The organism is Arenibacter sp. F20364 (genome assembly GCF_023015905.1).
Taxonomy (GTDB): Bacteria; Bacteroidota; Bacteroidia; order Flavobacteriales; family Flavobacteriaceae; genus Arenibacter.
The window spans coordinates 1-57,671 of the sequence record NZ_JALKBD010000031.1 but is presented as its reverse complement, the minus strand read 5'-3'; the positions used below and the strand labels follow the sequence as shown (position 1 = coordinate 57,671).

The 57,671-nt window shown below is 40.5% G+C and carries 45 protein-coding genes; 6 read left to right on the top strand and 39 right to left on the bottom strand.

The window, feature by feature from the left end:
- Positions 1-304 precede the first annotated feature (304 nt).
- Positions 305-1,480, top strand: a complete 1,176-nt coding sequence (locus MWU84_RS19605) for a vWA domain-containing protein (RefSeq protein WP_246904842.1) — start codon at positions 305-307, stop codon at positions 1,478-1,480.
- Between the two features lie 562 nt (positions 1,481-2,042).
- On the opposite strand, the gene MWU84_RS19600 is transcribed toward MWU84_RS19605, so the two are convergent.
- The gene (locus MWU84_RS19600) at positions 2,043-3,035 is read right to left on the bottom strand and encodes a type IX secretion system membrane protein PorP/SprF (RefSeq protein WP_246904841.1); all 993 of its coding nucleotides are present in this window, start codon (positions 3,033-3,035) and stop codon (positions 2,043-2,045) included.
- A gap of 118 nt (positions 3,036-3,153) precedes the next feature.
- Between MWU84_RS19600 and MWU84_RS19595 the strand changes: the two genes are divergently transcribed.
- The 3 genes from MWU84_RS19595 to MWU84_RS19585 all read left to right on the top strand — a co-directional run bounded on the left by MWU84_RS19595 (position 3,154) and on the right by MWU84_RS19585 (position 5,343).
- A complete protein-coding gene (locus MWU84_RS19595; protein ID WP_246904839.1) occupies positions 3,154-4,056 on the top strand; it encodes a NifU family protein in 903 nt (300 codons plus the stop codon).
- 69 nt (positions 4,057-4,125) lie between these two features.
- Positions 4,126-4,326, top strand: coding sequence for a dodecin family protein (locus MWU84_RS19590; protein WP_246904837.1), 201 nt, complete (start codon positions 4,126-4,128; stop codon positions 4,324-4,326).
- A gap of 180 nt (positions 4,327-4,506) precedes the next feature.
- A complete protein-coding gene (locus MWU84_RS19585) occupies positions 4,507-5,343 on the top strand; it encodes a mechanosensitive ion channel domain-containing protein (protein WP_246904834.1) in 837 nt (278 codons plus the stop codon).
- Here MWU84_RS19585 and tsaB read toward each other — a convergent pair.
- From tsaB to ruvB, 26 genes are all read right to left on the bottom strand, one after another.
- Entirely contained in the window at positions 5,340-6,011 is a 672-nt protein-coding gene (tsaB, locus tag MWU84_RS19580) for a tRNA (adenosine(37)-N6)-threonylcarbamoyltransferase complex dimerization subunit type 1 TsaB (RefSeq protein ID WP_246904831.1), read from the bottom strand. The genes MWU84_RS19585 and tsaB overlap by 4 nt on opposite strands.
- A 19-nt stretch (positions 6,012-6,030) precedes the next feature.
- Complete coding sequence (locus tag MWU84_RS19575; RefSeq protein WP_246904829.1) at positions 6,031-7,371, bottom strand: TolC family protein; 1,341 nt, start codon at positions 7,369-7,371, stop codon at positions 6,031-6,033.
- A 41-nt stretch (positions 7,372-7,412) separates the two neighbouring features.
- Positions 7,413-8,561, bottom strand: a complete 1,149-nt coding sequence (locus MWU84_RS19570; RefSeq protein ID WP_246904828.1) for an efflux RND transporter periplasmic adaptor subunit — start codon at positions 8,559-8,561, stop codon at positions 7,413-7,415.
- Between the two features lie 29 nt (positions 8,562-8,590).
- Positions 8,591-9,853 carry an ABC transporter permease gene (locus tag MWU84_RS19565; protein WP_246904827.1) on the bottom strand — a complete coding sequence of 421 codons (1,263 nt, stop codon included), beginning with the start codon at positions 9,851-9,853 and terminating at the stop codon, positions 8,591-8,593.
- Position 9,854: 1 nt separating this feature from the next.
- Positions 9,855-11,084: an ABC transporter permease gene (locus MWU84_RS19560; protein ID WP_246904826.1), complete on the bottom strand. Its 1,230-nt coding sequence runs from the start codon at positions 11,082-11,084 to the stop codon at positions 9,855-9,857.
- A complete protein-coding gene (locus MWU84_RS19555) occupies positions 11,077-11,778 on the bottom strand; it encodes an ABC transporter ATP-binding protein (protein WP_246904825.1) in 702 nt (233 codons plus the stop codon). Before MWU84_RS19555 ends, MWU84_RS19560 begins: the two co-directional genes overlap by 8 nt.
- Positions 11,779-11,876: 98 nt before the next feature.
- Positions 11,877-12,989 (bottom strand): efflux RND transporter periplasmic adaptor subunit, encoded by a 1,113-nt coding sequence (locus MWU84_RS19550; protein WP_246904824.1) that lies wholly within the window; start codon positions 12,987-12,989, stop codon positions 11,877-11,879.
- 85 nt (positions 12,990-13,074) lie between these two features.
- The gene (locus MWU84_RS19545; RefSeq protein ID WP_246904823.1) at positions 13,075-14,334 is read right to left on the bottom strand and encodes an ABC transporter permease; all 1,260 of its coding nucleotides are present in this window, start codon (positions 14,332-14,334) and stop codon (positions 13,075-13,077) included.
- 29 nt (positions 14,335-14,363) lie between these two features.
- A complete protein-coding gene (locus MWU84_RS19540) occupies positions 14,364-15,611 on the bottom strand; it encodes an ABC transporter permease (RefSeq protein ID WP_246904820.1) in 1,248 nt (415 codons plus the stop codon).
- An 88-nt stretch (positions 15,612-15,699) separates the two neighbouring features.
- The gene (locus MWU84_RS19535; RefSeq protein WP_246904855.1) at positions 15,700-15,912 is read right to left on the bottom strand and encodes a hypothetical protein; all 213 of its coding nucleotides are present in this window, start codon (positions 15,910-15,912) and stop codon (positions 15,700-15,702) included.
- A gap of 37 nt (positions 15,913-15,949) precedes the next feature.
- Positions 15,950-16,483 (bottom strand): DUF420 domain-containing protein, encoded by a 534-nt coding sequence (locus tag MWU84_RS19530; RefSeq protein WP_246904817.1) that lies wholly within the window; start codon positions 16,481-16,483, stop codon positions 15,950-15,952.
- Entirely contained in the window at positions 16,483-17,211 is a 729-nt protein-coding gene (locus MWU84_RS19525; RefSeq protein ID WP_246904814.1) for an SCO family protein, read from the bottom strand. Before MWU84_RS19525 ends, MWU84_RS19530 begins: the two co-directional genes overlap by 1 nt.
- The gene (locus tag MWU84_RS19520) at positions 17,198-17,824 is read right to left on the bottom strand and encodes a hypothetical protein (protein ID WP_246904812.1); all 627 of its coding nucleotides are present in this window, start codon (positions 17,822-17,824) and stop codon (positions 17,198-17,200) included. Before MWU84_RS19520 ends, MWU84_RS19525 begins: the two co-directional genes overlap by 14 nt.
- A 135-nt stretch (positions 17,825-17,959) precedes the next feature.
- Positions 17,960-18,343: a cytochrome C oxidase subunit IV family protein gene (locus MWU84_RS19515; RefSeq protein ID WP_246904810.1), complete on the bottom strand. Its 384-nt coding sequence runs from the start codon at positions 18,341-18,343 to the stop codon at positions 17,960-17,962.
- A 55-nt stretch (positions 18,344-18,398) separates the two neighbouring features.
- Positions 18,399-19,373 carry a cytochrome c oxidase subunit 3 gene (locus MWU84_RS19510; RefSeq protein ID WP_246904808.1) on the bottom strand — a complete coding sequence of 325 codons (975 nt, stop codon included), beginning with the start codon at positions 19,371-19,373 and terminating at the stop codon, positions 18,399-18,401.
- Positions 19,374-19,521: 148 nt separating this feature from the next.
- Positions 19,522-20,103, bottom strand: a complete 582-nt coding sequence (locus tag MWU84_RS19505; protein ID WP_246904806.1) for a cytochrome c oxidase subunit 3 — start codon at positions 20,101-20,103, stop codon at positions 19,522-19,524.
- 5 nt (positions 20,104-20,108) lie between these two features.
- The gene (cyoE, locus tag MWU84_RS19500) at positions 20,109-21,008 is read right to left on the bottom strand and encodes a heme o synthase (protein ID WP_246904803.1); all 900 of its coding nucleotides are present in this window, start codon (positions 21,006-21,008) and stop codon (positions 20,109-20,111) included.
- A 219-nt stretch (positions 21,009-21,227) separates the two neighbouring features.
- Positions 21,228-21,938 carry an energy transducer TonB gene (locus tag MWU84_RS19495; RefSeq protein ID WP_246904801.1) on the bottom strand — a complete coding sequence of 237 codons (711 nt, stop codon included), beginning with the start codon at positions 21,936-21,938 and terminating at the stop codon, positions 21,228-21,230.
- A 242-nt stretch (positions 21,939-22,180) separates the two neighbouring features.
- Positions 22,181-22,582: a VanZ family protein gene (locus MWU84_RS19490; protein ID WP_246904799.1), complete on the bottom strand. Its 402-nt coding sequence runs from the start codon at positions 22,580-22,582 to the stop codon at positions 22,181-22,183.
- On the bottom strand, positions 22,575-22,955 hold the full coding sequence (gcvH, locus tag MWU84_RS19485) for a glycine cleavage system protein GcvH (protein ID WP_246904796.1): 381 nt from the start codon (positions 22,953-22,955) through the stop codon (positions 22,575-22,577). Before gcvH ends, MWU84_RS19490 begins: the two co-directional genes overlap by 8 nt.
- A gap of 122 nt (positions 22,956-23,077) precedes the next feature.
- Positions 23,078-30,256 carry a cell surface protein SprA gene (gene sprA, locus MWU84_RS19480; RefSeq protein WP_246904793.1) on the bottom strand — a complete coding sequence of 2,393 codons (7,179 nt, stop codon included), beginning with the start codon at positions 30,254-30,256 and terminating at the stop codon, positions 23,078-23,080.
- 5 nt (positions 30,257-30,261) lie between these two features.
- Positions 30,262-30,843: a Holliday junction branch migration protein RuvA gene (gene ruvA / locus MWU84_RS19475; protein WP_246904790.1), complete on the bottom strand. Its 582-nt coding sequence runs from the start codon at positions 30,841-30,843 to the stop codon at positions 30,262-30,264.
- A gap of 66 nt (positions 30,844-30,909) precedes the next feature.
- Positions 30,910-33,204, bottom strand: coding sequence for an NADP-dependent malic enzyme (locus tag MWU84_RS19470; protein WP_246904787.1), 2,295 nt, complete (start codon positions 33,202-33,204; stop codon positions 30,910-30,912).
- Between the two features lie 280 nt (positions 33,205-33,484).
- The gene (gene queG / locus MWU84_RS19465; protein ID WP_246904785.1) at positions 33,485-34,405 is read right to left on the bottom strand and encodes a tRNA epoxyqueuosine(34) reductase QueG; all 921 of its coding nucleotides are present in this window, start codon (positions 34,403-34,405) and stop codon (positions 33,485-33,487) included.
- 3 nt (positions 34,406-34,408) lie between these two features.
- Complete coding sequence (locus MWU84_RS19460; protein ID WP_246904782.1) at positions 34,409-35,740, bottom strand: cytochrome P450; 1,332 nt, start codon at positions 35,738-35,740, stop codon at positions 34,409-34,411.
- A gap of 48 nt (positions 35,741-35,788) precedes the next feature.
- Positions 35,789-36,811, bottom strand: coding sequence for a Holliday junction branch migration DNA helicase RuvB (ruvB, locus tag MWU84_RS19455; RefSeq protein WP_246904780.1), 1,023 nt, complete (start codon positions 36,809-36,811; stop codon positions 35,789-35,791).
- 152 nt (positions 36,812-36,963) lie between these two features.
- Between ruvB and MWU84_RS19450 the strand changes: the two genes are divergently transcribed.
- Positions 36,964-39,228: an acyl-CoA dehydrogenase gene (locus MWU84_RS19450; protein ID WP_246904777.1), complete on the top strand. Its 2,265-nt coding sequence runs from the start codon at positions 36,964-36,966 to the stop codon at positions 39,226-39,228.
- Here MWU84_RS19450 and MWU84_RS19445 read toward each other — a convergent pair.
- The 9 genes from MWU84_RS19445 to MWU84_RS19405 form a co-directional block, all read right to left on the bottom strand.
- Positions 39,225-40,070 carry a DUF2807 domain-containing protein gene (locus tag MWU84_RS19445; RefSeq protein WP_246904774.1) on the bottom strand — a complete coding sequence of 282 codons (846 nt, stop codon included), beginning with the start codon at positions 40,068-40,070 and terminating at the stop codon, positions 39,225-39,227. The genes MWU84_RS19450 and MWU84_RS19445 overlap by 4 nt on opposite strands.
- Positions 40,071-40,249: 179 nt before the next feature.
- Positions 40,250-42,070, bottom strand: a complete 1,821-nt coding sequence (locus MWU84_RS19440) for a cbb3-type cytochrome c oxidase subunit I (protein ID WP_246904771.1) — start codon at positions 42,068-42,070, stop codon at positions 40,250-40,252.
- A 47-nt stretch (positions 42,071-42,117) separates the two neighbouring features.
- Positions 42,118-43,176 (bottom strand): cytochrome c oxidase subunit II, encoded by a 1,059-nt coding sequence (locus MWU84_RS19435; protein ID WP_246904767.1) that lies wholly within the window; start codon positions 43,174-43,176, stop codon positions 42,118-42,120.
- A 34-nt stretch (positions 43,177-43,210) separates the two neighbouring features.
- Positions 43,211-44,524 carry a quinol:cytochrome C oxidoreductase gene (locus tag MWU84_RS19430; protein ID WP_246904764.1) on the bottom strand — a complete coding sequence of 438 codons (1,314 nt, stop codon included), beginning with the start codon at positions 44,522-44,524 and terminating at the stop codon, positions 43,211-43,213.
- Between the two features lie 18 nt (positions 44,525-44,542).
- Positions 44,543-45,103, bottom strand: a complete 561-nt coding sequence (locus MWU84_RS19425; protein WP_246904761.1) for a cytochrome c — start codon at positions 45,101-45,103, stop codon at positions 44,543-44,545.
- A gap of 11 nt (positions 45,104-45,114) precedes the next feature.
- The gene (locus tag MWU84_RS19420) at positions 45,115-45,636 is read right to left on the bottom strand and encodes a DUF3341 domain-containing protein (RefSeq protein WP_246904757.1); all 522 of its coding nucleotides are present in this window, start codon (positions 45,634-45,636) and stop codon (positions 45,115-45,117) included.
- 2 nt (positions 45,637-45,638) lie between these two features.
- The gene (gene nrfD, locus MWU84_RS19415; RefSeq protein WP_246904754.1) at positions 45,639-47,387 is read right to left on the bottom strand and encodes an NrfD/PsrC family molybdoenzyme membrane anchor subunit; all 1,749 of its coding nucleotides are present in this window, start codon (positions 47,385-47,387) and stop codon (positions 45,639-45,641) included.
- 33 nt (positions 47,388-47,420) lie between these two features.
- On the bottom strand, positions 47,421-50,540 hold the full coding sequence (locus tag MWU84_RS19410) for a TAT-variant-translocated molybdopterin oxidoreductase (protein ID WP_246904752.1): 3,120 nt from the start codon (positions 50,538-50,540) through the stop codon (positions 47,421-47,423).
- A 35-nt stretch (positions 50,541-50,575) separates the two neighbouring features.
- Entirely contained in the window at positions 50,576-51,904 is a 1,329-nt protein-coding gene (locus MWU84_RS19405) for a c-type cytochrome (protein WP_246904750.1), read from the bottom strand.
- A gap of 228 nt (positions 51,905-52,132) precedes the next feature.
- On the opposite strand from MWU84_RS19405, the gene MWU84_RS19400 reads away from it, so the two are divergent.
- Complete coding sequence (locus tag MWU84_RS19400) at positions 52,133-52,504, top strand: SPOR domain-containing protein (RefSeq protein WP_246904748.1); 372 nt, start codon at positions 52,133-52,135, stop codon at positions 52,502-52,504.
- A gap of 46 nt (positions 52,505-52,550) precedes the next feature.
- On the opposite strand, the gene infB is transcribed toward MWU84_RS19400, so the two are convergent.
- The 3 genes from infB to rimP are packed head-to-tail and all read right to left on the bottom strand — an operon-like array spanning position 52,551 to position 57,121.
- Entirely contained in the window at positions 52,551-55,370 is a 2,820-nt protein-coding gene (gene infB, locus MWU84_RS19395; RefSeq protein ID WP_246904746.1) for a translation initiation factor IF-2, read from the bottom strand.
- A gap of 43 nt (positions 55,371-55,413) precedes the next feature.
- Positions 55,414-56,646 (bottom strand): transcription termination factor NusA, encoded by a 1,233-nt coding sequence (gene nusA / locus MWU84_RS19390; protein ID WP_031442384.1) that lies wholly within the window; start codon positions 56,644-56,646, stop codon positions 55,414-55,416.
- Positions 56,647-56,659: 13 nt separating this feature from the next.
- Complete coding sequence (gene rimP / locus MWU84_RS19385) at positions 56,660-57,121, bottom strand: ribosome assembly cofactor RimP (protein WP_246904744.1); 462 nt, start codon at positions 57,119-57,121, stop codon at positions 56,660-56,662.
- Between the last annotated feature and the right edge of the window lie 550 nt (positions 57,122-57,671).

The window sequence follows — 57,671 nt, the reverse complement described above, 5'->3', positions numbered from 1 at the left end:
ACTAAAAAATGCCATATTCCAATAAATAGCAATCTTTTTAGTCGAAAAATATACTTACCGAATCCAAAACTCTATTTGCCTCACCCAAAATAACCGTTCACTCATTCCCCATTTTTTTTAAAAAATGTTGATTCTACTTTTAACATATGTTTTCACCGAAAAAATTACCTCCTCCCAGGAGTGGAGGAAAATTTAGGCTGAAATACCAGCAATACATATGGAACGGCATCTATGGCAACAAACCCTAAGGAGCCAGTTTCAACAACAACAAAAAAAGTCAATGTTTAACTAAAATAAAGTACAAATGAAAAATGTAAAACAACTATTAGTATTAGGGGCAATCGTCCTAGGAATGGGGAACACTTATGGGTACTACAATTATGGGGAAGCCCTAAAGGACCCCATTTTCACGGAAAAGGTCATTGAAAACTCCAAGCCAGCCAATAATACAGTTAAGATCGCATTATTGCTGGATACCAGTAATAGTATGGACGGACTAATCAATCAGGCGAAGGCACAATTATGGGATATTGTGAACAAATTTACGCATGCCAAATGTGGTACTGATGGGAGGCCTCAGTTGCAGATTGCCCTTTACCAATACGGAAACGATAATTTATCTTCCAGGGAAGGTTTTATTCAACAGGTTTTGGGGTTCAGCAGTGATCTGGATGAGATTTCAGAAAAATTATTCTCCCTGGCCACCAATGGAGGGGAAGAGTATTGCGGACAGGTAATACAAACTTCCTTGAGCCAATTGGACTGGGGGAAAAATCCGGACCAGCTCAAGATGATCTTTATTGCAGGTAACGAACCTTTTACACAAGGCAAATTAAATTACAGGGATGCCGTTGCCAATGCCAAGGAAAAAGATATTATCGTAAATACTATCTTTTGCGGTGCCTACGAGCAGGGTATAAATACCGATTGGAAAAATGGGGCCCAACTAACCGGTGGGGAATACATGGCCATTGACCACAATAGGAAGGTAGTACATATAGCCACACCCTATGATGATGTGATCATTAGGTTAAATTCCAAATTGAACAAAACCTATATTTCCTATGGAGCCTTGGGTGCCGCCAAAATACAGCAGCAAAGTATACAGGATGACAATGCCATGGAAATGGAGGAAGCCGTTGCCGTAAAAAGAGCGGTCAGCAAGTCGTCCCGCTTATATAGCAATTCCTCATGGGATTTGGTGGATGCCTCCAAGTCCGAAGATTTTGACTTGGCCAAAATTAAAAAAGAGCAATTACCTACGGAATTACAGTCAAAATCCAAAGCTGAAATTGCATCCTACATTGACACCAAGAAAAGAGAGCGCAGTGATATCCAAAAAGAAATACAAGAATTGAACAGCAAAAGGGAAGCCTATATTGCTTCACAGAAAAAGGATAACGAAAAGGGTGAATTGGAAAATGCCATGCTTACAGCAATTAAAAAACAGGCTGCCAAGAAGAACTATCGTTGGGAGTAAGTCTACAAAGATAAAAAAGTGTCATTCCTGGGTTTCTAAAACCACAGTGGATAAACCTATAAAATTAAATGTTCAATGGATCTTGGCAAATCTGTTGAACATTTGGCTTTTACAAACCCACATTTATGGCGATTTCTTAAAGTTTTGATTTAGAAAAAGGCACAAAAAATGATTATTAGTTAATTAAAGTTGATAATTCTGTCTCCTCTTTTTTAAGAAAGTCATTTAAGCAGATTGGAAAAAAATTTATCTCTAATTTCGACGGGACAAGGGTAGTCACTTCGACAGAGTCCCTTTTCGGGACGACGAGAAGTCGCACAAATAGCCTTTTAAATTAAGGTATAAATAAACTCGTTGATGAGAAGTGGATAAAGCTATGCTTCTATATTTTAAACAGATTACGGGACTGGTGAGCGCCTAGTCGGGAGACTTTGCGCAGCGGAGGTCTCGACAGCGCTATTAGATTAGCATTATTAAATTTATAGATGTTTAATTTATTGAAATCACGTTATCAAGGTAATTGACCTCCTATTATACCAAGTTGTAAAATATGGCCTTTGATTTAGTAATTAACTGCAGGACATTTGCAATCGTATCTTTTTTCGGACTGGCCAAAATCGTATCCTAGGGTAATTTGATGAAATCCTCCATTATCAAATCTAACATCCCCCATTTGATAGGAATAATTGTAGGACACTAGGAAATTCTTATAATTAACCCCAACAATAGGAGTAATAAGTTGCAACCTTTGTTCTCCAAAATCCGTGGCAGTCTGGTATTGGGCACCATCAAAACTTCTTCGATAAGAAACTCCACCCCAAACCGTCCCAAAATCCACACTCTTGTATACCTTGGCATTGATATCTATGGCCTTTTCCTGGGTAAACTCGGTATACTGAAATAAAACGGAAGGCTCCACCTGCCATTCGCTCCTACCAAACACATAACCCGATGATACCAGGTATTTTCTTAGGTTGTTGGACTCTATGGCGGAGTATAGATCCCTACCCCTACCCATTACATTATGAACAGCGGCGTGGGCATAAAATTCCATAAAATTATACGACATGCCCAAATCCATATTAAAATAACTCACACTATTCCTGGAACCTGTAACAAGTGGATCTGGAATAACCGAAACAAATTCCGACTCGTCCAAATTACTTTGCTGAAGACCTAAACTAAGTCCAAAAGAAAGTTGATTAAGGCTTCTGAAGTCACCGCCCATTCTCAAATGATGCGCATAAGTGAGTTTTAATCCCGTTTGGGAATGGTATCCGTTGGCATCATTAAATACAGTTGCACCATAGCCGCTGCGTTCCCCAACCCTGAAATGTGCGTTTAAAGTTTGCATATTAGGAGCCTCATCCACACTAAACCACTGTTTTCTAATAGTCGCCCTAATTTTCCCTCCTTCGCCGATACCGGCCATGGATGGGTAAACCAAATAGTAGTTATCCGCTAAATAATCAAAATAGACAGGAACGCCTTCTTGAGCAATGGACTGATAGCCAATCGCAAAAAACGAAAGTAAAATCAATAAATGTCGTTTCATTTAAGATGAGGGGTGTATTAATAACATCGTCCAAATATAAAAGATAACGGTTGAAATACTACATTATTATATTTACCATAACTTAGAAAACCTTCGTACTTTTGTGAAAAATATTAAAATGAAAGAGTTTGTAATTACCGTAGTGCCCACGAAGAATCCTACGATACTGAAATTTGAGACCAATCATTTCATCACAAAAAATAATAACTACGAATTTAAAAACATAGACGAAGCTAAAATTTCGCCTTTGGCCCAACAGTTATTTTACCTGCCTTTTATCAAAACAGTATATATATCAGGTAACTTTATTGGATTGGAGCGATATGACATTGTGGAATGGGACGATGTTAAAGATAGTGTGGCCCAGCAGTTGGTAGATTACCTTAATGCAGGTGAGCCCGTGGTTAAGGAGGATGAAAATCAAAAAAAAGTAGCCGTAACCGTTTATGCCGAAGTAACCCCTAATCCTTCAGTAATGAAATTCGTTACCAACAAAAGAATTGTACCCACTATTTTTGAGTTTAAGAACATAGATGAGGCCAAAGATTCTGAATTGGCCAAACAACTATTTATGTTGCCCTTCGTAAAAGAAGTGTTTTTTGATGTAAACTATGTTTCCATAAACAAGTACGATGTCGCGGAATGGGACGATATTACATTGGAGCTTCGCGAGAAAATCAGGGATTTTATTGCCAGCGGCAGGGAAGTGGTATCGGCCACGAGTCTTCAACAACAAAAAACCATTGCCCCGGAAGCCCAATTGGAAGACACTGATTTGGATGATATTTCAAAGCAAATCATTGATATTTTGGAAGAGTACGTAAAACCCGCTGTAGCCAGTGATGGGGGCAATATTCTTTTTAAATCATATGAAGTAGATACTAAAAAAGTGAACGTTATTTTGCAGGGTGCCTGTAGCGGCTGTCCTTCGTCTACCTTTACTTTGAAAAATGGTATTGAAACCATGCTAAAAAACATGATGGGGGACAAAGTGCATGAAGTTGTAGCCTTAAATGGTTGATTTTCATAACTTTTAGCATTTTTTCTATTTTATATTTGTTAACTTTAAGAGAATCTAAAACAATATTTTATGTCTATCTTAAAAGTTATCGAAATACTGGCAAATTCCAATCAAGGATGGGAAGATGCTGCGAAAAATGCTGTTGAACAGGCTTCCAAAACTGTGAAAAATATTCGTTCGGTTTACATTAACGAACAAAGTGCCACGGTTAAGGACGGAAAAATCGACAATTATCGGGTAAATGTTAAAATCACTTTTGAAGTGAATTAAAATTATTCGCATTTCAATCAATAAGCGCCAATAAAAGGCGCTTTTTTTGTATATACTATTTTTAACAGCAAATACCTTATAAGACCCCACTACAACTTGTACTAAGATTAACAATTGTTTAGTGCTAATAATTTGATAGGGGATTGGATTTTTTATTTTTTTGCAAAAAATTATGATTAGATGAATATAATTAACGATTACGAAGATAATATTGCTAAAGTTCAGGCATGGGCATGGGAAATTTTACCAGGTTTGGTGAGTTCCATAGTTACTTCCGCACTTATTTTAATAGTGGGACTGTGGATTATTAGATTAATCAACAGAATGGTCAAAAAGTTCTTTAGGAAGGCAGAATACGATCCTTCCTTGGAGTCTTTCCTTCAAAGTTTCATCAGCATAGGCCTAAAACTAATGTTGTTCGTCTTGGTAATTACCCAATTGGGAGTGCAATCCTCTTCCTTGGTGGCTATTATTGGTGCCGCCGGTTTGGCCATTGGTCTGGCCTTACAGGGTTCCTTGGCCAATTTTGCTGGCGGGGTACTTATCTTGGTGTTTAAACCATTTAAGGTAGGTGATTTTATCTCTGCCCAAGGAGTAGATGGCACGGTTAAGGAAATAACCATTTTTACCACCAAATTAAGCACCTTTGGAAATCAAATTGCCATTGTCCCCAATGGACAGCTCTCCAATAACAACATTATTAATTATAACGCTCAAAACACCAGAAGGGATAAGATAGGCGTGGGCATAGGGTATAGCTCCGATATCAAAAAAGCTAAAGACATATTACTGCAGATCTGTGCTGAAAATGAGAATATCTTAAAAGATCCTGCTCCTGAAGTTTATGTGGCCGAATTAGGGGACAGTTCCGTTAACCTTTCCCTGCGCTTTTGGGCTCAAAACGAGGTGTTCTGGGCAGCGCATTTCCATGTTATGGAAGAATTAAAAAATAGGTTTGATGCAGCTGGAATAGAAATTCCATTTCCTCAAAGAGTTTTTCACCAAGAAAAATCTTAGGATTTTTTGCCTTGCAACACAAAATCTTTTAGATAAAAAGGTTCAAAGTAAGCAACATTTTCAAAGTTGCTTGCTTTGAACTTTTTATGTGATACTTCTCCCATCTCTACTGCAGTGGGCAATGCGGATTCAAAAGTAAAATTGGGATGTTCCAACAATTCCCTGCATTTTTCTGCTCCGTCACCAATTAATAATACACGACCTTTTTCCGCATACTCCAAAAAACTCTCCTTTTGGATAATTTCCGCTCTTGTATCCCTAATATTATTCCCTGCCACATCGAAAACCGTTGCATAAACCTCCATTCTCCTAGCGTCCAATAAGGGAATAATAAAATCGTAATTTTTTCCGTATCCCTGTCTAGCCAAACTTTCCAAAGTAGGAACCGATATAAGCGGTAAATTCAAGGAAAAACAGAGCCCCTTGGCCGCCGACACACCTATACGGAGTCCGGTATAGGATCCTGGACCCTTGCTCACGGCAATAGCGGATATGTCTTTAAACGACAAGGAAGTCCCTTTCATAACTTCCTCTATAAAAATGTGCAATTGTTCCGAATGGGAATAGTTGGGACTGTTATCTTCCCTTAATGCGATTACCTCTCCATTTTTGGCAATACTCACGGAACAATTCGTGGTTGCTGTCTCCAAATTTAATATCATAGTCATAATGGACCGCAAATATAGTTTAATCCAAAGTTATAGGTAAGCCAAAATAAAACTCCAATACCTTTAGCCTAAATAAATATTCATATTTTGTCCGTATCAATTCTGCCTCGGCGTTATCCACTCTTGACTGCGATTGACTAAAATCGAAGGCGTTCATAAGGCCAACGTTATATCTTTCTTTTGAATAATTATAGGCCAATCTACGAGCCTCCAGAGTCTTTTGAGCCGCTTCATAGGCTTTGGAAAAACTCTTTACATCTACGTATGCCTGATTTACGTTCGTCTCCAAATCCAATTTGTCCTGCTTCAACTGCAGCCTGGATTTTTCTACACCGATCTTGGCACGCTTAATATTGTTTTTAACGCTAAACCCATTAAACACAGGAATATTTACCTGAAGTCCATAAGCTATACCATCGGTTAAATACAGCTGGTCTGTAAAAGCGATTCTATCGAAAGTCAATGGATCCCTAAATTCACTTGAGTAACGTGTTCCATAATTAAAGAAAGCCCCTAGGGTCGGGTAAACCGCGCCTTTTGCTATCTGAAGGTCCTTTAGCGCCAAATCTACATTGGACATGGAGAATTTAATATCGTTTCTAAAGGTAAGGGCCTTATCAAATATTGTTTTAGGGGAATTGTCCAAAATATTGGAAGGAGGGATATCAAAATCTTCTTCCGCAATATCAAAATTTTCATAGTCGGTAATTTGCAGCAGTTGTGCCAAGCCAATCCTGGAAATCAACACCTGATTTTCCCCATTTACAATTTGCTGTTCCTGATTGGCGGCAGTAGCTTGTATTTCCAATAAATCGCCTTGGGGAACAACACCGGCATCGACCAATTCCTTGGTCCTTACCAAATCTTGCTCCGTTACGGCATATTGGGCCCTAAATACTTTAAGTGATTCTTTACTGGACAATACCTGTAAGTAGGCGTTGGCTACGGCTAGCATAATATCGTCCTTAAGATTATCCAATCTATATTGATTTGCCAGGGCGTTCAATTTTGCCCTATTCAACCTGTGGATGTTCCGTAGTCCATCAAAAAGATTGACATTGGAACTAAAACCTCCCGATGCAGTGGTTACCGTTCCTGAAACCTGCTGGTTCCTGGATTGATCCAAAACGAGCCCAGAATTACCGGAAACACTTGCATTTGCATTAAAATTGGGCAACATGTCACCGATGGCATCGGACTTATCAATTTTGGCATTTTCAAGATCGAGTTCAAACTGCTCTATGGTCAAGTTATTCTCCACGGCATAGTAAACACATTCTTCCAAGGTCCATTTCTTTTCTTGGGCAGATAGTACGCCACAACAGAAAATAAACAACCCTATAAGTATCTTAATTTTCATGTTTTGATTATTTTTTGATTGTTTTTTGATTGATGTTCCGCTTATTTACCTTCCTCTGTTTCACTATCTTCTTCGGTACCTTTCTTTATAGGCTCGGTTTTGTTCCAAATCTTCACCTTATCATCTTCCGTAATTCCTGAAACAATTTCTACATTCACCCCATCCGAAATCCCTATCTCCACATCCTTTCTTTCAAATTTTTGCTCTTCAACCATACCCACGGCCACTTCAACAAAGGGCTTATCCGTTACCTTATCAAATTGCAAAAGAGCCTCGGGAATTACCATTACGCTATCCTTCTTTTCCAGAACCAAAGAGGCATTGGCGCTATATCCGGCACGGATCAAAAAGTCGTCCTCAACGGTTACATCACCTTCTATTTTAAACTGCACGGCACCGGACTCCTCAACACCCTTAGGAGCAATAAACCTAAGTTTGGCATCAAACTTTTTGTCGTTAATGGCCCCCAAACTGATTTCCAAGGGCATTCCCAATTCCAATTTTCCTACCTCTCCCTCATCTACTTTCCCTTCAAATATCATAATACTCAAATCTGCTATGGTAGCTATGGTAGTCCCATCATTAAAGTTATTACTCTGAATTACCTGATCCCCTTCCTTCACTGGAATCTCTAGAATGGTACCAGAAACGGTAGCACGAATATTGGTATTTGCCGTTGCACTGCCTCCGGCCGATCCATCTCGAATAATCTGGTAATCGGATTGTGCGTTCTGAAGTTCCAATTTCGCCTGGTCATATCGCAATTGTTGGGTATTGAAGTCTTGGGAAGATATCACTCCCTTATCAAATATTGCCTTATTACGGTCGTACTCTATCTTGGTATTGCTCAATGCAATCTCTGCATTTTTCACCCGGCCCCTGGCCTGGTTCATGGACTGCTCGTTAGGAACCACTTTTATTTTAGCAATAAGATCACCGGCTTTAACTTTAACGCCTTCTTTAAGGAATATTTCATCGATAATACCCGAAATCTGGGGTTTTATCTCCACTTCATCCTCGGGCACCACCTTGCCTGTTGCCACCGTTTTCTTTTGAATATTGGCCGTAAAAGGTGTTTTTGTCTCGTAGGTAATGGCCGATTTACTATTCGACTTCACAAAAAAGGCCGCCGCCCAAAGGGCTCCCAGTACCAAAATTCCGATTAGTACATATTTTACAATCTTGTTCATTTTACTATTATTTATTTGAATTGGTTTGTTTATTCTTCTCTTAAAGCATCAATTGGTTTTATACTTACGGCACGTTGGGCAGGTATCAGTCCAATTAAGGTGCCCAGAACTACCATTATGGCCAAAGCCCCTAAAACATAAGGTATGGGCACTGTAGGATTGGCGTAGGGGAAATCCATGCCCTGGGTGACCTTATTGATCAAACTTAGTACGCCAGCTCCCAAAATAATCCCCATTACCCCAGCCACCATGGTCAAAAATACCGACTCCAAAATTATAAGGGATCTAACTTCCTTAGGTGTGGCACCAAGGGCGCGCCTAACACCAAGTTCTTTAGTCCTCTCCTTTACCGAGATCAATAAAATATTCCCGATCCCGATTACGCCGGCCAAAATAGTGGCTATTCCTACTACCAGGGACATGAAAGTAAGACCCTTTGCAAAGCCGACAATTCTGTTGAAGATTTCCCCTAGATTAAACGAACCTATGGCCCGCTCATCTTTTGGGTTTACGCTGTGAATATTCTTAAGAACCGCCTTCACATTTTCCTCCACCTTAATAACATCTGCGTCGTCAAAAGCTGCAATAGCGAACCAACCCACATTTTCACCTGTATTGTATAACTTTTTGAAGGTAGTAAAAGGTATATAAATATCGGAATCACTTTCAAATCCACCTCCCGGTGTATACTTATGTATCCCTACAACCTGAAAAAATACATTATCAATCCTAATATACTCCCCTATAGGGTTCTCGTCATTTTCGAACAACTCCTTTTGGGTGCGTTCCCCTATGACACATACCTTTCTAGCACCTTCAATATCCTCATCGTTGATAAATCTACCCCCATCATATATTTTCTTTGTAGCAATCTTCGTAGATATAGGATAATCGCCATATACAGCATAGCTTCCAGACTTCCCATTTCTAATAATTTGGGCCGGACTACCGCCAAAAATGCCTTTTACATTTCTAGGAGCGATGTACTGTATATCGGGGATCCTATTTTTCAATATTGTAACATCCTTTAATTTGAGCTGTATCTGTCTTCCAGTTTTAAATCCCTTGTAGGGCATACTGGTGCTCTGTGCCCAAGCAAACATACTGTTCATGGCCACATTTTGAAATTGCTTTTCAAACCCATTGTCCAACCCCTTGGCCGCTCCGGACAGCACTATGTAGATTAAAATGCCCCATAAAACCCCTATGACCGTAATAATGGTCCTGGTCCTATTCTTTCCAATAGAACCAAAAATCTCCTGCCAAGTATTACTATCAAATAAAAATCTCATATTATTCGTCTCTTAAGGCTTCAATTGGTTTTATATCTGCAGCTCTTTTTGCGGGAATATAACCTGCAATGGCGCCAAAAAGTATCAAAACCAAAGTAGCACTTATGGCCATTGATATATCTATATAGGGATTTGTAATAAAGTAGTCCTTTAATTTTTCGCCCATCGAATTCAAAATAAAAACTCCAAGTAACATTCCGCAAAATCCCGAAATAGTTGTAATAAAAACAGATTCCAATAGGATGGAACCAATGACCGACTTTGGCGTTGCCCCCAAAGCTTTTCTTATCCCTAGTTCCTTTGTGCGTTCCTTGACCACAAAAACCATAATATTACTGATCCCGATTATACCCGCTATTATGGTCCCAAAGGCCACAAAGCCGACAATAATCTGTAAAACCCTAGCAAACTGTTGGTTTTGTTTTAATTGGTCCGCAACATTCCTGATAAACAGTCCGTTCTGGTCTTCTGGACTGATATACTTTTTTTCCCTAAAAAATCGATCCAAACTCCTGTCCAAGGCCATGGCCCCAGCATAACCTATCTCCGGCTTAAAAGCCACTATTATTTGATCTATTTTATCCGTATTTTTTTCTATCAGCTGTCGCGTCGTATAGGGCATATAGATCAACCGCTCCTCATTATCCCCGCCATCATCCTGAAAAACTCCAATGACCATAAAAGCACTTCCAGCAACATCTATGTATTTCCCAAGGGAATTTTCATTGCCAAAAAGGTCATTTTCTACCAGTCTTCCAATGACCACGTATTTGGTTTTGTTCTCAATATCCACCTCATTTATAAAACGCCCCTTCATCATAATGGTCTTTTCGGCATATTGATGCGCCGGGCCAACTGCTCTCGTCGTATAATTATTGGATTCATTCTTAAATTTTACCAAACCCCCTCTAGAAATCCTAGGGGTGGTATACTCCACAAACATGGCGAAATTCTGATTTATGTCGGCCAAATCACTATTTTCGAACTCTATGACCCTATCGGATTTATACCCCTTATAGGGAACCGTTGTCCTACCCGGAAATATATAAAGTACATTAGTGGCATCATCCCCAAAAAACTCGTTGAAGGTATTCACCAAACCATTTCCCATTCCAAACAAAACCACGAAAATTAGGATGCCCAATGCCACGGTAAACCCGGACAGAAAAGTCCGTAATTTATTCTTTTGGATAGTTTGAAAAATCTCCTTCCAATTATCCCTACTATACATACTGGGAAGCTCTGACCTGCGTTATTTTTTTATCCTCAACGATAACTCCATCCTTTAAATGGACAATGCGCTTGCACATGTCTGCAATATCCGGCTCATGTGTAACGATAAGTATCGTATTGCCAGCATCGTTTATTTTTTGAATAAGATCCATAACCTCGTAGGAGGTGGTGCTATCCAAGGCACCTGTAGGCTCATCCGCCAAAAGTACTTTGGGCTCAGCGGCCATTGCCCTGGCTATGGCAACCCTTTGTTTTTGCCCACCGGACAATTCACTGGGCAAATGGTCTGCCCATTCCCGCAGTCCCACTTGCTCCAAATATTTTAAAGCTTTTTCCTGCCTTTCTTTCCTCCCAACCTTCTGATAATACAATGGCAGTGCTACATTTTCCATGGCACTTTTATAATTTATCAAATTGAAGGATTGGAACACAAAACCCAAAAACTTATTCCTATACTGGGCCGCCTTTGTTTCGTTCAGGTTTTTAATTGGAACACCGTCCAAGGTATATGACCCCTCATCAAGCACATCCAACATGCCCAATATATTAAGGAGGGTAGACTTTCCAGAACCTGAGGACCCCATAATAGCAACTAGTTCCCCTTCTTCAACCGAAAAATTAATACCTTTTAATACGTGAAGGGAATTACTTCCCATTTTATAGGACTTATGAAGATCTTTAATTACTATCATGATATGTTGTATTAGGTAAGCTTTACGGAAAATACGAATATAAGACCGACTACTACTATAGTTGTTACAACCTTATGTGTTAAAGCTCTGTTAAAAAATTACGCCCCAATGGAAGCAGGTTTTATTTCGTTCCAAATTTTTATTTCATCTTCCGGCCTTATACCATTCAGGATCTCAATATAGATTCCATCGCTTACCCCCAATTGAATGTCCCTACGTTCAAACTTTTGGGCACCTGTAGCAATTTCCACAAATGGTCTTTTGGTATCCGGATCAAATTGGATCAAGGCTTCCTTCACCGCCAGGACACTATCCGCCTTGGCCAAGATAATGGAAGCATTGGCACTTAGTCCAGCCCTTATGAAGATGGAATCGCGCTTTTTCAGGGTTCCTTTTATCTCAAACTGTATAGCCCCATTTTCTACTTTTCCTTTCGGGGCAATATAGTCCAAGACGGCATCGAAAACCTCATTCTCAATGGCTCCCACAGTAATTTCCAAGGGTAGGTTTTCCTTTATCTTGCCTACTTCAGATTCATCTACCTTGCCTTCAAAAATCATCTTATCTACATCAGCAATGGCAGCAATGGTAGTACCCTCATTAAAATTATTGGATTCAATGACCTGATTTCCTACCTCTACCGGCACTTCCAAAACCATTCCGCTCACCGTTGCCCTAATCAAGGTATTGGCCTCATTGCCGTAACCTTTGGTAGTCCCTGTCTTAACTATATCAAATCGCTTATTGGCAGCAGCATAGGACTGTTTGGCTTGGTCATAAGCAACTTCTGCCTCTTCCAAATCCACTTTGGAAATAACCCCTTTATCGAATAAGGTTCTTTGCCTTTCCCAATTTCGCTTTTGATCATCCAACGAAATTTTGGCCTCCTCAATCGTATTCTTGGCCTCGTTTAAGGAAGATAGGTTGGGAACTACCTTTATCTTGGCAATTAGATCGCCCGACTTAACATAGTCTCCCCCCTCAACAAAAACTTCCTCTATGACCCCCGAAATATTAGGTTTTATCAACACCTCTTCCAAAGGCAGAATACTCCCTGTAGCCACAGTTTTCTTGATTATGGTCTGTGTGGATGGCTTTTCCGTACTGTAGACCACAGGATCCTCGGCATTCTTTTGATACAAGTAATAAAGGGCCCCAACGCAGCTAAAAACGATAAATACTAAAATTATAACAGTAACCGACTTTTTCATTTTTTTGATTTGATTTTGATTGAATGATTTCTTTTTATATTGATATTCCCTTCCGCGATCTTACAGCTCATTATGCAACAATTGGCTATTCCGTTCTCAGCGCCTCTATGGGCTTGATTTTTATGGCACTTTGGGCAGGTATAAATCCCGCCAATAGACCGGATACCACCAAAATAATCAAGGCTACAAGTACGACCCCTAGACCTACACTTGGATTTACAAACATCTCGATTGGCCCGTTACTTGCCAAAAAATAATTTATGAGGTAGATGACCAGGGCCCCAAAACTGATGCCGGCCATCCCCGATATTATGGTCAAAAAAATAGATTCCATAATAATTTGAAGCTTTATGGACCATGGGTCTTCACCCAACGCCCGCCGTATACCAATTTCCTTGGTCCGCTCCTTGACCACTATCAGCATAATATTGCTTACGCCTATAACACCGGACAACAATACCAATATACCTACAAAATAAGCGATCCAGCGCATGGCCTTAAACAGGCCCAAAACCCTGTTGAACTCTTCATACAGGTCAAAATGCCCAACTGCCCTAAGGTCTTGGGGATGAATTTTTTGATTTTCCCTTACCACCGTAAATATTTGTTCCTTTAACTGTGTGATCGAAGAATTGTCATTGGCGGTAATGGCCATCCAACCCACATTGTTCCCTTGATTGAAAGCTTGGGAAAAGGAGGTAAAGGGAATAAAAATTTCTTTTTGGACTTCCTCGGCATTACCATCGTTGGAATTCTTTTTATAGGTGCCTACAACCATGAAATTCACGCCCTGTATCTTAATATAGGTGCCTATTGCCTCTTCCCCTACATCATATAAGCTGGCACGAACCCCTTCACCAATTACTGCCACCTTTCTTTTTCCTTCAATATCCAATTGGTTAATAAATCGGCCAGAAGTGATTCCCATTGGATCTTGGTTTATAATATCCGGATAATCTCCATATACATTGAAGGCCCCCGTTTTTATACCACGCACCACATTATTGGCCCCATTAAAACCACCCAATTGGTTTCTAGGGGAGACAAACCTAAGATCTGGTACTTTCTGCCTTATGGCCGCTACATCCTCCAATTTAAAAGTAAAGCGCCGCCCCTTTGGTAATCCTTTATAGGCCATAGACGTTCCTTGGGTCCACATAAACATGGTGTTTGTGGCAATATCTCCAAAATTGGACCGTATACCATTTTCCAGCCCCTTGCCTGCCGCCAATAGGACAATCAATATCAAGATACCCCAAAAAACACCAAATGCCGTTAGGACCGTCCTAAACCAATTACTGGTCAAAACTTCCACAATCTCTTTCCATCGATCCTTATTGAACATATCTAGTGGATATATATTAGTTATTAATTCTATTCATCCCTTAGGGCCTCAATTGGCCTTATTGTAGCAGCACGCCATGCCGGAAAAAAACCAGCCAAGGCCCCGGCTATTATGAGTAAAAAAACAGTGTTAAGTGCCACTTGGAAATCAATCGAAGGGTTTAGCACATAGTCGATATGGAGGGAAGGCCCTACAAATTCCAACAAACCCATGCTAAATATCAGTCCGGAAAATCCTGCTACGCTGGTTACAAAGATTGCTTCGTGCAATATCATTCCCACAATGGTCCTAGGCCTAGCACCCAATGCCTTCCTTACTCCTATCTCCCGGGTTCTTTCCTTTACAATGATCATCATAATATTACTAACCCCCACCACTCCTGCCACAATAGTGCATATCCCCACGAACCAGAAGAAAAATTCAATCCCTCCCGTTAAATTTTGAAATCGCTTTACGGCTTCAAGTGTATTAAAAGTATTTATAGCACTGGGATCGGTTGGCGCTACCGTATGCACCTCCTTGAGATACGTTTTTATATCTTCGGTTAATTTCACGGACTTTGCAAGTGTTTCGTCCAAGTTGGAAGAGGGTTTTAAAGTAAAGAACAACATATTTAGGTTATCGCTTCCGTTAAAAACACGTTGGGCGGTACTTATCGGGATAAACAGACGATCTTCTTCCCTTTCTCCCCCCTTATCCCCGTATACCCCAATGATCTGAAAATTGATTCCTGACAGCTTTAAAAATGCCCCTATGGGATCTTCTTCCCCTTTTAGCAGTTCCCGTCTAATTTTATTACTTATCACCACCACCTTGGCAACCCTTTCCTCATCACCATAATTTAAATAGCGCCCCTGTGAAATAAATTGATTTTCGATGTTCTGAAATAAGGGCGATACCCCCTGAACGGAATAGGAACCCGATTCTGTTTTATAATCGACAGTTACACTTCTTACCCTAAAAAACGGAGATCTATCCTCAAGATCTTCGCTAAATTTAGAATTGATAGCTTGGTAATTACTATTTCTTAATTGTACGGGACGACCCGGATTGAGGCCCTTATATTCCTGTGTAGTTACCTGTGTCCATACTCCGATCCTATTACTGGCATCATTTTCAAATTCCTTGGCAATACCATTTTGCATGCCCTGCCCAAAAGCCAATAAAACCACTAAAATAAAAATACCCGAGGCTACGGAGACACCGGTAAGAAAGGTACGAAGTTTATTTTTTCGTATGGCATCAAATATTTCCTGCCATCTCTCAATATCAAACATAGGCCCAATAATGTTTTTTAAATAAGACCTATGTAAAATGAAATTGTTACAGGTGTAATTCTAAATAAATGTTAAAATTGACGTGGAATTAGGCTTTCATCCTTTTGTAGATAAAGAAAAATAAACCGGCCACCAATAGATATGGAATGGCCATAAGATAAACAATGCCATTATTGATTCCTTTTGCAGTAGCTTCACTCCCTTCACTTTCCAAAACCGCCCTACACATGGCACATTGGGCTTCGGCCAATTCCGGCACCAAGATAAAAACAAAAGTTAAAAGCACTACCGTATACCGCATTCCAACATTACTAGGTATTACAAACAGTGTTGGTCTTTTAGTGTACATAATAGGGAGATATCATTAAATAAACCACTACCCCGGTAACTGCTACGTACAACCAGAGCGGAAAAGTAATCTTTGCAAGTTTTCTATGCGCCGCATAATTCTTAAGGTAAGCTTTTGCATAGGTGCGCAGGACCAAAGGAATAATTACTATGGAAAGTATAATATGGGTAATCAAAATAAAGAAATAGATATATCTCACAATTCCCTCCCCTCCAAACGAGGTAGAATCCGAGGTCATATGATACGCCACATACATTACTAGAAATGCCAATGACAATAAAATGCAGCTGGTCATAAGTTTTTGATGCAGCTCCAACTTCCCATTTTTAACCGCAATAACAGCAACAACCAACAAAATTGCAGTCAACCCATTTACAGAGGCATAAATAGGCGGTAAAAAACCCAAAGGCTCCACGTTAGGCAATTTTACTCCAAAAAGAATGGCCACAACTATGGGTATCAAAATAGAAACCAAGTTGATTAATTTATTGAATTTTTTTTCCTTCAAAGCAATTGCATCCATTATTCCTTCAATAATTTTTTAATATCCTCTTTCAGTATTGATATTTGCTCCTCTTCCCCATGATCATTTTCCCCTTCCTGTTCCGAAATAGCCCCTCTGTAGTATACAATTGGATTTCCAAACTTGTCTACCCTGGAACGTATGTAACCATTTTTGTCTACCAATGCAAAAAGGCCCGAATGTTCAAACCCGCCTTCCGCATCTGGAACTTCAGCCGCAAAAATACTAAATCCAGAATTGGCCAAAGTATAAATATCGTTTAGATTCCCCGTTAACAAATGCCAGTCCATGTTGGTTATCCCATAATCCTCGGCATATTCCTTTAATACAACCGGTGTGTCGTATTCGGGATTGATGGTAAAAGAAGCCACCCCAAAATTTTCAAAATCTTTAAATTCATTTTGAATCTGAACTAAATTTTTGTTCATTATTGGGCAAATAGTGGGGCAGGTCGTAAAAAAGAACTCCACCAGATAAACCTTACCTTTATAGTCATCATTCGTAATCAACAGACTATCTTGATTCACCAAGGCAAAGGGAGGCACTTTGCGCCTTTCTCCGTTCATTTCTACATATGCCAGCCTGTCATTGGCGCTCTTTAGGTTTAACCTGTCATTTTGGACCACAGAACCACCTTTCACCCGATCAACAATTTTTGGAACAAAAATGATTCCAAAAACCAAGATCAACAATGAAACCCATACATAAGAGTATTTATTCTTTTGCATTATTCTTTTTTAAGGCCATACGATATTCGGCCAATATAATCTTCACATCATCCTCCATCTTGTTGTTCAAATCCGCCACAGAAGAAGTATCAAATCCATATTTAACGCCTTCATCCCCATCATCCTGCCTTCCCCTAAGAACTCTTTTTTTATCTATAATAAAGACATAGGAAGTACTATAATCCTTATCCAAACTTAAGTTTGTCTCAAGACCGTTGAACATTGCTTTAATCTCCTTTTCATCCCCAAATACAAATCTCCATTTGTCAACATCCGCCAATTGCTCCAACTCCTTTTTCAATTCATCTACGGCCTGCTCCGTACCTTTGGGCATGACCATGACAAATTGAAAATCATCAAACTCTTTAAAACGCTTGTATATTTTCTGGTTCAAGTTAAAGGCATTTCCCTTTTTACTTTCCACATCCTTCCCAAGAAATCCCAAAACCGTAATCTTACCTTCCAAGGAAATATTTTTCGGGGCAAAATCCAATTCCGGCACGTTCTCCGTCAAAGATGCCAATTTTCCGAAGTTTGTTATGCCCGTAGCAAAAAAAAGATATATCACTATAGGTAGGATAAATAAAGTAACCAGTACTAATGTTTTCTTCATCAAATGTATATTAGTCCCTACATTGCCCTTAGGGCGTAAAAGAAAATTGCCCCTTATAAAATCAGTACAAACCGAACAAGTACAAAAATAAAAAAGACGGTTGTTAAACCGTCTTTTTAAGCTGTTAATTATTCGTTAGAAATTCCATTTAACAAAACCGTCTTTATACACATTGTAGATATAATCTGCTTCAAAAAGGAGAATAAAGATTAGATAGGCTACAAGGAATATCGGGGTCCATACAATAGCCCTTCTCAAAGAACTCTTCTCATCCCTAAGGTGCATAAAATCCCAAGCAATATAATAGGCCTTTACCAAGGTTAAAATGATGAAGATCCAGTTCAAGACTTTCATTCCCAAAAAATAGGAATGGGTCAATGAAGCTGGCTTTAAGATCCCCAATGCCACTTCAACTATTGTTACCAGAGTAAGGAATGTTAGTACGCCCCATATTTTTTGGGTGTTGGATTTAAATTTCAACAGACCTCTAAAGATTTCGAGTTTATGTTCGTGTGCCATTTCTAATTATATTTTTTTAATGTATTCTTTTAAGGATAAAAATTATTTCAAAGTACTATACCAAGTAGAAGAAGGTAAATACAAATACCCATACCAAATCCACAAAGTGCCAGTACAACCCAACTTTTTCCACCATCTCATAATGCCCCCTTCTCTCATAGGTACCAAGAATAACATTAAAAAAGATGATCACATTTATTATAACGCCAGAAAATACGTGAAATCCGTGAAAACCTGTGATAAAGAAAAAGAAATCGGCAAACAACCTACTCCCGTACTCATTCCTCACTAGGTTGGCACCTTCCACCACAAGTGTGGCATCATTTAATTTTTTCAAAGTTTCATCCCTTGTCAAAACTGTTTTATGGCCATCCTCATTTACTAATTCCGTGCGAATTAGAACATTGGGATCGGACTTTACCCCTGCAACTACCTCATTCAAGGAGTAACTGGGCAGTGCATCTCCTTGGTAGTACCAAATTCCGTTCTTCTTTTCATGATCTACTCTTTCTTCCTGCAGGGTTTCGGCAAAATCCCTTAAGGCCAGACGTTCTCCCGAATCGGCACTCACAAATTGTAATACTCTACCACCTTTGGTTTCCAAAGCTCCAAAATCACCTTTTATAAAGGTAGCCCATTCCCAAGCTTGCGAGCCTACGAATATAGCCCCACCAATGATAGTAAGGAACATATACCAGATCACCTTAGTCTTTTGTAATTTATGCCCTGCATCAACAGCCAACACCATGGTTACAGAAGACATAATTAAAATGAAGGTCATGAATGCCACATAGTACATAGGATAATTCCCGTGAAAAAACGGAACGTGGGTAAAAACCTCATCGGCAATTGGCCAAGTTTCTATAAACTTAAATCTTGAAAAACCATATGCAGCAAGGAAGCCAGAAAACGTCAAAGCATCGGAGACAAGAAAAAACCACATCATCAACTTTCCGTAACTAGCGCCTAGAGGTTGATTTCCTCCACCCCAGACATTTTCTTCTGTACCCGTAGTAACCGTAGAATCCATATAAAAATTATAGCGTTAATAAAATTTTCACAAATTTACATTTTTTTCGGCTAAACAAAATTTTTGCCTTTTAAAAATGGCAAAAAAAACCCATTCTAAATAAGCCCTCCAATATTACCTTCTAATTACCAAAGAAATAACCCCGATTTTAGTTTACGAAATACATGAATAGAATTAAATAAACCCAAAGAATATCCAAAAAATGCCAAAAAGTAGCTCCCAATTCCAACCCGAGCATTTCCTTGGAGGAATACTTATTGCGCAAGTGATTGGCAATAACCACCAAAAGGGAAATGATACCGGCAACGACGTGTACAATATGTACTGCAGCTATCAAAAAAACATAGGACATTTTAATATTGCTAGTAGGTCCCGTAAAATAGTACCCATTGGCCACCATCTGAGAAAATCCGTTAAATTGTAATACTACAAATGCAATACCCAAGCCCAAGGTCAACAACAACCAATTGGTACATTGCCTAACCTTATCATGTTTTATGGCCTTTTTGGCCATAATATAAGTTATACTACTAACAATGATAACCATGGTACTAAACAGAAACGATGATGGCAAAGCCAAGTCCTTGATCCAATCTTCCCTAGAGCTACTAACGATATAGGCACTGGTCCAACCAGCAAATCCCATAAGCAAGCTGACAATTCCAAACCAGAGCATCATTTTCTTTGCCCTTGCATTTTTTTCCTTTCCCGTACCCTGCGTTAAGTCCATCCTTATTAAATAAATTTATCTATTACATACACCAGCTGCATTAGTGTTATATAACTTACACTTGCCAGCATTAATTTTCTAGCGGAAACATTATCTCTTTTTTCATATAAGCGAAAGGCAAAGAACAACATTACCGTCCCCATTAAAAAAACGATTATTGCCGCCACCACGGATAATTGCAACCTTCCGGTAAAACCAAAAACCGGAATGACCGAAATAATCATCATCCAAACTGTATACATAATTATTTGCAGTGCTGTACCCTTATCTTTTTTTCCGGTAGGAAGCATTTTAAAACCACCTTTCTTATAGTCCTCGTCCAACATCCAACCTAAGGCCCAGAAATGTGGAAACTGCCAAAAGAACTGTATCATAAACAAGGTACCGGGCTCTATCCCAAAATTATCGGTAGCGGCCACCCATCCCAGCATAAACGGAATAGCACCTGGGAAGGCACCTACAAAGACAGCCAAAGGCGTTTTGGTCTTTAAGGGCGTATAGACGCTTGTGTACAAAAAAATGGAGATGGCGCCGAACATGGCAGTCTTGGGGTTCAAAAAATACAAGGCTACGATTCCCAAGATTGTCATTATAACGGCAATGGTCATAGCTATGCTTACGGACATTCTGCCCGCTGGTATAGGCCTGTTCTTGGTTCTACTCATTAGAGCATCCAAGTCTTTTTCTATAACTTGATTATAGGCATTGGAAGCCCCCACCATACAATAGCCTCCAAAAGCCAAAAGTAGTACCGACGAAAAATTAATTTCCACGGCACCCAGAAAATACCCCGCTATGGAAGAAAAGACCACACTTACAGCAAGCCGGGCTTTGGTAATTTCTTTAAAGTCAGCAAAATATACCGCTATTGAGGTATTTTTTACTGAACTGACCGCTGTTTTCATTTACCTTTTTTAAATGGTTTGCAAAGATACAGCTCATTAGAATTTTTTGCAACCAAATAAACATGTTTATATCCATTAACCACCAGAGAAGTCTATTTCTTCACCACAAATCAAGGACAGACACTATTCCATTTGATGAAATAGGTGTCCCTAAAACTTTCTAGAGCAAAAAAAATCCCGAGCCTTCGCTCGGGATTTTATATATATTATGAACTTAAACTATTGTAGCTTGAATGTAATTGGAATACTAAACGGTACACGAACTGCTCTACCTCTTTGCTTCCCTGGAGTCATTTTTGGCAATTTACTAATAATCCTTGCCGCTTCTTCCTCCAAATTTTTATCCGGACCTCTCATCCTTACGTTCCCGATGCTTCCATCTTTTTGGATAACGAACATTACGTTAACACGTCCTTGAACCCCCATTTCTTGGGCAATTTCTGGATAGCGGAAGTTCTTTCCAATATGCTTCTGCATCATGGAGTTAAAACAATCCCTTAATTTGCTTTTTGGCTCATTCTCACAGCCAGGGAAAATAGGAACATCCTCGATAACCGCAAAAGGTATATCTAAATCTTCCTCTACCTCTTCCACCTCAACATCGGCTACTTCTATTACCTCTTCCTCTTGACTGGTTTCAGTAGATTCTATAACAGTCTCTTCCACTTCTTCCTCATCCTCAACTACCTCAATAATCTCTGGCGCAGCTGGTGGCGGCGGTGGTGGCGGCGTTTTAATTTGTTCGGTCATAGGAACTTCTTCGTCCAAAGTATCCTCCACATTCATAGTGTAATCAAAATTGTTCTCGTCGTCATAGGTCTTCCATTCAAAAGCTATATACGTCAATGCCATAACCAGAACAAGACCAATAACGAAATAAAGCCCGCTATTTCTAGTTAAATCTGCTTTAGGATTCTTTTTAAGTTCCATAATTCTTAATTTTTAATGTTCGCTAATTTATATATTTATTTTATCTGTTTAAAACTTTTTGTTAAAAAAAATACAAATAAATTCAAACAGGCAATTGGATTCCAAAGCATCCTTTTATTAGTAGCCAAAGGCTTTGATCGTGAGCAATTCCCAGAATCCACATACCAAATATCCATTTGACTAAGAACCAGAAGGTTGCACAACTCCGTTTGGATTACACCCCAAATTACTCAAAAAAAATACTATTTCATCCACTTTAAAGGAGTTTTTCCAGAGAAAATGTATTTTACCGCAAAACTCCCGCACAATGCCCCCAAACTATTTGCCAAAACATCTAGCAAATCGGGTTCTCTATCTCTTGTGGCCACTCCTTGTAACACTTCAATAATTATACCATAAACAATAGCATAAAGAATTATTTTCACAATAACGTTCTTCAACGGGGTATTTCTACGACCAATTTCCCTAAAGGACAAACAACCCAATGCCGTAAATCCAAAATAGAAAGTAAAATGTACAAGCTTGTCCAAATGCGGAATATCTATAGAAGGTATACTCTCTTCCTCAAAAGAAAATAAGCTGAGCGTTGTTATGAACACCACCCAGCCTATAAACAAGATTGTAAAAAAATATTTCTTAAGCACCCACAAGCTCTTTGTAATCCGCGTCACTAAGTAAGCTCTCTATTTCCGACGAATCACTTATTTTGACTTTAATGATCCAACCATCACCGTAAGGATCGGTATTAACTTTTTCGGGCTCATCCTCAAGTGATTCATTGAAAGCTATTATTTCCCCACTGATTGGAAGAAAAAGATCGGAAACTGTCTTTACGGCCTCAACCGTTCCAAAAACTTCATCCTTGTCCAAGGTTTCGTCCAAGGTCTCCACTTCAACGTAAACGATATCCCCTAGTTCCCCTTGGGCAAAATCAGTAATTCCCACTATAGCGGTATCACCCTCTACCCTGACCCATTCGTGGTCTTTAGTGTATTTTAATTCTGACGGTATATTCATTATCTAAATTTGTTAAGAAAACAAATGTAAAAGAATATCTCCTGTTAATCAAAAAACTCATTTAAAGTTTTTGGCCTACTTGGAAATTAAATTCCTTTAAGCCCAATCCTTTCTTATTTGGGCTAGTTCCCAAAATTATATCTCAAGGTAAATCCTGTATTTATAGAAGTTTGTGGGAAAGCCGTGGACACTGCAAATTTTGAAAAGGAATGATCATAAAAAAACAGGGCATTTAGATTTTTGCTCAAGGCATAGTCGGCAACGAATTTAACGGACATTAAATTTTGTCCGGAAGTAATTTGATTGTTATCTATATCCAAGTTCCTTATAATGGTAATATTATCCCGTAGGGTTACATCCGCCTTAAGATTCAAATCCCCTTTTAAACGCTGTTGTTCACCTCCTATATTGGTCACAAATTTAACATCCTTAAAACGATACCCGAGCCCCACCGTATATTCCTTACCAGTGATCTCCGTCATTAAACTATTGTCAAAACTTAAGGATAATGCCCTATCCGTTCTAATTTCCGCAAGAACACTAAGGGAGTTTTGCATTTCAAAATCTACCCTCACCAACGGGTTGAACTGATCCGTTAGCACCACATTGTTCATAATATTGACAGGTAAAAAATCTTGTGTTTCCGTATTTATTGGCTCCATCCCCTCATTAATCAATTGGGTACGCGTTAAATTGGTCTGAAAAGAATTTATACTATAGGCAGATCTATATCCATGGCTTAGGGAAAAACGCTTGAATTTTTTCTTAAACCAAGGATTGCGCATTAATCCGGTATATTTAATGTTCCAATTGGGAATCGGAATACTTCTAAAAGCATCCAAACTTACTTTATTGGGGTCCTTACCGGTATAAGCAGCAAAAAAAGCAGGTAGCAAAACATCCTGGCTTGTCTTACCATATCTTTCCGGAAAACCGTCAGCATCCACCTCCCCGGTATCCTGGTTTCTTTCTGAAACAATCCTGTTGGCTATCGTAATCCTATTTTCCTTGAAGGTTTCAAAATTGTCCGAATTAAATTCATCCCCTTGACTGAAGACGGTACCTATCATTAAAGTAGAAATACTAAAGTTGCCATAGTTATTCCCCAAAAGGTTCACATATTCAAATGCGCTGTCGCCCAAGTCCTCCACATTAAAAGTCTCTTGATAACTTTCGGACATTTGCCTATCCGCCACAAGGTCTATTGTTAAATCCCTTGTGGGTTGTGCCGTTGCGGTTATATTCAACTGTCTGTTGGTATTCTCTATATATTGCTGATTAAATTCCGGGAATGTAGTCAGCCATCCGTTTCTTGCCGCCTCAAACCTAACATCGGCCTGACTACCGAAAACAAAGCCTATGGTCGGTTTTGCCGTACCAATGAAACCAACAGACTTGGTATACCCCGGTAGTACCTTACCATTATTTTGGCTATAGGTAACATTTACACGTTTCACCATGGTAAGCACATCTATAAAAGCATTATACCCTGCATTGGACGACTTTTTAAGATCATTATTATCATTCGATGCCGGATTGCCCGCTTTATCCAAACGCAGCGGTTTAGCAACGGCCCCTTTGGTATCTTTTCTGCCCAAACCAAGGAAATCATAGAATTTTTGCATGGTCAAAGATGCCGTTAAATTATGCGTACTGGCATTCTGTACCGTATTTATATCCTCGCCGGCCACTTCACGTAAGGCATCCCCTCCCCTTTGCCAGTCAAAATTACTGGTATAGGTATATTGGGCATTAATAAAATCGAAAGCAGGAATTTTACTTAAGGGCAATTCGTAATTCAATTGCATTTCTTGTGAATGCCTGTTGGGTTCCCCTATATCGAAAAATCCGTCCCATAACCCTAGGGCCTGATTGATTTCCGAATCCGGATTTCCGTCTTCGGAAAAATAATTCCTAACAATATTATTGTTGGAAGCGGTAAGATTTAAGCGCAACGATTTTGTTAGGCTATAATTGATAGCGTACTGCCAATTGAAAAGATAATTTCTTTGTTGTAGAAATGGCAGATCCAACTTTTCAACCCCAGGTTCAAAAACATCCCTGAACTTTTGTTGATTAAAAGATCGGTTGATATTGGATTGAAGCGAAACGCTGGCGGGCAAAACATTTAAATTCAAATCTTTCAACCATTTCCAATATTTCCCAGTGAACAAGGAATCCTTCTTGGCAAAAGGTTCAACCGGAACTGGTTTAAAATTATGGTTATAGACAAAGCCCGTTACCACATTCTGATCCGTTAGCTCATCGATCTCAAAATCCCTGTGGTTCACTTCGTTGTAGGAATAATTAAAGGTGAAATTTTCAATATCATAAAAATTGGCCTCGGCTTCCTCGCTCCTGTCCTTTCTTACCCCAATAAAATTTATACTTGTCCTCTTGGTATAATCTTCTCCTTGTTGTCTAATTGCCTCGGCATCTTCCGGTGTTTCGGCAGCCGCTATACGGTCTTCCAATTTTAGATCATCATAGACAGGATCAAATTCCGGAGTAATCATCTGCTCGGAGATACCGTAATTGAAAGGTAGTTGCAAGCCCCATTTTTTTGGGAACAATTGACCAATATTCACATTGGTGACCACATCGTAGGAAATAGCATCCTCGCGTGCCCGTTCATTGGGCATTTGATCAATGGCCCCGAATCCGGAGGTACTTTTGCTACCCGTAGCGGACACATTTGCAAAATCTGCCATATTCATATCCATGGCGGCAATTGCAGCCCATCCCCCGTTATTGTCCAATCCGGAAAGACGAAGTTCATTAAACCAAACCTCTCCCCTGGCCGGAAGGTTATCATCGTTCTTAATCCCTACCATCATACTACGGATACCTCCCAAAGAGGGATTTCCACGTATACCAATACGCAATTTGCCCAATGTTCTTGGATCAAATTCATTTACCTGGACCACTTCACCATTATCTATTTCATAGTAATTTATGGTACTCAGGGTTTGGGCTGCGATTCCGGTAGATTTTACCTTGGACAGATCATCCAATGACAGGTCCAGTTCATTTACGTCTGGCCAAATTTCACTTTCCGAACTTGCGCCGTGGGGCGTTAACTGCAAGGGCAACTCTATCTGATAGAAATTCTGGGTAAAATCCGAACCGATCCTTATGAACCCAACCAAGGGTGTCTCGTCATCGGCATAATCAGAGGCTACAATCTCCTCGGCGTGCATAAACATTTTCAAACGTTTATATTGCCTTACGTCAATATCCAAATTTTTGAATACACCTCTGGAATCCTGAGATTCCAAGTTTTCTACCACAAATGACAACGACTGTTCGTTTTGCCTAATTATAGTATTGTTATTGTTAAGCCTTTCACGTATTACCCCTGGAGGCAAAACATAAGGTATTGGGGTTCGGGCTGCATTTTCCTCAACATTTACGGCATTAACATCCACCAAGGTACCATCATCGGTAGGATCCCCGTCTACCTCCGGTTGCAAAGATTTGGCATAGGTACGCCAATCTCCACGCACTAGATCCAAGGTAGCAAAACGCAATACCACATCACTTGAAAATCCCGTTAGGTACATCCGCATAAAGCTTATGGACCTAAAGTCGCTTATCCCACCAACCGCATCGGTAAAATCGGACAAAGGAATCTTGTACTGGATCCAACGCTCGTTCAAGGTATTGCCATTGGGCAAGGACCTGGTAACCCCCTCCTTAATATCTGTTACATACTTATCATTGATAGTGGTCCCTGGTTTAATATTAATACGGTACTCGTAATAACTATTAACCGTATTCATGGTACCATCCCTATCTATATCCTCTACATCTGGCAAGGTAGTGGACCCCCTATCGGAATTGCTCAATTGTACTGGGGAGTTACCATCAGGGTTATTATAATTTAGATATCTTTCCAAAATACTACCTTCCCTGTTCAGGAAGTACTCATAATTATCCTGTGCTGGGTCTTCCGCTGGACCATTATAAGTGATCCCCCCCTCAAAAGTATAGGTAGCCTCCTCTGCATCGGTTAAACCGTCAAAACCTATATCCTGCAACCCTCTATTATTCTGATCCGCATCAAAGGCATACACTAGGGATTGGGTTGCTGGAACCTTACCCCAAGATGTCTTATAGGTAAGATCATTGGAAACCGGATCTATAGGCAACCCATTTTCATATTGCTTCCTTCCATCGGGGAGAATATCCTCGGAAATATTTCCAAGGTTGATCACCAAATCCCCGGCACTTGTTGCAATGCCATCCACATAAGGATCCAACACCCAAAATTGGACGTATTCCACATTGGACTGCTCAAAATTGGTACTGCTCAACGATCTCATTATTCCCGCCCATTTATCTTGGGGCTGCTCTGTAGCAAAATTAGGATTTGCGTTGTACGGACCTTTCATTTCCGGGTAATACGCTATATCCAAAGTATTTTGGGCCAAAGTCTGCCCTTGGGCCACATCCTGATTAAAAACATCCTGTATATAAATTCTTCTAGTCTCGTTTGTTGAAATATCATCATCGCTCAAGGCCGTAGGCCGCTGATTGGAATAAAATATGGGATCCACGGTATACCAAGCCATTTTTGCCCTTCCATATCCAGACTCCACGCTATTGGCCGCAGTAGCAAATTCCACTGGCGGACTAGCCATGGACCAACCAAGAAAGGAACGGATATCAACGAGCGATTGCGCCCCCTCAAAATCGTCCAAATAAGTTGTGGTTTCCCCTTCGAAATCGGCATTCTTGGGTGAACTAGGACTTAAAAAGGCAACTTCGCCACGAACGGACAAATTGGAAGGTACATCCGTATCTATATTTGGTAATTTATTCACCAACCTGGTCAAAAATGGAACTTCCGTCGAAAAATTACTGTTCAATCCAAATATCGTATTGTTTACCGGCTCTATTCCATAATTGGATTTCTGTGTCAAAGGTTTTTCATTCAGGTTCAGCAAAGTACCTCCCAGCACAAAATTCTCATTAAACTGATGCTCCACATTTACACCTGTAAAACGTCTGGTCTGCTGTCCAAAGACTGCATTGTTCTCCACCGAAATATTGATAGGTGTATTGGATGCCTCCAAACTTGGATCCAAAATCTGCACTGTACCAGACTGGTAATTTACGGTATAATCAATGCCTTCCTGCAGCTGTCTACCCCCGGCCGTTACCCTTACCGATCCTTGTGGAACATTAAATGCTCCAATAGGAATCCCATTGGTGCCTTGTGATTTATAGGTTCCTTTTAGTATAAACCTATTCTTATCCGCATCTTGTTGCGCAGCCGCTGTAGGAAGTGCGTACATATTCCGAAAGACATACTTCTGTTGGTTAACATTGTAACCTTGATCATTATCCACATCATAGGTGCCTCCACCCAGAAGATTAAATAAGTATTCTCCAAAAGGTTCAACTTTGGTAAATATAATGCTCCCCGTTTGAGAGTCTATGGTAATACCTTCCACATAATCAAAAAAACCATCCCCTCCGCTTTGAAGATCATTATATGCGTTTAACCTATCCAGATTAAACACATCCAACAATATCCTATCTTCCAATGGCTTGGGGGTCGTTGGCCATCCCGAACCAACCCCTGATTCCGCTGGTGTAATATAATTTCTAGGAGTGGTTTCCGCATACAAAATATTCAACTTAAAGTCCTCCTGACTTAATTGATATGCTCCCGTAGCGTAAATATTCTTCATCATCAGATCCCATATAGGATCTACCACATTGGTAATATTACTCTTTAATAACTTAAGAATCAGTGTATTGTTATTTACCGGTATTTCCGCTCCGGGTGACACTGTAGTAGCATCTACACCGCCATTGGCGAACTCCCCCACCTGATAAACCTCCCCGTTGAAGGTATATTGAAAGGCAACCCCTAAGACTTCATCATTGCTCAATCTTTGGTTTAAGGATATATAGCCCAATTGTGAATTAAAACTAAAATCCCTTCCCTGCTCCAGTTTTCTAGCATTCTCTAAAATAGCATAATCAAACCCTTGATTTACGGTGTATCCAGGTACATTAAAACCTGTTTGCACGGTAGCTATATCACGAATATTACTTGTTAGGGCACCTCCCGATCCTATTTGGAGGGGATCAAAATCGTTGGCAGCATTTCTAGGTAGATTACCGGCAGCAGAACTGTTAAAGAATCCGGCAGGATCCCCGTTGTTTTGCCCTATTCTAGTTTTTCCCGGTTGCGCCTCCCCCAGATCCTGAATAGCAACAACATTTCTAATATTCACCGTTTGTTGGCTTCTATTGGTTATCCAGACTTCCAGCCTGGTAATTTGGACCTGACTCCTTATATAAGGATAGTTAACAAGGGCAGCATCGTAATTATCCCTAAAATAATGCGCCAGAAAAAAGTGTTTGTCAGCATCGTAATCCTGGGCCCTGAGCTCAAAGTCGTTTACCGTTCCACCCCCCTGTGCCACCACTGTATTGCTCTGGGACCTTTGTTCCGAAAATACGGCCGTAACCCTGGTCTTCCCGAATTGTAATTCGGTTTTTACCCCAAAAAGGCTCTGTGCCCCAGTAATCAAGGAACTATTGAGTGGCATACTAACATTACCCACTTCAATCTTTTGAAGAATATCATCCTCGGAAGGCGTATAATCCAGTTTAACCAAATTCTGGAAATCAAAGGTAGCCTCCGTATCATAATTCGCTGTTACCTGCAGACGCTCCCCTATTTTACCCAACATACTCAGGCTTATCCGCTGGTCAAAATCAAAAGAAAGATTGGTCCGGTTTCGTGGTGAAAGGGAAGGGTTATCGTTTTTTTGCCAAATAACCCCTAAATCCATGGCCACAGATCCCTGTGGTATTACCTCAATGGTATTACCTCCAAAAACACTTTCAAAAAAGCTATTATTTACATAAAAATTGGGAAGTAAATTTTTTCGAGCGGCCTCACTACCCGCCTTTTTGCCAGAAAAGGCATCTATTTTTTCCTTAAAGTAGGACTTTATGCCTTCTCGGCGAACAAGCTCCAAGTATTGGGCCGGGGTAAGGATAATTGGATAATTGATATCAAAATCCCCTACACTAACCGTATAGATATATCTATCCAGATTGGGGTCATAAGTATATTTTGAGACAATGCTGTCCGGGTTTTCCATTTTCAGTTTCCCCAGAGCAACACCAGTTTTCACTGAGTCTACTTCCTGCTCAATTGCATCTTCCCCCTCTATTTCCTGCCCAAAGGAAGTTACCGTTGCGCCCAAGAAAATAAGTAGTAGGATAGTAAGCTTAAATGATGATTTAAGATAAATTTTTGCCCCTTTTTTCAAACTTGTTATAAATTTTTAAGCGCAAATTTTATAATGTCCTCTACGCTTAGTCCGGGGTCTTGGCCAACTACTTTGTCCACAACCTTTTCAGCCTGTTTGCGGACAAAACCAAGAACCTCTAATGCAGATAACGCTTCATCTTTATTTGTATTGTTTGATGGGGCGGAAAGTTCATCAATATCATAGACTTTTAAAACCTTATCCTTGAGGTCCAAAATTACCCGTTGCGCCGTTTTGGCACCGATGCCCTTGATTCCTTGGATAGTAGGCACATCTCCAGTGGCAATTGCGTCCCTGATTTGGCCAGGGGACAAAGAGGACAACATAGTTCTTGCCGTACTGGATCCTATTCCTGAAACGGATAACAGTAATCTAAATATTTCCCTCTCGGACTTTTCGGAGAAACCGAACAAGGTATGAGAATCTTCCTTTACTTGAAGATGGGTGTAAAGTTGTATGCTTTCCGAATCCCCGATCTTTGAAAAAGTGTGCAACGAAATATTCACAAAATACCCCACTCCAGCACATTCGATAACAATATAAGTGGGATTCTTTTCAACAAGTTTTCCTTTTAAATGGGTAATCATTGGCTATAGCTGATTTCATGTTTCAAGTTCCAGACGATCTTGAAACATGAATTTATTTAAACTGTTTTATTTTCGTGTTTTGGACAATTTTCTCTTCTCCCTTTCTTGGGCATCGATAACCGCCACTGCAGTCATATTGACCATCTCATCAACACTGGCCCCCAATTGGAGAATATGTACGGAACGTCTTAAACCTACCATGATAGGACCTATAGAATCTGCTTGGTTTAATTCCTTCAGCAACTTATAGGTAATGTTTGCGGATTCCAAATTTGGAAAAATAAGGGTGTTTACTTTTTTACCAGATAATTTGGAAAAGGGGAATTTGCCGTCGTGCAATTCCTTATTCAATGCAAAATCGATTTGAATTTCTCCATCGACTACCAATTCGGGATTGTTGGCGTGCAATATTTTTACAGCCTCCTTTACTTTGGTAGCACGGGGATGTGTTGAAGACCCAAAATTGGCATAGGACAATAGCGCCATAACAGGGTTAAAACCAAAGGTGGTAGCAACATTGGCCGTCATCCTGGCGATTTCTGCTATTTCCTCTGCACTGGGATCTATGTTAATGGAAGTATCAGCTAAAAACAATGGTCCCCTTTCGGTAATCATAATGTTTACGGTAGACACTTTCTTAACGTTGGCAGCCCTTCCTATTACCTCGAACACTGGTTTTACCACCGTAGGGTATGCTCTGGAATATCCGGAAATCATTCCGTCCGCATCTCCTTCCAACACCATCATTGCCGCAAAATAATTGCGTTCCTTCATCTTTGCACGGGCCCCAAACAGACTTACGCCACTGCGTTGTCTATTTTCAAAATACTTGGCTGCATATTGATTTCTCTTTTCGTTGGTTTCATCGGCATGGGAGTCTATAACTAGAATATCCGCATCAAATTCGAGCTCCTTCATCAATTCCGCAATAACCACCTTATTTCCCAATAAAATTGGCGTCGCCAATCCTTCTTCGTAGGCAATTTGAGCCGCCTTGAGGACATCCAAGTGATCTGCCTCCGCAAAAACAATTTTTTTAGGGTTCATTCTGGCACGGTCGTGGAGCAAACGGACTATTTTGTTATCGTTCCCGGAACGCTGCAATAATTCCTCCCTATATTTGTCCCAATCATCGATGGGCATTTTGGCCACCCCGCTTTCCATGGCCGCCTTTGCCACAGCTGGTGGAATTTCTGAAATCAATCTGGGATCAAATGGTTTTGGAATAATATAATCCCTTCCAAAGGTCAACCTTGTTTGTCCATACGCGATATTTACCTGTTCCGGAACAGGCTCTTTGGTAAGTTCGGCCAAAGCCTTTACCGCAGCCATTTTCATAGCTTCATTTATCTTAGTGGCCCTAACATCCAAAGCCCCCCTGAAAATAAAAGGAAATCCCAAAACATTGTTCACCTGATTAGGATGGTCAGACCTTCCTGTGGCCATAATGATGTCCTTTCTAGTCTTTATGGCCAGATTATAATCTATTTCAGGATCCGGATTGGCCATAGCAAACACTATGGGGTCTTTAGCCATGGATAATAACATTTCTGCGGAAACGATATCTTTTATCGAAAGCCCAATAAAAACATCAGCGTCTTTCATGGCTTCCTCCAAAGTATCGATTTTTCTATCCGTGGCAAACTCCAATTTCTCCGAAGTCAGATTATCCCGGTCAGAGCGGATAACCCCTTTGCTATCCAACATTACTATATTTTTGTCCAACGCCCCAAAGGCTTTGTACAAACGGGTACAGGAAACGGCGGCTGCCCCTGCTCCACTGACTACAATGCGGGCATCACTTATTTTTTTATCCGTTAGCACCAATGCGTTCAGTAGCGCTGCGGCCGAGATTATGGCCGTTCCGTGTTGATCGTCGTGCATCACGGGAATATCCAGTTCTTCCTTTAAACGTCTTTCAATTTCAAAAGCTTCTGGAGCCTTTATATCCTCTAAATTTATTCCTCCAAAAGTTGGGGCTATTATCTTTACGGTCTCTATGAATTTTTCAACATCGGTGGTATCCAATTCAATATCTATTCCATCTATATCGGCGAAAATCTTAAACAACAGGCACTTCCCTTCCATCACCGGCTTTGAAGCTTCGGGGCCAATATCACCTAACCCTAGAACCGCAGTACCATTGGATATAACGGCCACTATATTTCCTTTGGCAGTGTATTTGTAAACATTATCCTTGTTTTTCGCAATTTCAAGACAGGGCTCGGCAACGCCGGGCGAATAGGCAAGACCTAAGTCCCTTTGGGTTGCATAAGGTTTGGTAGGAACTATTTTTATTTTCCCAGGTTGTGGTTTGGCATGATAAACCAATGCTTCCCTTCTAGTCTTTTGCTTGCTCATATAATGTTGTTTAGAATAGCAAAGTTAACAGTATTCTTTAAAAAAATAGGATTTAAAAAGGTAATCTCTCATAGTTTTAAAAGTGGTGCGGAAAAACAATTTTCAAATTCCCCAACGCTAATGACCAACCATTTAAAACCTTCCCCCAATTCATATAAAGTTAGCAACCATATCAAGGGGTTGGCCTCCCCTAACCTCCGCAAAAGGCCGGACACGCTCTACCAAGAAGAGGAATAATTTCGCATAGCGATATTGATCCAGTATTAATTTTACTTATGCCCTACTTCAGAAATTCGATATTTCTTTTTAATCCGGAAAACTTAGTGCGTTTTACGGCCGATTTTTGAAACACCTTCTTAAAAACATCTTCCGTTATTTCCTCCCAGTCCTTTTTTGTCATGGATAATAATTCGGGATTGGGATTGAATAAAGGTTCACGGTGGGATTTGGAGAAGCGGTTCCAAGGGCATACATCCTGGCACACATCACAGCCAAACATCCAATCATCCATTTTTCCATTGAATTCTGAAGGGATTTCATTCTTTAATTCTATGGTAAGGTAAGAAATACACTTGCTACCATCTACCACATAAGGTTCTACAATGGCTTGCGTGGGACAGGCGTCAATACAGGCGGTACAAGTACCACAATGATCCGTTACCCTATGGTCGTACCCCAATTCCAAATCAACGATCAGTTCGGCAATAAAATAAAAAGACCCCACCTGTTGGGTCAGTAGATTACTGTGCTTTCCAATCCACCCCAGACCGCTCCTTGCCGCCCAAGCCTTATCCAAGACGGGGGCGGAATCTACAAAGGCCCTGCCGTGCACCTCCCCTATTTCTTGGGCAATAAATTCTTGTAGTTCCTTCAGTTTGGATTTAATAACATGGTGGTAATCATGACCATAGGCATATTTTGAGACTTTATAGGCATTTTCGTTTTGGGATTGATCCGGAAAATAATTTAGAAGAAGGGAAATGACAGATTTTGAACCTTCAACCAATTTGGTAGGATCCAAGCGCTTGTCGAAATGGTTTTCCATATAACCCATTTCCCCATGCATATTTTTCTCGAGCCATTTTTCCAATCTTGGGGCCTCCTCTTCCAAAAATTCTGCCCTTGAGATACCGCAGGACAGAAAGCCGAGGCGCTTGGCTTCGGCTTTGATCATCTGGGTATGTTTATGGGTGTTGTTCAAAAATTATCGTTTGGCAAAAAGCAAAGGTACACTCTTTGGTTTAAGGGAAATTAACGGGTTGATCTCCAAGTTTTCCAAAGTACTGGATATTTTATATTTCTTTACCATTTCCGCTATGGCAATGATCATTTCATACATGGCGAAATTATTGCCTACGCACATTCTTGGACCTGCCCCGAACGGATAATAATAGTCTCCAAAATCCTTTTTATCGGCACCTCCAAAACGACTGGGCTCAAACTCCAGTGGCCTTTCCCAAAAATTGCCATATCGGTGCAATTCGTAAATGGACATAAGTACCAGCGTGCCCTTTGGAAGCGAAATCCCTTCAAAAAAATCATCTTCCGTGGCTATCCTATCAATAACATAAGCTGGGGGATATAAGCGTAACGCCTCCTCCAAGCATTGTTTAACCAATTGAAGCTGCATTACACCCTGCACAAGATCCACATTGCCATCTTCAAAATTTATCATGGAAACTTCCTCATAAACCTGCTCTTGAACATGGGGATGTTTCGCCAGGAGAAATAAGGTAAAACTAAGTGCATTGGCCGTAGTTTCGTGACCCGCTGTAAAAAGAATCAACACCTCATCCAGCAATTGGCCATCCGGCATGGGGGAACCATCTTCATATCGAGCCCTAAGAAGCATATCCAACAAATCATCGATTTCCACACTTGAACTTCTCCTTTCTTCAATAATTTCCAAAAGGAGTTTCTTTCCCTCTCCGGCCAATTGCAAATGCCTATTAATTTCACCACTGAGCCTATACCACCATTTTAGATAAGGTTGGCGCATTTCCTTGATCAACATGCGCTGATTGGCTTCAGTAATATCCTGGAGTCGCGACATTCTCTCCCTTATATCAGAACTACTGAAAAGAGATTTGGCTACAACCTGAAAGGCAAGATCGCCCATAAGCGGAAAAACATCCTGTACTTTGCCTGGTTTTATTCGTTCCAGCTCCATTAGAATAGCTTCCCGCATAACCCCCATTAAATTATGGAGTTTCTTCTTGTGAAAAGCCGGCTGCACCATTCTTCTATGTGTGCGCCAATGCTCACCATTGGAGGTCAAAATACCATGACCAATATACTTGGCCAAATCTACGGTCTGCAAAGGGGATTTTATAAACTTCTTATGCTGCTTTTGTAGAATATGCTTTATTAGGCCCGGGCTTCTGGTAAAAAGGACTATTTCCTTGGTGCTTAATTGTACTTTAAAACAATCCCCGTATTGCTCAAAATTTTCATGATGAAAGGGTAAGGGATTTTTTAGGATTCTCCTCGCATTTTTTAAGACCTGCAATCTTGATACTAGCTTCAAATTGTTCATGTAAAAGAGGTTTTTACCTGAGATACTATCCCTAGCCGGATGGCAACATTAAAATAAGCCTCCTTGGACATTCCCCTTGATCCTTCCCAAGTGCCTATATGCCAATTCCGTAACCTCTCTGCCTCTCGGGGTCCTCATAATAAAACCCTGCTGTATTAAAAATGGCTCATAGACCTCCTCTATGGTTTCAGCGCTTTCAGAAACGGCAGTAGCCAAAGTAGTTATCCCCACCGGGCCTCCTTTAAACTTGTCTATAATGGTTGTCAATATCTTGTTGTCCATTTCGTCCAATCCGTGGGCATCCACATTTAAGGCCTTTAATCCAAACTGGGAGATTTCTATGTCGATCTTTCCATTTCCCTTTATTTGGGCAAAGTCTCGGACCCGTCTTAATAGGGCATTGCATATTCTGGGAGTACCCCTACTTCTACCCGCTATTTCAATGGCAGCCTGTTGGGTAATTGGAGTCTTTAATATTTCCGCACTGCGCTCTACTATGGTAGATAGCAGTTCCGTGGAATAATATTGCAACCTGCTCTGAATACCAAATCGGGCCCGCATGGGAGCCGTCAATAATCCCGAACGGGTAGTAGCACCGATCAACGTAAAGGGGTTTAAATTAATCTGTACCGATCTGGCATTGGGACCAGATTCTATCATAATATCGATCTTATAATCCTCCATGGCAGAATACAAATATTCTTCTACGATAGGACTCAATCTATGGATCTCATCAATAAACAAAACATCCCTTTCGTCCAAATTGGTCAGTAGCCCAGCCAAATCCCCAGGTTTATCCAACACAGGGCCAGAAGTCATTTTAATTCCCACCCCCAATTCATTGGCCAGGATATGGGCCAAAGTAGTTTTTCCAAGCCCTGGAGGACCGTGAAATAGGGTGTGATCTAGGGCTTCGCCCCTTAAATTGGCGGCCTGAACAAATATCTTCAGGTTTTCCAATACTTGCTCCTGCCCGGTAAAATCATCAAAGGAAATTGGGCGCAATGCTCTTTCTATATCGAATTCCTCATTTGAAAAATTACTGGCCGTGGGATCTAGGTTCTCATTCATACTCCAACAAAGATAATGGAAATTGGAATAGTTTTTCAATGAAAACATATATAAGAACAGCCGCACACCTTCCAATTAATTATGATTCCCAAATATTTCTTAATCCTGTGTACCTAGGATAAATTGAAAAAAAAATAATGTAAATTCATAGTATGATACAGACAACATATCCTCCTAGTATTCTTCAGTATATACCTTTCTTCTTTGTTATTTGGTCCGATGATCTTTTGACGGTTTCCGAGATTGCCGTTGTAAAAAAGATAATCGACGATGACCAGAACCTTTCCAAAGAAGATCGAAAAACCTTGAACAGTTGGCTAAACACTGCCCAGCCACCGCTGGATACTGAAATAAAATCTTGGCAACGTACCATTGCCCATTCCGGCCTTAAATTGGTGGAAAGTGACAACCACCCTTTAACTTCGTTTAGCCAGAAATTGATATCAAATAACGGTTCCGCCCATTTATTCAACGAAAATCTATCGGCCATTGAAATAAACCTAGGGATACAGCCCAATCATTATCATCATTTATTCGAGGTGGAAGTGGAGCTGGAAAAAACGTCCCATTTTTACGACCCAAAAGAAATAGACAAAATTTTCAAAGGTATCTTCCACCGTGAAATAGATGAATTTAGGGATACCTTGGCTCATCCAATTTTCTCTTGGGAAATAATAAAGAACAAAGAAAATTTTAGGGAAAAAGTACTTTCACAGGTGAAATATTTGGCCAATGTAGGGTATGGCGCCTTAGCTTATCCCGAAGCTTATGGTGGCAAGGGCAATATGCCTTTGTATGCCACTATTTTTGAAAACCTAATGTTTCTGGATGGCAGCTTAACCGTAAAGTTTGGCGTACAATTTGGGCTTTTTGGAGGCAGTATTCAGAAGTTGGGCACCAAAAAACACCATGAACGTTATTTAAGCGCTATTGGGGAGGCCAAATTACTAGGATGTTTCGCCATGACAGAAACGGGCCATGGATCCAATGTAAGGGGCATAAAAACAACGGCCACCTACAACAAGGAACGGGACAATATTACCATTCACACTCCTGGAAAGAACGATAACAAGGAATATATTGGTAACGCACTACACGGAACTATGGCCTCGGTATTTGCTCAATTGATAGTTGAAGGCAAAAATCACGGAGTCCATGCCATTTTGGTACCACTTAGGGACAGTGACAATCGTCTTATGCCAGGCGTGCGAATTGAAGATAATGGTTACAAATTAGGGCTCAACGGGGTTGACAATGGCAAGATTTGGTTTGATCAAGTTACAGTACCAAGGGAGAATCTTCTTAATAAATACGGAGACATTAAACCTGATGGCACTTACTATTCCAAAATAAAAAATCCGAACAAACGCTTTTTCACCATGCTCGGCACCTTGGTCGGCGGACGCATTTGTGTGGCCAAAGGAGCTTTGAGCGGGGCAAAAATGGCCCTTTCCATTGCCGTTAAGTATGCGCTACAAAGAAGGCAGTTCAATGATAATGTTAAAGTCCAAGAGGATTTGATCATGGACTACCCCTCCCACCAACTTAGACTTACTCCCGCAATTGCCAAAGCTTACGTCTATCAGATAACATTGGACTCATTAATGAAAACTTATAGTGACGACAGTATAACGGATAAAAGACAGATAGAGACCCAGGCAGCCGGCCTAAAGGCAATTATAACCTGGTTTGCAAATGAAACCATTCAGGAATGTCGTGAAGCTTGTGGAGGAAAGGGCTACCTCTTGGAAAATAGAATAGCGGATTTAAAAGGTGATGTGGATATATTTACCACATTTGAAGGGGATAACACAGTTCTCTTACAATTGGCGGCCAAAGGCATTATGTCCGATTTTAATTCAGAATTCAACAGCGCCGGCTTTACTGCAGTATTTAAGCTATTGGGCACCCAAATCAGCGACAAATTGGTCACTATTAATCCAATATATGCCAACAAGGTGGATAAGGAGCATTTATACAATCCTAAATTCCACAAACATGCCTTTGACCATCGGACAAGAAGATTAACCTATTCTGCGGCATTGCGCCTTAGGGACTATATCAAGAAAGGGGTCCCTACATATCAGGCCTTCCTAAAAGTACAAACTCATTTAATTGCATTGGGAAAAGCTTACAGCTGCGAATTGGCCTATAATACCTATTTACAGTTTGTAGAAAAAATCGAAGACAAAAAGAACCAAGAACTCTTTCAAAAAATTGGATGCCTATTTGCTTTATCCGAAATCCGGGAAGATGCCTCATGGTATCTGGAACAAGGCTATTTGGGAAGCACCAAGTCCAAGGCCATACGGCAGCGTGTAGAGAGGTTAAGCACAGAGTTTAGACCGCACATAGAGGTTTTGGTAGATGGTTTTGGGATTCCTGACCATTGTTTAACAGCCCCGATAAGTCGTTAATTTTTACGCCGATATAGCTCTGAAGTATCAAGAAATTCCAGCAGATTAATTTTGCCATCACCAAATACATAGGTCTTGGAAGATCCTTGTGAATTAAGATCAACGGTTGCCGTTGATAAGACTTCCGCTGAAGTGCTACCTTCCAACCTTGCTTCAACACTATTGGCTTCCAATCTTTTTGCTTTGAGATCGGAACCGTCCAATAAATGCAATTGAAAAACATTGGTAAAACCTTCCAAATCGGCCTTGGCATTTCGTTGCATATACAAAACGGTGTTTTCCATGACCCCAAACAATCTTAAATCAGATTTCTCCGCCATGCGGATATTTAAGGTATCACTATCTACTTTAAAATTACCCTTACTATCGTCATTCATTGTAATCTCCATTGCATCCGCATCCACATCTATTTCCACTCTACCCGAACCCGTGGTATTTACCTCCAGAAACTCGGTAGAAAATCGATTCTTAACAACAATATTTCCATCATTGGCTATTATCCCGAACAATTCACTAAAGTTTACAGTAATATCAAGCTTCTTCTTAGAGGTTACTTTGTAATAGGAGCTAATGATCAGCGTTTCGTTCTCTACCTTAAATTTTAATATATCTATTAAATTGTCATCAGCTTCTATAATATACTCCCCCGTTGAGGCGTCCTGTAAATTGATATCAAGATCACTATCCAATTGAATAACATTAAAAGGAGGTAAGGTTTCCCTAACCTCTATCACATTTCTATTGCCTTTAATCTTAGGTGTACGCTGCGAATAGAGCATACAGCCAAACAATAACATAAAAAATAAAAGTATGTGCCTCACTTCCAATAATTTAAAATACATAATAGATCTTTTTCCTAAAAGCATTTGCAATAACCATTGATATTACACCACCACAAATTAGCAATTAATTAATATGGTCCGCAACACCAAAAGGATGCATGGATATCCCATATGTAAATGGAAGGTACAAAAAAAGTCCATCTTAGGGATGGACTTTTAAATTTTGTTATTTCCAATCGTTAATGCTGCATTTCTTCCTCACCATCGTACAAAGGCATGGTTTGAGGAACGTAATCCTGTCCGGGAATTATATATTCCCCATTGTCATCAGTTTTACTATAGTCATATGGCCAACGGTGTACTTCTGGAATTGCTCCGGGCCAGTTGCCGTGCATATGCTCTACAGGTGTTGTCCATTCCAAGCTAGTTGCTTTCCATGGATTCTGAACTGCTTTATTTCCGTAGAAAATACTTCTTATAAAATTGAAGGCAAATATTAATTGGGCACCAGCAGCAATAAGTGCGAACACTGTCATTAATACCTGAATATCCGTTAGGTCATCGAACATTGGAAACGCCGTATTCTCATAATACCTACGCGGCACACCGGCCATCCCAACAAAATGCATTGGGAAGAACACTCCGTAAGAACATACAGCAGTTATCCAAAAATGCACATAACCCAAGTTCTTGTTCATCATTTTACCAAACATCTTTGGGAACCAGTGATAGACACCGGCGAACAATCCATAAAGTGCAGATATTCCCATTACCAAATGGAAGTGGGCTATTACAAAGTACGTATCATGCACATTAATATCCAAGGTACTGTCCCCAAGGATAATTCCGGTCAATCCACCGGAAATAAAAGTCGAAACCATCCCAATGGAAAATAGCATTCCAGGGTTCAATTGGAGGTTACCTTTCCACAAGGTAGTAATCCAGTTAAAAGCCTTCACCGCAGATGGGATGGCAATCAATAATGTGGTAAAGGTAAACACAGAACCTAGGAAAGGATTCATACCTGAAATAAACATATGGTGCCCCCAAACAATAGTGGACAAGAATGCAATTGCCAAGATAGAGGCGATCATAGCCCTATATCCAAAAATTGGTTTACGCGCGTTAACCGCCATAATTTCGGATACCATGCCCATTGCAGGTAAGATTACAATATACACCTCAGGGTGTCCCAAAAACCAGAATAAATGTTCATATAGTACTGGGGAACCACCTTGATAATGCAATACCTCTCCTTGGATAAAAATATCCGACAAGAAGAAAGAAGTACCAAAGCTTCTATCCATTATTAACAATAAAGCAGCGGACAATAGCACTGGGAAAGAAACCACACCTATAATCGCGGTAACAAAGAATGCCCAAATGGTCAAAGGCAGTCTAGTCATAGACATTCCCTTGGTCCTCAGATTAATCACGGTAACAATATAGTTCAACGACCCTAGTAGGGAAGATGCTATAAATATGGCCATAGCTACCAACCAAAGTGTCATACCCATTCCTGAACCCGGTTGTGCCATTGGAAGTGCACTAAGCGGCGGATAAACCGTCCAACCAGCAGCTGCCGGTCCTGCCTCTAAAAACAGGGAAGAAAGCATAATTACACTGGACAGAAAGAACAACCAGTACGAAACCATGTTCAAAAATCCAGAAGCCATATCCCTGGCCCCTATTTGAAGGGGAATTAATAAATTACTAAACGTACCACTCAATCCTGCCGTTAAAACAAAGAATACCATGATAGTACCATGTATCGTAACCAATGCCAAATAGACATCTGCGTCCATCACACCTCCAGGTGCCCATTTACCCAAGATAAATTCAAAAATTGCAAAAGATTCCCCTGGCCATGCCAATTGCATCCTGAACAATAAAGACATTAAAATACCAATGAATCCCATGATAAGTCCAGTAATCAAATACTGCTTGGAAATCATTTTATGATCTTGACTAAAAATATACTTCGTCACAAAGGTTTCTTTGTGATGATGTCCGTGATCTTCTGAATGGTCTTCTACGTGTGCGTGAGCTGTTACAGACATAGTTGTATTTTTTTAAATTTTTTATAAAGTTATTTTTAAAGACTAAATTACTGTGCTGAAGCCATTGACTTACCAAAAGTCTGTTGACTTGCTATCCAAGCATTATATTCCTCCTCAGTTTCAACAATAATTTTCATCTGCATATTATAATGGGACTTGCCACATATCTTGTTACACAACAGGATATAATCAAATTCCCACGGATCAGTATTCTCAATTCCTCGGGCTGCTTTTTCCGCCCTCATACCATTGATGCGCTTTACTTTGTCCACAACATCAGGGTTTTGTCTCATTTCCGCCGTTGTTATTGTAGGTGTAAAGGAGAATTGAGTAATCATCCCGGGCACACAGTTCATCTGCGCCCTAAAGTGTGGCATATAAGCAGAGTGCAGTACATCTTGGGAACGCATTTTAAAATTAACCTTGCGCCCTACAGGTAAATGTAATTCCTTCACAATTATATCATCAGCGGCATTTGGATCGGCGCCGTCCAAACCTAAAACATTTGCCTTATCAATGTCGATCATCCTAACATTTGCATCCCCTAGAACATTGTCATTACCGGCATACCTTGCTGTCCAACTAAATTGTTGGGCATAAAGTTCAACAGTTAAAGGGTCGTCCTCATCGTTGATATCCATGATATTGGTCCAAGCATACAAGCCCCACAATATCAAGCCTGCCAAAACGATTACCGGAATAATGGTCCATATAAATTCCAAACGATCGTTATCGGCAAAGAACAAAGCCTTTCTTTCCCTATCTCCCCTGTATTTATAAGCAAAGTAATGCAATAGAAATTGGGTTAATGTTTGTACAATAAAAATAATTACAAACGAAAGCAGCATTAACGAATCATACCCCCCACCATGCTCGGAAGCAGCTTCGGGCAAAAGCGTTTTTGAATATTTCCAAAAGCTAAAAATGGTGAGTCCGTATAGGAAAATTAAAAACGCGAACATCAAATACCCATTGTACTTGTTATCCGTTTTGCTTGCTACTTGGGAATTGCTAGCTTTAATTTGTGACAATTCGAATATCTTGGTCATTTGCCAGATAGCAATTGCCACTAATACTAAAACAACTATGGTCAATAATGGAGTCATCGTATGATTTGAAATTATACTTTTATACTAAATACTAATAATGAAAATGCTTACTCTCTTCAATAAATGGATTGCGCTTTGGTTGCAATGGAGCCTTGGTCAAAGCCCTGAAAACAAAAAATATAAACAATCCGGCGAAGAACAAAATGGATCCAATTTCAGGGATACCAATAAACCATTGATCACCAACGGTAGATGGCATTATCGCGTTAAAAATATCCAAATAATGTCCGGCCAAAATGACGATTCCGGTCATTATAACAAACCAATTAACCCTTTTAAAATCACTATTCATAAGCAATAGTACAGGAAACAGAAAGTTCATGGCTACCATACCAAAAAATGGTAAATTGAAATCGGCTATCCTGGTAACGTAATAAGTTACCTCTTCAGGAATATTGGAATACCAAATCAACATGAACTGTGAGAACCACAAATAGGTCCAGAAAATACTGATTCCAAACATAAATTTAGCCAAATCGTGAATATGACTATCATTAACGTCCGGCAAATAACCCCTAGATTTAAGATATATAGTTACCATGGCAATAACGGTAATTCCGGATACAAACATACTTGCAAAGATATACCATCCGAAAAGGGTACTAAACCAGTGTGGATCCACACTCATTATCCAATCCCAAGACATCATGGACTCCGATATTAAATAAAATACCAAAAAGGCCGCAGAAATCCTAAAATTCAATTTAAAATTAGCGTTATCATTGGATTCATCCTGAGCCAAAGACAATTTTCGGGAATACTCTCTATATAAAATCCAACCTCCTAAAAATATTGCTGCCCTAATCAGGAAGAATGTACCATTAAGAAAACCAGCCTTACCTTGTAATAATTTATCATGCGCTACTACCTCTGGGTCCATCCACACAAATAAATGATTCATATGGGCTACCGACAAGGCCAATATTACAAATACAACGATACCACCTGGCACCAAATAAGCTGTTATTCCTTCCATTACCCTGAAGAGCAATGGTGACCAACCCGCCTGAGCTGCACGCTGAATAGCGTAAAAGGCCAAAACTCCCAACGCAATCATAAAAAAGAAAAAGGCTGCAACATATAATGCCGCCCAAGGCTTATTTTGCAACTGGTGCAATAAATGCTCGTCATGCGAAGCATCATGTGCCTCCCCGTGTCCCATTTCGTCACCATGACCCTCTGTAACCGTATGGGCATCCCCATGACCGTCTCCGTGTCCGGCAACAATTGCTTTTGCCTCTTCTACAGTAGTTGGCGCAGCCATAAAACCGATACCAATTCCCAAAACGCCCACAGCCATTAAAATGAAGGAAGCAATTTTTAATCTATTTGAAAAAGTGTACATATTGCTAATATCTAGGTCTTATTTTGTTAAATCTTGTTTCAATTTCATTACGTATTCAGAAACCTTCCAACGTTCTTCAGTATCCAATTGCCCTGCATAGGACCCCATGGAATTCAATCCGTAGTAAATGGCATGATATGACGTACCAACAGTTATGTTTCTAGCTATATCCGCATAACTGGGCACACCCAATATCTTTTCCCTTTTCACCAAGTTACCTTGTCCGTCTCCTTTATCACCGTGACAAATTGCACAATAAATACTATATAGTTCCTTGCCAACAGCTAGATTCTCCTCTTGCTTTAAAGAGTCCAGGGGACTTGGATTAACTCTTGCCAACTCCTTTCCTTCCATGGTATTCTCAATTCCGTAAGGTATCCAACCCCTTGCTACGCTATTTTCGGCCGGAAGACCAGCTTCCATCCCATCTGGAAGAAAATCAACTTTCTGATAGGTCTCATAACCTACGGATTCGTACATATTGGGCATGTATTGATAGTTTCTGCTATTTTTGTTTGCACAAGAAGCAACTAATAATACCAAACCAAACAAGACTCCTATTTTGCTAAAACTGTTCATAATATCTATGACTACTTTTCTGTAATATTAATTTCGACTGCTCCGGTATCCGACAACAAATCCATCAATTCCTTCTCGTTATCATGAATTTCAATTTCCATTAAAAAATGGTCATCAGTGGTTCTTACATCAGGATTTTCAGCTTCTTTAAAAGGCCATAACCTACTTCTAAGGTAAAAAGTAATTACCATTAAATGCGCCGCGAAAAAAACCGTTAGCTCGAACATAATAGGCACGAAAGCCGGCATATTTTCCAAATAACTAAAACTAGGCTTTCCACCAATATCCTGTGGCCAATCTTGGATCATTATATAATTCATCATTACAATTGCCACTGTAAGACCAACACAACCATACATAAATGAGGTTATTGCAATCCTAGTCGGAGCAAGCCCCATTGCTTTGTCCAAACCATGCACCGGAAAAGGACAATAAACTTCTTCAATATGATGCTTTGCCGCTTTTACCTTTTTAACAGCATGCATTAGCACATCGTCATCATTATAAAAAGCATGTATAACTTTCGACGCCATAATTATTTCTTATTATTTAAAATCTTTGCTTGTCCTGCCCAATCGTCTCTTTGTGCCCTACCTGGGAACGATTCTGTAATAGAATCCAACAGATCATACTCTTTATCCGTCATACGACCAACCTGTGCGAAGGTGTATATTCCTATTTGGTTCAAAGTAGCTTCCATTTGAGGCCCAATTCCTTTAATTTTCTTAAGGTCATCCGCTGTCTCCTTAGTGGCATCAAATGTACCTATGGTACCCAATAGTTCGGACACTCCAACCTTATCACCAACCTTTGGAACTACTTCCCCCATCAACACATCATCGGTGATAGGTTCCATTTCCTTTACCACCGTCTTGTTTTTGGATATCTCGTACAAAGGCTTACCTGCATCCCTCAATTTCTTATACTTCTCTCCCGAAGACTTTAAAATGGATTTCACCTCTGCCTGGGCAATAACCGGGAAAGTTCTGGCGTACAACAAGAAAAGTACAAAGAAGAATCCTATGGTTCCGATGAAAATTCCTATATCCACAAATGTTGGGGAGAACATTGTCCATGAAGACGGTAGGTAATCCCTATGCAATGAAGTTACGATAATCACAAATCGCTCGAACCACATCCCTATGTTTACCACAATAGAGATAAAGAAGGAAAACATTATACTTGTCCTCAGTTTTTTAAACCACATAAATTGTGGAGAGAACACGTTACACGTCATCATTGCCCAATAGGCCCACCAGTAAGGACCTGTAGCCCTATTCAAGAATGCATACTGTTCGTACTCCACACCGGAATACCACGCCATGAACAACTCCGTAATATAAGCACAGCCCACAATAGAACCGGTCAACATTATTACTATGTTCATCAACTCTATGTGCTGCACGGTAATATAAGCCTCCAAATGACATACTTTCCTCATAATGATCAACAAGGTATTCACCATGGCAAAACCTGAGAATATAGCCCCAGCAACGAAGTAGGGAGGAAAGATAGTAGTATGCCATCCCGGAATTACCGATGTGGCAAAGTCAAAGGATACAATGGTATGTACGGAAAGTACCAAAGGTGTGGCCAAACCTGCCAAAACCAAGGACACCTCCTCAAAACGCTGCCAATCCTTGGCACGTCCTGTCCATCCAAAACTTATTAAACTATATATTTTCTTTTGAAAAGGCCTAACTGCACGATCACGTATCATTGCAAAATCGGGTAATAAACCTGTCCACCAGAACACTAAGGAAACGGAAAGATAAGTAGATATTGCAAATACATCCCAAAGCAATGGAGAGTTAAAATTCACCCAAAGAGATCCAAACTGGTTAGGAATAGGCAACACCCAATAAGCCAACCATGGTCGTCCCATGTGGATAATAGGAAATAATCCCGCCTGAACAACAGAGAAAATAGTCATCGCCTCCGCAGAACGGTTAATTGCCATTCTCCATTTCTGCCTAAACAGCAATAATACCGCAGAGATCAAGGTTCCAGCATGTCCAATACCTACCCACCAAACGAAGTTGGTAATATCCCAGGCCCAGCCTACTGTTTTATTCAATCCCCATGTTCCGATACCCGTAGATATCGTGTAAATTATACAACCAACACCCCATAGGAATGCCGCTAATGCAATGGAAAATACAATCCACCAATGCTTATTGGCCTTCCCTTCAACCGGAGCGGCAATGTCCACGGTTACATCGTGGTATCCTTTATCTCCAAGAACTAAGGGTTTTCGTATAGGTGCTTCGTAATGCGACGCCATAATTTAATATATAGTTACGTTCCTTTAATTTGATTAAGCTTCGTTCGTATTCCTCACTTTCACGTGATAAAAAACATTTGGTTTAGTACCAACATGCTCCAACAGGTGATACATGCGGTCACTTTCCTTTAATTTCACAATTTCACTCTCCGCGTCATTTACATCCCCAAATGTCATTGCCCCACTGCTACAGGCAGCAGAACAAGCAGTTTGAAACTCACCATCCTTGACCACACGACCATCTCGCTTGGCATCTAGAATAGTCTTCTGGGTTTTTTGGATACACATTGAGCATTTTTCCATAACACCTCTAGACCTAACAGTAACATCTGGATTGATAACCATTTTACCTAGGTCATTGTTCATGTGATAATCAAACTCATCGTTTTCATTATACAGGAACCAGTTAAATCGTCTCACTTTATAAGGACAGTTGTTGGCACAGTACCTAGTTCCAACACATCTGTTATAAGCCATATGATTTTGACCTTGACGTCCGTGCGAAGTAGCCGCAACCGGACAAACTGTCTCACATGGTGCGTGGTTACAGTGCTGACACATTACAGGCTGGAATGCTACCTGTGGATTTACGGATGGATGCTCCATCTCGCCAAATCCTCCCAAGGACCCCTTATCCCCGAACAAGCCATCAAATTCTTCCTTCTTAGTATCATCCTGTTCAAAAGTTTCTTCCGAGCTGTAGTATCTATCGATACGCAACCAGTGCATATCCCTAGATTTTCTTACTTCCGCCTTACCTACAACCGGTACATTGTTTTCTGCATGACATGCAATGACACAGGCCCCACAACCGGTACAGGCATTTAAATCTATGGAGAGATTAAAATGATGACCTATTGAACGGTCAAAACTATCCCATAAATCCACAGTAGTAGCAGGAACTTCCTGATGATCCAAGGATACTACAGGAACAACATTCCATTCTTTAGCATCCTTAGTATTAAATATCTCCAAGGTGGTCTCTTTTATGATATCACCCCTACCCATTAAAGTCTTATGCAATTGAACACAAGCAAATTCATGCATCCCGGCAGACTTTTCTATGCTTACCGATTGAGTGTTGGAGAAATTCCTATATAATGCATAGGCATTCACCCCGGTTTGCATCTCACTTTTCATTCCTACAGTTTTCCCATACCCAAAAGAAAGTCCCAAAGAACCGGGCGCCTGACCAGGCTGGATTATTACAGGAACACCATCAACAACAACACCGTCTACCGAAAGCTTAACATAACTACCATCCAATCCACCATCGGCTACATTTTCATTGACCAAGCCCAATTTCTCTGCATCAGCCTTGGAAACGGTTACATAGTTATCCCAAGAAACCCGGGTTATCGGATCAGGAAACTCTTGCAACCAAGGGTTACTTGCTTGCTGCCCGTCACCCATACCAACTTTGGAATACAGTGTAAGCTCCATACCCTCTGCAGTAGCTCCGGATAAACTTTTAATAGCAGAAGCCAAAGGAATCTCAGTGGCCATTTCCACTTCTTCCGAAACAAATGGGGCAGGAGCTGCAACAACAGCTTCCTCCATTGCCGGATCAGCAACAAAAACACCATCGTGCAATGCCTGATTCCAGTCACTACCTCCCAATATTCCTGCGTTCCAAGTTTCTTTTATATAATCGTAATAAGTTTTGTCACTATCCAACCACTGTAACATGGCTCCCTGGAACTGTCTAGTATCGAACAATTCCTTTATAGTAGGCTGCATCAGGCTAAAATGCCCCTTCTTTAACTGAGCATCACCCCAAGATTCCAAGTAATGGTTTGAAGCACCAACGTATTGAACCAATTCCGTAGTTTCATTTCTATTGGTGGAGAACGCCACTGTTAAATCAACATTCTGGATTCCCTCAGCAAAATCCGCAGCATTAGGCAAGGAGTATGCAGGGTTAACCCCATCCATAAACAAGGCACCTACTTTGCCAGCTTTCATATCCGCCAACAAGGCATTAACGGCCTTAACACTACCCTGTCTTAGATATTTGGGAGCAGCAGCATCAAAAGCCTTACTTCCCAACATTTCATTAATGGCCAAAACAACAGCCTGAGCATTAACATCGTCTATACCCGTAACAACAACGGAATTTGATTTATTCTTTAAAACCTGAGCCACTACCGCATCCAAAGCAGCTTTTGCACTTTCAGGCAGATCACCTCCACCGGAAGTACCATTAAGCTTACCATAAAAATAAGCCAAAGCCACTTTTTGCTCGGACGGGGTTAAAGGAACCCTTTTGTCCGCATTGGCTCCGGTCAAAGACATATTGGCCTCAAACTGTACATGTCTGGACATCTTTCCGTTTTTCGGAACCCTTCCTTTGGAATATCCGGCATCATATCCTCCTCCTTGCCAATCTCCCAAGAAATCCGCACCAAAAGAAACAATGATCTCGGCATCCCCAAAATTGTAATCCGCCAAGGCCCTTTCACCATACTTGGCTTCAAAAGCAGAAAGCGCCGCATCCTCCGATATGGCGTCATATGTAACATGATCCACATTACCATGGGCTTCCTTAAACTCAGAAATCAATCTAGAAGTGGAAGGACTGGCATATGTCTGCGACAATATCGCGATTTTTTTACCTGAATTTTTTAGCGACCCTATCTTAGACTTCACAGCAACATCCACATCGCTCCAAGCAACAGGCTCCCCATTAAAGGTAGGCCCTTGCAAACGAGTACTGTCGTACAACGATAGAACCGAGGCCTGAACACGGGCATTGGCACCGCCACCTACTTTTGCATCGGTATTGTTCTCTATCTTAATAGGTCTTCCCTCACGAGTTTTTACCAAAATACTGGCAAAATCAAAACCATTCGCTATGGTAGTGGCATAAAAATTGGCCACCCCGGGAATAATATTATCCGGTTTCACTACATAGGGAATAGATTTGGTTACCGGACCCTCACATGCTGCCAATGAAGCAGCAGCCGTACTAAATCCGACATATTTAAGAAAATCCCTTCTGTTGGTCGAAGATGCCGCCAATGTTTCTTTATCACCCAAGAAATCATCTACAGGAATTTCTTGAACAAATTCATTTTGTCTTAGCGTCTCAACAATGGAATCGTTTGGGTTTAATTCCGCCTCGCTTTTCCAGTATTTTTTGTTTGATGACATATTATATATCTGAAATTATCTACTAGTTAGTTTGATTAATAGTGACACTTACCACATTCCAATCCACCCATTTGGGCGGCAGTAAGTTTGTCTACCCCATATTTTTGGGAAAGTTCAGCATGAATCTTTTCGTAATATTCGTTTCCTTCAACCTTAACATTTGTCTCACGGTGACAGTTAATACACCACCCCATGGTCAAAGGAGAATATTGATACATAATTTCCATCTCCTCAACAGGACCATGACAAGTCTGACACTCTATACCCGCAACCGAAACGTGCTGAGAGTGATTGAAATAGGCAAAGTCTGGCAAATTATGGATCCTCACCCATTCTACCGGCTTGGAGTCCCCTGTATACTTTTGATTCTCCTCATCCCATCCTACTGCCTTGTACAATTTCTTGATCTCACCAGTATAGAACTCATTGGTATATCCATTTGCCAAATCTTCTTGACTCGGACCCTCTGGATTTCCTTTATATTCATAAATAGATTTATGACAGTTCATACAAACATTAAGGGAAGGAATTCCAGAAGTTTTGGAAACCCTGGCAGATGAGTGACAATATTTACACTCTATAGCATTATCTCCAGCGTGAATTTTATGGGAGTAATGAATAGGTTGAATCGGGGCATACCCCTGATCAACACCAACCTGCATCATCCAACCATATGCAAAATAAGCAGCACTCAATAAAAGAAAAATAGAAAAAACCAGAACCAAAAATTGATTTTGGGCGAAAGCCTTCCATATTGGCGTCCTTTTCTCCGCCAACTCCTTTTCCAATACCACTCCATTGGCCTCCGCAATACGCCTTAAGGTTTTGTTCACCAAAACCAACATCATAACCAACAAAGCAAAAACCAATGCCAATGCACCCAAAATTATTTCATTGGATATTCCCGAGGAATCCCCCCCGCCTTGTACACCATCCGCCACTGCAACAGGAGCCACAGCTACCACAGGAGGAGCGTCGGTATAGGCCAAGATATTATCAATATCCTGATCGGACAATAACGGGAACGGTGTCATTGCCGCCTGATTGTACTCATTGTAAATCTTTAAGGCATCAGCATCTCCGGATTTGATCATTGCCGGACTGTTCTTTATCCACTGATAAAGCCACTCCTTTTCATACTTTTCAGTGACCCCTGCCAAAGCTGGACCGGTCATCTTCTTGTTCAAAGCGTGACACGCAGCACAATTTTGGTTAAACAATTGTTTACCCTTAGCAGCATCACCTTCGCCAGATGTGGCTTCTACAGATTCTTGAGCAAGAAGGGAATTTGAAAGCAGTAATGCTACTACCAGACTGACACCTAAAACTTTAGAAATTAGATTGCGGTATGGAACCTTTTTCATATTAAAAATATTTCTATCGAAAGTTTGGCATGATATTTATACATTCAAAATAACAAATTGCAGACCATGCTCAAATTGATGGCAAAAATACGCATTAGACTTTATTTTGGAAATGTTAAGGTATTGATAATTTACAATTTATACCAATTCTAAATAAAAATAAAATCTTTTGATTGATTCTGAATAATTTACATTTGTACTGTCTAAATTTCATAACATAAAAACCCTATGAAAACCATTTCTTTCACACTCTTTTTAGCTTGTTCCGCTTTCTATTGCAACGCTCAACAAGGCAATATCAACATCCAACAAGATGAAAAAATCACGAACCTACTGGGAATCTATAAATCAGTAAATGAAAACAGCAGCCATTACAGAATTCAAGTTGGCTTTGGCTCCTTTCAGGAAGCAGAAACCCTGAAGGCCAATGTTGATAAGGATTTTCCGAATTGGCCAACGAAAATCGATTTTGAGTCGCCCAGCTACAGAGTTAGGATCGGGAAATTCAAAACCCAATTGGAAGGCGAGCGAAAACTTATAGAAGTGAGGCAAAAATATCCGAGCGCCATGCTCCTTAAACCAGAAAAAACGACCAACTAGGTCGTTTTTTCTTTTACTTTCAACTATTTACAAAAAGTATCCCCGGCTATTTCAATTTCTTCTTAACAGCCACTTCCTGGAATGCTTCCACGATATCCAATTCTTGAATATCGTTGTAATTTTTAACCTGCAATCCACAGTCATATCCTTTGGATACCTCCTTAACATCATCCTTAAACCTCTTCAGAGAAGATAACTCCCCAGTGTAAATAACAACACCGTCCCGGATCAATCTAATACTTGAATTTCTAAAGATCTTACCACTGGTCACCATACAACCTGCAATAGTACCTACTTTGGATATTTTAAAGGTTTCCCTTATTTCAGCGGTACCCGTAATCTCTTCCTTCATTTCAGGAGACAACATACCTTCCATAGCATCCTTAAGATCATTGATAGCGTCATAAATAATAGAGTACATTCTAATATCTATTTCCTCTTTTTCAGCCACCTGTCTGGCGTTGCCCATTGGCCTCACATTAAACCCAATGATAACCGCATCCGAGGCTGAAGCCAACAATACGTCCGATTCCGTAATAGGTCCAACCGCTTTATGGATAATATTCACCTGTATTTCATCTGTAGACAATTTCTGGAACGAATCCGTCAAGGCCTCTACAGAACCATCCACATCCCCTTTAAGGATTATGTTCAATTCTTTAAAGTCGCCCAGTGCAATACGCCTACCAATTTCGTCCAAAGTGATATGTCTTTGCGTCCTAACCGATTGCTCCCGTAATAATTGAGACCTCTTGGTAGCAATTTGTCTAGCCTCACGTTCATCTTCCAGAACGTTGAACTTATCGCCCGCTTGCGGGGCTCCATCCAATCCCAATATGGATATTGGCCGTGATGGTCCTACTTCCTTAATATTGTTACCGCGCTCATCTTGCATGGCTTTTACCTTACCGCTGCAAGTTCCCGCCAACACATAATCCCCGATCTTCAAAGTACCGGCCTGAACAAGTATAGTGGACACATAACCTCTACCTTTATCCAAAAATGCTTCCACTACTGTCCCCGAAGCCAATTTATTAGGATTGGCTTTCAATTCCAGAAGTTCGGCTTCCAAAAGTACTTTTTCCAACAACTCTTTAACTCCAAGACCCGTTTTGGCCGAAATATCATGGGATTGAATTTTTCCACCCCAATCTTCCACCAAAAGGTTCATTTGTGCCAGACCATCCTTAATTTTTTCAGGATTGGCCGTAGGTTTATCAATTTTGTTTATGGCAAAAATTATGGGAACCCCAGCTGCTTGCGCATGGCTTATGGCTTCCTTGGTCTGTGGCATAATATCATCGTCCGCCGCAACCACAATAATCGCTATATCCGTAACTTGGGCCCCACGTGCACGCATCGCCGTAAAAGCCTCGTGACCTGGAGTATCCAAGAAGGATATCATTTGACCATTCTCCAAAGTTACCCCGTATGCACCAATGTGCTGAGTAATTCCTCCACTCTCCCCGGCGATAACATTTTCCTTTCTTATGTAATCCAACAAAGAAGTTTTACCGTGATCCACATGTCCCATTACCGTAACAATTGGAGCTCTTGGTTCCAAATCTTCCGGAGAATCCTCGTCCTCAACGATACTTTCTTCCAAGTCGGCGGTTACAAATTCAACCTCGTAACCAAATTCATCGGCCACAATAGACAAAGTCTCCGCATCCAAACGTTGGTTCATGGTCACCATAATTCCGAGCGACATACATGCAGAAATAATCTTGGTAGTTGGCACATCCATCATGGTAGCCACCTCACTTGCGGTAACAAATTCTGTCACCTTTAATATTTTACTTTCCAGTTCCTGTTGCTCCAGGTCCTTTTCAGTTTGCTGACGGTGTTGATCCCTCTTGTCCCGTCTATATTTGGCACCTTTCCCTTTTTTGGATTTTCCCTGAAGTTTTTCCAAGGTTTCCCTAACCTGCTTTTGCACGTCCTCCTCGGTAGGTTCTACCTTGGCACTTGATACAAAGCGTTGTCCGGGACCCCTTCTCACAACAGGACCTCTTCCCTTGGCTGCTGGCGGCCTGCTCGACGAGTCGGTACCAGGTTTACTAACTATACGTTTTCGCCTTTTCTTCCTATCGGAAGTGTCACCAGTCTTTGGTGCTTCTTTTTTCTTTTTGGGCTTTTCAAATTTTGTGAGGTCTATTTTATCCCCCATTATTTTTGGCCCGCTAAGCTTTTGGTACTTGGTAGTTATAACTTCTTTTTCACCTGTTGAATCCTGTTCATCGGGAGCCTCCTCTTTCTTCTCTTCCTTAACCACCTTAGCTTCTTTAACCTCTTCCGGCTTAACGGTTTCAGGTTTTGGAGCCACTTCTTCCGTCTTAGTTTCAGGCGTTTCCACCTTCTCTGCAACCTCCTCTTTAGGCTCTTCCTTGGCTACTATTTCGGGAGCCTTTTCTTCTACGTTTTCAGGAGCTTTTTCCGGTTCTTTTTCAGGAGCCGCCTCCTCCGATTTAACCGGTGCACCGGGAGCTGTTTTTTTACCAGCGTCCAAGTCTATCTTTCCAACAGTTTTTGGCCCTGCAAGTTCCACTCGGCCTTTAATAACATTCTCCTTCTCGGCCCGCTTTTCCCTTGCAAGCTTTTTCTCTTCCTGCTCTTGCTCCAGTTGTAATCGTATAGCTTCCTTTTCCTTCCTCTTTTCCTCACCCACCTCCTTGGACGCAACTTTCTTGCTCATGTCCGTTTGGAACTCGTCCAATAGAACCTGATATACCTCATTGGATATTTTGGTGGTAGGCCGCGCATCTATATCATGCCCTTTGGACCCGAGATAGTCTACCGCCCGGTCCAATGAAATATTAAGTTCTCTTAGGACTTTATTAAGCCTTATCGTTGCATTATCCGCCATAAAAAATAATTCCTATTCTTGTAATTTACTGCTAATATATAGTTTAATCTTCTAATTCTTCCTTAAGAATTCGCACAACTTCTAAAATTGTCTCCTCTTCCAAATCGGTCCTTTTTACCAAATCATCCACATCTTGTTCCAAAACGCTTCTGGCCGTATCCATACCAATTTTCTTAAATTCCTCAATGATCCATGCTTCTATTTCATCGGAGAACTCGGTAAGCTCAACATCTTCCTCTACACCTTCACGAAATACATCAATCTCATAACCAGTTAGTTGACCGGCCAAACGTATGTTATGACCTCCCCTACCTATAGCCTTGGAAACCTCCTCTGGTCTAAGATATACTTGGGCGGTCATTTTTTCATCGTTCAATTTCACTGAAGAAACCCTGGCCGGGCTCAATGCCCTTGTTACCAATAACTGGGGATTACTGGTCCAGTTTATAACGTCTATATTCTCATTGCCCAATTCACGGACAATTCCATGGATTCTAGACCCTTTCATTCCTACACAGGCTCCTACAGGATCAATACGATCGTCATAGGAATCTACGGCCACCTTGGCCTTTTCTCCGGGAATCCTAACTGCCTTTTTAATGGTGATCAAACCATCAAAGACTTCCGGGATTTCCTGAAAGAACAACTGCTCCAAAAACAAGGGAGAGCTTCTACTCATAATTATGGTAGGCTTGTTGCCTTTCAGCTCTACGCTTTCTATTATTCCCCGTACATTATCTCCTTTCCTAAAGAAATCGGAAGGAATCTGTTTATCCTTTGGTAAAATAATCTCATTTCCCTCATCATCCAAAAGAATTATGGCCTTGTGTCTGATATGATGTACCTCTGCGGTATAAATCTCACCTTCAAGGTCTTTAAATTGCTTGTAGATGGTGGTATTATCGTGCTCGTGAATCTTAGAAATAAGATTTTGTCTCAAGGCCAAAATAGCCCTCCTACCAAGATCTATCAACTTTACTTCCTCGGACACATCTTCACCCACTTCAAAATCCGGCTCTATTTTTCTTGCTGCAGAAAGCGATATCTCCTCGTTAGGATCTTCAACCTCTCCATCTTCCACCACTACCCTATTCCTCCAAATCTCCAAATCCCCTTTATCCGGGTTTATAATGATATCGAAATTGTCATCGGAACCAAACTTCTTCTTTAACGCATTCCTAAAAACATCCTCCAAAATCGCCATTAGCGTTACCCTATCTATGAATTTATCATCTTTAAATTCCGAAAAAGATTCGATTAGCGCAATATTTTCCATTTTTGAACTACAATTAAAATTTTAATACAACTTTAGCTTCTTTAATATCAGAAATTGCGATTTGCTGCTTTTTCTGAACCGTAATTTTCCCTTTTCCTATGGGTTTGGGTTCCCTATCTTTCCATTCCAAGGTAATACTATCCTCTGATGCCTCTGTTAATTTACCCTCAAATTCCTTATCCTGGGTTTTAACCTCAAGCTTTCTACCAATATTTTTGGCGTACTGCCTGGCTAATTTGATCGGCGATGCCGCTCCGGCAGAAGCCACTTCCAAGGAAAAATCTTCCTCTTCCCTGTCCAAGTTATGCTCTATGGCACGACTTACATTCATACAATCCTGCAAAGTAACACCCTGATCGCCATCCAAGGTTATCTTAATTTTATTATCCGCGGATATTGAAAAATCCAATAAAAAAAGTGATTGATTCTCCTTTAGCGCTTCCTCTAAAAGTGCAGTAACTTTTTCCTTCAACATATACTTCGGTTTTTTAACATCTGCTCTCAAATCTGAAATCGACCTGCTTCAGAATATAACGTAAAGCTGTTCTTTTACCGTGCCGATTAATTAAAGTATAGTAATAAAAGAGGGGACAAAATGTCCCCTCATGAATACTTTATATTCTTTCAGCACCGCAAATATACATAATTTTTAGATTCTACAATAATCTAAGTTATTTTATTATACAAAAGACGGATCAATCCCAAAAGTTGTGTGTGAATTGGATAAAAATAGAATTAGCTATCCCGGAGTTGGTGTTTGTTCATTTTTTGCATCGCCCAAAAAACGAACCAAAAAACGCTAGGCTGATTTTAAATTTCTTTAAATCCACGCACTTTCCACGGCCGCACCGTCCAGGCCGCTTTCACTTGGGTGAAATGCTCTATGGACGGCTACCTAGACCCCATGTGAAAACCACTTGATTTAAGACGAAATTGAAAAATAGGCCGTTTCTTTGTTCCGTCAACCTACATAATACCGATAAAACAAAGTGCCTGATTCAGTTCCATTGAACATTGCCTTCAAA

Excerpts from the sequence above, each read along its gene's own strand:
- MWU84_RS19605 (WP_246904842.1), top strand. The coding sequence starts at position 305 with ATGAAAAATGTAAAACAACTATTAGTATTAGGGGCAATCGTCCTAGGA.
- MWU84_RS19600 (WP_246904841.1), bottom strand. The coding sequence starts at position 3,035 with ATGAAACGACATTTATTGATTTTACTTTCGTTTTTTGCGATTGGCTAT.
- MWU84_RS19595 (WP_246904839.1), top strand. The coding sequence starts at position 3,154 with ATGAAAGAGTTTGTAATTACCGTAGTGCCCACGAAGAATCCTACGATA.
- MWU84_RS19590 (WP_246904837.1), top strand. The coding sequence starts at position 4,126 with ATGTCTATCTTAAAAGTTATCGAAATACTGGCAAATTCCAATCAAGGA.
- MWU84_RS19585 (WP_246904834.1), top strand. The coding sequence starts at position 4,507 with ATGAATATAATTAACGATTACGAAGATAATATTGCTAAAGTTCAGGCA.
- tsaB (WP_246904831.1), bottom strand. The coding sequence starts at position 6,011 with ATGACTATGATATTAAATTTGGAGACAGCAACCACGAATTGTTCCGTG.
- MWU84_RS19575 (WP_246904829.1), bottom strand. The coding sequence starts at position 7,371 with ATGAAAATTAAGATACTTATAGGGTTGTTTATTTTCTGTTGTGGCGTA.
- MWU84_RS19570 (WP_246904828.1), bottom strand. The coding sequence starts at position 8,561 with ATGAACAAGATTGTAAAATATGTACTAATCGGAATTTTGGTACTGGGA.
- MWU84_RS19565 (WP_246904827.1), bottom strand. The coding sequence starts at position 9,853 with ATGAGATTTTTATTTGATAGTAATACTTGGCAGGAGATTTTTGGTTCT.
- MWU84_RS19560 (WP_246904826.1), bottom strand. The coding sequence starts at position 11,084 with ATGTATAGTAGGGATAATTGGAAGGAGATTTTTCAAACTATCCAAAAG.
- MWU84_RS19555 (WP_246904825.1), bottom strand. The coding sequence starts at position 11,778 with ATGATAGTAATTAAAGATCTTCATAAGTCCTATAAAATGGGAAGTAAT.
- MWU84_RS19550 (WP_246904824.1), bottom strand. The coding sequence starts at position 12,989 with ATGAAAAAGTCGGTTACTGTTATAATTTTAGTATTTATCGTTTTTAGC.
- MWU84_RS19545 (WP_246904823.1), bottom strand. The coding sequence starts at position 14,334 with ATGTTCAATAAGGATCGATGGAAAGAGATTGTGGAAGTTTTGACCAGT.
- MWU84_RS19540 (WP_246904820.1), bottom strand. The coding sequence starts at position 15,611 with ATGTTTGATATTGAGAGATGGCAGGAAATATTTGATGCCATACGAAAA.
- MWU84_RS19535 (WP_246904855.1), bottom strand. The coding sequence starts at position 15,912 with ATGCGGTATACGGTAGTGCTTTTAACTTTTGTTTTTATCTTGGTGCCG.
- MWU84_RS19530 (WP_246904817.1), bottom strand. The coding sequence starts at position 16,483 with ATGGATGCAATTGCTTTGAAGGAAAAAAAATTCAATAAATTAATCAAC.
- MWU84_RS19525 (WP_246904814.1), bottom strand. The coding sequence starts at position 17,211 with ATGCAAAAGAATAAATACTCTTATGTATGGGTTTCATTGTTGATCTTG.
- MWU84_RS19520 (WP_246904812.1), bottom strand. The coding sequence starts at position 17,824 with ATGAAGAAAACATTAGTACTGGTTACTTTATTTATCCTACCTATAGTG.
- MWU84_RS19515 (WP_246904810.1), bottom strand. The coding sequence starts at position 18,343 with ATGGCACACGAACATAAACTCGAAATCTTTAGAGGTCTGTTGAAATTT.
- MWU84_RS19510 (WP_246904808.1), bottom strand. The coding sequence starts at position 19,373 with ATGGATTCTACGGTTACTACGGGTACAGAAGAAAATGTCTGGGGTGGA.
- MWU84_RS19505 (WP_246904806.1), bottom strand. The coding sequence starts at position 20,103 with ATGGACTTAACGCAGGGTACGGGAAAGGAAAAAAATGCAAGGGCAAAG.
- cyoE (WP_246904803.1), bottom strand. The coding sequence starts at position 21,008 with ATGAAAACAGCGGTCAGTTCAGTAAAAAATACCTCAATAGCGGTATAT.
- MWU84_RS19495 (WP_246904801.1), bottom strand. The coding sequence starts at position 21,938 with ATGGAACTTAAAAAGAATCCTAAAGCAGATTTAACTAGAAATAGCGGG.
- gcvH (WP_246904796.1), bottom strand. The coding sequence starts at position 22,955 with ATGAATATACCGTCAGAATTAAAATACACTAAAGACCACGAATGGGTC.
- ruvA (WP_246904790.1), bottom strand. The coding sequence starts at position 30,843 with ATGATTACCCATTTAAAAGGAAAACTTGTTGAAAAGAATCCCACTTAT.
- MWU84_RS19470 (WP_246904787.1), bottom strand. The coding sequence starts at position 33,204 with ATGAGCAAGCAAAAGACTAGAAGGGAAGCATTGGTTTATCATGCCAAA.
- MWU84_RS19460 (WP_246904782.1), bottom strand. The coding sequence starts at position 35,740 with ATGAACAATTTGAAGCTAGTATCAAGATTGCAGGTCTTAAAAAATGCG.
- ruvB (WP_246904780.1), bottom strand. The coding sequence starts at position 36,811 with ATGAATGAGAACCTAGATCCCACGGCCAGTAATTTTTCAAATGAGGAA.
- MWU84_RS19450 (WP_246904777.1), top strand. The coding sequence starts at position 36,964 with ATGATACAGACAACATATCCTCCTAGTATTCTTCAGTATATACCTTTC.
- MWU84_RS19445 (WP_246904774.1), bottom strand. The coding sequence starts at position 40,070 with ATGTATTTTAAATTATTGGAAGTGAGGCACATACTTTTATTTTTTATG.
- MWU84_RS19440 (WP_246904771.1), bottom strand. The coding sequence starts at position 42,070 with ATGTCTGTAACAGCTCACGCACACGTAGAAGACCATTCAGAAGATCAC.
- MWU84_RS19435 (WP_246904767.1), bottom strand. The coding sequence starts at position 43,176 with ATGACTCCATTATTGACCATAGTTGTTTTAGTATTAGTGGCAATTGCT.
- MWU84_RS19430 (WP_246904764.1), bottom strand. The coding sequence starts at position 44,524 with ATGTACACTTTTTCAAATAGATTAAAAATTGCTTCCTTCATTTTAATG.
- MWU84_RS19425 (WP_246904761.1), bottom strand. The coding sequence starts at position 45,103 with ATGAACAGTTTTAGCAAAATAGGAGTCTTGTTTGGTTTGGTATTATTA.
- MWU84_RS19420 (WP_246904757.1), bottom strand. The coding sequence starts at position 45,636 with ATGGCGTCGAAAGTTATACATGCTTTTTATAATGATGACGATGTGCTA.
- nrfD (WP_246904754.1), bottom strand. The coding sequence starts at position 47,387 with ATGGCGTCGCATTACGAAGCACCTATACGAAAACCCTTAGTTCTTGGA.
- MWU84_RS19410 (WP_246904752.1), bottom strand. The coding sequence starts at position 50,540 with ATGTCATCAAACAAAAAATACTGGAAAAGCGAGGCGGAATTAAACCCA.
- MWU84_RS19405 (WP_246904750.1), bottom strand. The coding sequence starts at position 51,904 with ATGAAAAAGGTTCCATACCGCAATCTAATTTCTAAAGTTTTAGGTGTC.
- MWU84_RS19400 (WP_246904748.1), top strand. The coding sequence starts at position 52,133 with ATGAAAACCATTTCTTTCACACTCTTTTTAGCTTGTTCCGCTTTCTAT.
- infB (WP_246904746.1), bottom strand. The coding sequence starts at position 55,370 with ATGGCGGATAATGCAACGATAAGGCTTAATAAAGTCCTAAGAGAACTT.
- nusA (WP_031442384.1), bottom strand. The coding sequence starts at position 56,646 with ATGGAAAATATTGCGCTAATCGAATCTTTTTCGGAATTTAAAGATGAT.
- rimP (WP_246904744.1), bottom strand. The coding sequence starts at position 57,121 with ATGTTGAAGGAAAAAGTTACTGCACTTTTAGAGGAAGCGCTAAAGGAG.